Source organism: Microbacterium flavum (assembly GCF_018717645.1).
GTDB classification, from domain to species: Bacteria; Actinomycetota; Actinomycetes; order Actinomycetales; family Microbacteriaceae; genus Microbacterium; species Microbacterium flavum.
Genome location: NZ_JAFLHG010000010.1, coordinates 1 through 57,671, shown reverse-complemented (window position 1 = coordinate 57,671; position 57,671 = coordinate 1). Strand labels below are relative to the sequence as shown.

At 67.2% G+C, this 57,671-nt stretch carries 41 protein-coding genes, 1 tRNA gene and 3 pseudogenes (1 of these 45 running past the window's edge); 21 read left to right on the top strand and 24 right to left on the bottom strand.

Features of this window, described 5'->3' with window-relative positions; all coding sequences use genetic code 11:
* The 5 genes from J0P97_RS11360 to J0P97_RS11340 all read right to left on the bottom strand — a co-directional run.
* Nucleotides 1-722 carry the 5' portion of an ABC transporter permease gene (locus tag J0P97_RS11360; RefSeq protein WP_215487901.1) on the bottom strand. It extends 337 nt beyond the left edge of the window, so 722 of the gene's 1,059 nt are visible here — the first part of the coding sequence; the start codon lies at nucleotides 720-722; its stop codon lies beyond the left edge, outside the window.
* A gap of 1 nt (nucleotide 723) precedes the next feature.
* A complete protein-coding gene (locus J0P97_RS11355) occupies nucleotides 724-1,812 on the bottom strand; it encodes an ABC transporter permease (protein WP_372449706.1) in 1,089 nt (362 codons plus the stop codon).
* 65 nt (nucleotides 1,813-1,877) lie between these two features.
* Nucleotides 1,878-2,690: an ABC transporter ATP-binding protein gene (locus J0P97_RS11350; protein ID WP_215487899.1), complete on the bottom strand. Its 813-nt coding sequence runs from the start codon at nucleotides 2,688-2,690 to the stop codon at nucleotides 1,878-1,880.
* Nucleotides 2,687-3,511, bottom strand: coding sequence for an ABC transporter ATP-binding protein (locus tag J0P97_RS11345; RefSeq protein ID WP_215487898.1), 825 nt, complete (start codon nucleotides 3,509-3,511; stop codon nucleotides 2,687-2,689). Before J0P97_RS11345 ends, J0P97_RS11350 begins: the two co-directional genes overlap by 4 nt.
* 99 nt (nucleotides 3,512-3,610) lie before the next feature.
* Nucleotides 3,611-5,293 carry an ABC transporter substrate-binding protein gene (locus J0P97_RS11340; protein ID WP_215487897.1) on the bottom strand — a complete coding sequence of 561 codons (1,683 nt, stop codon included), beginning with the start codon at nucleotides 5,291-5,293 and terminating at the stop codon, nucleotides 3,611-3,613.
* Between the two features lie 189 nt (nucleotides 5,294-5,482).
* On the opposite strand from J0P97_RS11340, the gene J0P97_RS11335 reads away from it, so the two are divergent.
* Nucleotides 5,483-6,118: a TetR/AcrR family transcriptional regulator gene (locus J0P97_RS11335; protein WP_215487975.1), complete on the top strand. Its 636-nt coding sequence runs from the start codon at nucleotides 5,483-5,485 to the stop codon at nucleotides 6,116-6,118.
* Between the two features lie 7 nt (nucleotides 6,119-6,125).
* Here the strand turns inward: J0P97_RS11335 and serC are convergent, their stop codons facing one another.
* Complete coding sequence (gene serC / locus J0P97_RS11330; RefSeq protein WP_215487896.1) at nucleotides 6,126-7,244, bottom strand: phosphoserine transaminase; 1,119 nt, start codon at nucleotides 7,242-7,244, stop codon at nucleotides 6,126-6,128.
* A gap of 65 nt (nucleotides 7,245-7,309) precedes the next feature.
* Between serC and J0P97_RS11325 the strand changes: the two genes are divergently transcribed.
* The 6 genes from J0P97_RS11325 (at nucleotide 7,310) to J0P97_RS11300 (ending at nucleotide 15,880) form a co-directional block, all read left to right on the top strand.
* Nucleotides 7,310-8,017, top strand: coding sequence for an iron-dependent transcriptional repressor DtxR (locus J0P97_RS11325; RefSeq protein WP_215487895.1), 708 nt, complete (start codon nucleotides 7,310-7,312; stop codon nucleotides 8,015-8,017).
* Nucleotides 8,018-8,257: 240 nt separating this feature from the next.
* Nucleotides 8,258-9,184, top strand: a complete 927-nt coding sequence (locus J0P97_RS11320) for a M23 family metallopeptidase (RefSeq protein WP_215487894.1) — start codon at nucleotides 8,258-8,260, stop codon at nucleotides 9,182-9,184.
* A 276-nt stretch (nucleotides 9,185-9,460) separates the two neighbouring features.
* Entirely contained in the window at nucleotides 9,461-9,958 is a 498-nt protein-coding gene (locus J0P97_RS11315) for an HNH endonuclease (RefSeq protein WP_215487893.1), read from the top strand.
* Between the two features lie 134 nt (nucleotides 9,959-10,092).
* A complete protein-coding gene (gene imuA' / locus J0P97_RS11310) occupies nucleotides 10,093-10,794 on the top strand; it encodes a DnaE2-dependent mutagenesis accessory factor ImuA' (RefSeq protein ID WP_215487892.1) in 702 nt (233 codons plus the stop codon).
* Nucleotides 10,794-12,470 carry a DNA polymerase Y family protein gene (locus J0P97_RS11305; protein ID WP_246540297.1) on the top strand — a complete coding sequence of 559 codons (1,677 nt, stop codon included), beginning with the start codon at nucleotides 10,794-10,796 and terminating at the stop codon, nucleotides 12,468-12,470. Before imuA' ends, J0P97_RS11305 begins: the two co-directional genes overlap by 1 nt.
* Nucleotides 12,470-15,880 (top strand): error-prone DNA polymerase, encoded by a 3,411-nt coding sequence (locus J0P97_RS11300; protein ID WP_215487891.1) that lies wholly within the window; start codon nucleotides 12,470-12,472, stop codon nucleotides 15,878-15,880. The genes J0P97_RS11305 and J0P97_RS11300 overlap by 1 nt, the downstream gene beginning before the upstream one ends.
* 57 nt (nucleotides 15,881-15,937) lie before the next feature.
* Here J0P97_RS11300 and J0P97_RS11295 read toward each other — a convergent pair whose 3' ends face one another.
* Complete coding sequence (locus J0P97_RS11295; protein WP_215487890.1) at nucleotides 15,938-16,219, bottom strand: Fe-S cluster assembly protein HesB; 282 nt, start codon at nucleotides 16,217-16,219, stop codon at nucleotides 15,938-15,940.
* Nucleotides 16,220-16,385: 166 nt separating this feature from the next.
* Here J0P97_RS11295 and poxB point away from each other — a divergent pair, with 166 nt between their 5' ends.
* A complete protein-coding gene (gene poxB / locus J0P97_RS11290) occupies nucleotides 16,386-18,116 on the top strand; it encodes a ubiquinone-dependent pyruvate dehydrogenase (protein WP_215487889.1) in 1,731 nt (576 codons plus the stop codon).
* Nucleotides 18,117-18,199: 83 nt separating this feature from the next.
* Here poxB and J0P97_RS11285 read toward each other — a convergent pair whose 3' ends face one another.
* Complete coding sequence (locus J0P97_RS11285; protein WP_215487888.1) at nucleotides 18,200-19,138, bottom strand: NADP-dependent oxidoreductase; 939 nt, start codon at nucleotides 19,136-19,138, stop codon at nucleotides 18,200-18,202.
* A 108-nt stretch (nucleotides 19,139-19,246) separates the two neighbouring features.
* Between J0P97_RS11285 and J0P97_RS11280 the strand changes: the two genes are divergently transcribed.
* The 3 genes from J0P97_RS11280 (at nucleotide 19,247) to J0P97_RS15660 (ending at nucleotide 21,973) form a co-directional block, all read left to right on the top strand.
* Entirely contained in the window at nucleotides 19,247-19,738 is a 492-nt protein-coding gene (locus tag J0P97_RS11280; RefSeq protein WP_215487887.1) for a MarR family winged helix-turn-helix transcriptional regulator, read from the top strand.
* Nucleotides 19,739-19,856: 118 nt separating this feature from the next.
* Complete coding sequence (locus J0P97_RS11275) at nucleotides 19,857-20,810, top strand: diacylglycerol/lipid kinase family protein (protein WP_215487886.1); 954 nt, start codon at nucleotides 19,857-19,859, stop codon at nucleotides 20,808-20,810.
* Between the two features lie 101 nt (nucleotides 20,811-20,911).
* Nucleotides 20,912-21,973: an alpha/beta fold hydrolase gene (locus J0P97_RS15660; protein ID WP_504739347.1), complete on the top strand. Its 1,062-nt coding sequence runs from the start codon at nucleotides 20,912-20,914 to the stop codon at nucleotides 21,971-21,973.
* On the opposite strand, the pseudogene J0P97_RS11270 reads toward J0P97_RS15660, so the two are convergent.
* Nucleotides 21,879-22,853: pseudogene (locus J0P97_RS11270) on the bottom strand (epimerase); the annotation flags it as partial. The gene J0P97_RS15660 and the pseudogene J0P97_RS11270 overlap by 95 nt on opposite strands.
* Before the next feature lie 101 nt (nucleotides 22,854-22,954).
* Here J0P97_RS11270 and J0P97_RS11265 point away from each other — a divergent pair.
* Nucleotides 22,955-23,767 carry a phosphatase PAP2 family protein gene (locus J0P97_RS11265; protein ID WP_215487884.1) on the top strand — a complete coding sequence of 271 codons (813 nt, stop codon included), beginning with the start codon at nucleotides 22,955-22,957 and terminating at the stop codon, nucleotides 23,765-23,767.
* Between the two features lie 69 nt (nucleotides 23,768-23,836).
* Nucleotides 23,837-23,908 (top strand) — tRNA-Arg (locus J0P97_RS11260).
* 209 nt (nucleotides 23,909-24,117) lie between these two features.
* On the opposite strand, the gene J0P97_RS11255 is transcribed toward J0P97_RS11260, so the two are convergent.
* The 7 genes from J0P97_RS11255 to J0P97_RS11225 all read right to left on the bottom strand — a co-directional run bounded on the left by J0P97_RS11255 (nucleotide 24,118) and on the right by J0P97_RS11225 (nucleotide 32,810).
* Nucleotides 24,118-25,248, bottom strand: a complete 1,131-nt coding sequence (locus tag J0P97_RS11255; RefSeq protein WP_215487883.1) for a tyrosine-type recombinase/integrase — start codon at nucleotides 25,246-25,248, stop codon at nucleotides 24,118-24,120.
* A gap of 171 nt (nucleotides 25,249-25,419) precedes the next feature.
* Complete coding sequence (locus J0P97_RS11250) at nucleotides 25,420-27,120, bottom strand: nuclease-related domain-containing DEAD/DEAH box helicase (protein WP_215487882.1); 1,701 nt, start codon at nucleotides 27,118-27,120, stop codon at nucleotides 25,420-25,422.
* Between the two features lie 96 nt (nucleotides 27,121-27,216).
* Entirely contained in the window at nucleotides 27,217-28,422 is a 1,206-nt protein-coding gene (locus J0P97_RS11245; protein WP_246540295.1) for a DUF697 domain-containing protein, read from the bottom strand.
* Complete coding sequence (locus tag J0P97_RS11240; RefSeq protein ID WP_215487881.1) at nucleotides 28,419-29,066, bottom strand: hypothetical protein; 648 nt, start codon at nucleotides 29,064-29,066, stop codon at nucleotides 28,419-28,421. The genes J0P97_RS11245 and J0P97_RS11240 overlap by 4 nt, the downstream gene beginning before the upstream one ends.
* Before the next feature lie 164 nt (nucleotides 29,067-29,230).
* Nucleotides 29,231-29,548 carry a hypothetical protein gene (locus tag J0P97_RS11235; protein ID WP_215487880.1) on the bottom strand — a complete coding sequence of 106 codons (318 nt, stop codon included), beginning with the start codon at nucleotides 29,546-29,548 and terminating at the stop codon, nucleotides 29,231-29,233.
* Nucleotides 29,549-29,578: 30 nt separating this feature from the next.
* The gene (locus J0P97_RS11230; protein WP_215487879.1) at nucleotides 29,579-32,314 is read right to left on the bottom strand and encodes an ATP-dependent helicase; all 2,736 of its coding nucleotides are present in this window, start codon (nucleotides 32,312-32,314) and stop codon (nucleotides 29,579-29,581) included.
* A complete protein-coding gene (locus J0P97_RS11225; protein WP_215487878.1) occupies nucleotides 32,307-32,810 on the bottom strand; it encodes a hypothetical protein in 504 nt (167 codons plus the stop codon). The genes J0P97_RS11230 and J0P97_RS11225 overlap by 8 nt, the downstream gene beginning before the upstream one ends.
* 105 nt (nucleotides 32,811-32,915) lie before the next feature.
* On the opposite strand from J0P97_RS11225, the gene J0P97_RS11220 reads away from it, so the two are divergent.
* The 6 genes from J0P97_RS11220 (at nucleotide 32,916) to J0P97_RS11195 (ending at nucleotide 46,577) form a co-directional block, all read left to right on the top strand.
* Entirely contained in the window at nucleotides 32,916-35,204 is a 2,289-nt protein-coding gene (locus tag J0P97_RS11220) for a hypothetical protein (protein ID WP_215487877.1), read from the top strand.
* 4 nt (nucleotides 35,205-35,208) lie between these two features.
* Entirely contained in the window at nucleotides 35,209-36,735 is a 1,527-nt protein-coding gene (locus J0P97_RS11215) for an AAA family ATPase (RefSeq protein WP_215487876.1), read from the top strand.
* Between the two features lie 30 nt (nucleotides 36,736-36,765).
* A complete protein-coding gene (locus J0P97_RS11210) occupies nucleotides 36,766-38,892 on the top strand; it encodes a site-specific DNA-methyltransferase (protein WP_246540292.1) in 2,127 nt (708 codons plus the stop codon).
* On the top strand, nucleotides 38,889-41,495 hold the full coding sequence (locus J0P97_RS11205; protein ID WP_215487874.1) for a DEAD/DEAH box helicase: 2,607 nt from the start codon (nucleotides 38,889-38,891) through the stop codon (nucleotides 41,493-41,495). Before J0P97_RS11210 ends, J0P97_RS11205 begins: the two co-directional genes overlap by 4 nt.
* Complete coding sequence (locus tag J0P97_RS11200) at nucleotides 41,492-43,657, top strand: GmrSD restriction endonuclease domain-containing protein (RefSeq protein ID WP_215487873.1); 2,166 nt, start codon at nucleotides 41,492-41,494, stop codon at nucleotides 43,655-43,657. Before J0P97_RS11205 ends, J0P97_RS11200 begins: the two co-directional genes overlap by 4 nt.
* 178 nt (nucleotides 43,658-43,835) lie before the next feature.
* Complete coding sequence (locus J0P97_RS11195) at nucleotides 43,836-46,577, top strand: AAA family ATPase (RefSeq protein ID WP_215487872.1); 2,742 nt, start codon at nucleotides 43,836-43,838, stop codon at nucleotides 46,575-46,577.
* Nucleotides 46,578-46,713: 136 nt separating this feature from the next.
* Here J0P97_RS11195 and J0P97_RS11190 read toward each other — a convergent pair whose 3' ends face one another.
* Nucleotides 46,714-47,019, bottom strand: a complete 306-nt coding sequence (locus J0P97_RS11190) for a hypothetical protein (RefSeq protein WP_215487871.1) — start codon at nucleotides 47,017-47,019, stop codon at nucleotides 46,714-46,716.
* 597 nt (nucleotides 47,020-47,616) lie between these two features.
* Here J0P97_RS11190 and J0P97_RS11185 point away from each other — a divergent pair.
* Nucleotides 47,617-48,483, top strand: coding sequence for a hypothetical protein (locus J0P97_RS11185; protein WP_215487870.1), 867 nt, complete (start codon nucleotides 47,617-47,619; stop codon nucleotides 48,481-48,483).
* Between the two features lie 483 nt (nucleotides 48,484-48,966).
* Here the strand turns inward: J0P97_RS11185 and J0P97_RS11175 are convergent, their stop codons facing one another.
* The 3 genes and pseudogenes from J0P97_RS11175 to J0P97_RS11165 all read right to left on the bottom strand — a co-directional run bounded on the left by J0P97_RS11175 (nucleotide 48,967) and on the right by J0P97_RS11165 (nucleotide 51,113).
* Nucleotides 48,967-49,398 carry an SRPBCC family protein gene (locus J0P97_RS11175; RefSeq protein ID WP_308163545.1) on the bottom strand — a complete coding sequence of 144 codons (432 nt, stop codon included), beginning with the start codon at nucleotides 49,396-49,398 and terminating at the stop codon, nucleotides 48,967-48,969.
* A 98-nt stretch (nucleotides 49,399-49,496) separates the two neighbouring features.
* Nucleotides 49,497-50,291 (bottom strand): annotated as a pseudogene (locus tag J0P97_RS11170) (IS256 family transposase); the annotation flags it as partial.
* A 165-nt stretch (nucleotides 50,292-50,456) separates the two neighbouring features.
* On the bottom strand, nucleotides 50,457-51,113 hold the full coding sequence (locus tag J0P97_RS11165; protein WP_215487869.1) for a response regulator: 657 nt from the start codon (nucleotides 51,111-51,113) through the stop codon (nucleotides 50,457-50,459).
* A gap of 248 nt (nucleotides 51,114-51,361) precedes the next feature.
* On the opposite strand from J0P97_RS11165, the gene J0P97_RS11160 reads away from it, so the two are divergent.
* Nucleotides 51,362-52,600, top strand: coding sequence for a sensor histidine kinase (locus tag J0P97_RS11160; protein ID WP_215487868.1), 1,239 nt, complete (start codon nucleotides 51,362-51,364; stop codon nucleotides 52,598-52,600).
* Between the two features lie 74 nt (nucleotides 52,601-52,674).
* Here the strand turns inward: J0P97_RS11160 and J0P97_RS11155 are convergent, their stop codons facing one another.
* The 4 genes and pseudogenes from J0P97_RS11155 to J0P97_RS11140 form a co-directional block, all read right to left on the bottom strand.
* Nucleotides 52,675-53,337, bottom strand: coding sequence for an ABC transporter ATP-binding protein (locus J0P97_RS11155; protein ID WP_196385119.1), 663 nt, complete (start codon nucleotides 53,335-53,337; stop codon nucleotides 52,675-52,677).
* An 8-nt stretch (nucleotides 53,338-53,345) separates the two neighbouring features.
* Nucleotides 53,346-55,505, bottom strand: coding sequence for a bacteriocin-associated integral membrane family protein (locus J0P97_RS11150; RefSeq protein ID WP_215487867.1), 2,160 nt, complete (start codon nucleotides 55,503-55,505; stop codon nucleotides 53,346-53,348).
* An 87-nt stretch (nucleotides 55,506-55,592) separates the two neighbouring features.
* Nucleotides 55,593-55,889, bottom strand: coding sequence for a hypothetical protein (locus tag J0P97_RS11145; RefSeq protein WP_196385117.1), 297 nt, complete (start codon nucleotides 55,887-55,889; stop codon nucleotides 55,593-55,595).
* 269 nt (nucleotides 55,890-56,158) lie between these two features.
* A pseudogene (locus tag J0P97_RS11140) lies at nucleotides 56,159-57,427 on the bottom strand (IS256 family transposase).
* Between the last annotated feature and the right edge of the window lie 244 nt (nucleotides 57,428-57,671).

Here is a 57,671-nt window from a genome sequence, read left to right as displayed (position 1 = left end):
CTGGAGGCGATGATCGCCATCAGGTTCGGCAGCATCTCCACGAGGATGATGCGACGCAGCGGCTCGCCGTTGGCGCGCGCGGCCTGCACGAAGTCGCGGTTGCGGAGCGACATCGTCTGCGCGCGCAGCACGCGCGCCCCCCACGCCCAGCCCGTGAGGCCGAGGACAGCCGCGATGAGCACGAGCGGGGGGTCCTGGAACTGCGAGGCGATGATGATCATCAGGGGCAGGGCGGGAAGCACGAGGAAGACATTCGACAGCGCCGACAGCGACTCGCTCTTCCAGCCGCGGAGGTAGCCCGCGGTCACGCCCACGAGAATCGCCATGACGGTGGCCATGATCGTCGCCAGGAAGCCGACGACGAGCACGCCGCGCGTGCCGTAGACGAGCTGACTGAAGACATCCTCGCCGATGTGGGTCGTCCCCAGCAGGAACTGCCAGGACGGCGCCTCCAGCGTGTGGTCGAGGTGCTGCGCCGTCGGGTCGTAGGGCGCGATCAGCGGCGCGAAGGCCGCGACCAGCGCGAAGACGCCGAGGATGATCAGCCCCGCCGCCGACTTGGGGTTGGCGAACATCGCGAGCGATGCGCGCAACTGGGTGAAGAAGGTCCGCTTCGGCGGCGCCGGTGCCGGAGGCCCGGACGTGAGGAGGGTGGCCGTCCCGGGGGCGCCGGCGCTCGCGGATGCCTCCACCGAGGCGGGGGTCTGTGCGGGAATGGTCATGTCAGGCCTCCGTCTCGCGCACGCGCGGGTCGAGGATGGCGTACGCGATGTCCGCCAGGATGTTCGCGATGAGCACGGCCAGCACGAGCACCAGGAAGATCCCCTGCATCAGCGCGTAGTCCTTCGCATTGGTGGCGTTCAGCAGCAGCAGGCCGATGCCGGGATAGGAGAACACCATCTCCATCACGAGCGTGCCGCCGACGATGAACCCGAGCGCGAGCGCGAAGCTCTGGATCTGCGGCAGCACCGCGTTGCGCGCGGCGTAGCGCCACAGGACCCGCTTGTCGGGGAGCCCCTTGGCCTGCGCGACGGTGATGTAGTCCTCGTCGAGCACCGTCAGCATCATGTTGCGCATGCCGAGGACCCAGCCCCCGAGCGACGCGATCACGATCGTGAGGGCGGGGAGTGCGGCGTGGGCGATCACGTCGGAGATGAAGGGCCAGTTCCATCCGGGGCTCACTCCGAGCTCGTACGCGTGGCCGGCCGGGAACCAGCCGAGCAGGGTCGAGAACACCGCGATGAAGATCAGGCCGAGCCAGAAGTAGGGCACGGTGCCGAGGAAGGTCGTCACGGGGATCAGCACGTCCAGCCGACCGCCGCGACGCCAGCCGACGATGGCGCCCACGACGGTGCCGACGATGAAGGAGAGGACGGTGGCGAGGCCGACGAGGCCGAGCGTCCACGGCAGCGCCGAGGAGATGACGTCGCTCACCGGCGCCATGCCGCTCGAGATCGAGACGCCCAGATCGCCGCGCAGCAGCATCCCCCAGTATCGGATGTACTGGTCCCACAGCGTCGTCGAGTCATCCAGTCCGAACATGAGGCGCAGCGCCTTGGCCGCTTCGGGCTGCAGCTGACCGCGGGCCTGTGCCATGTACGCCGTGACCGCGTCGCCCTTCATCATGCGGGGGATGAAGAAGTTGATGGTGATGGCCGCCCAGGCGGTGAACGCGTAGAACAGCACCCGCCCCCCGATGAAGCGCCACGGCACCCGGATGCCGCCGCGCTCCGCGCGGGTCGCCGTCGTGCCGACGAGCGTCGGGTCGACGGGCGGAGCTTCGGCGGGAGCCTCATCGACGGGGACCGTGATGAGGGACCGCCCGTCCAGCGACTCCTCGGTCGAGGGGTCGTGGTGCCCGGTCTGCAGGTCGCCGGTCATCGCACACCTCCGGATGTCTGTGCCGACCGAGCGCGGAAGAACTCCTCGGGGTCGGGGGAAGCGGCGCGCAGTTCGCGCGTGTAGGGGTCTCGAGGGCGCAGGATGACGTCGTCGGCGGTTCCCCGCTCGACGACCCTGCCCTGGTTGAGCACGATGATCTCGTCACTGAAGTGACGCGCCGTGGCCAGGTCATGGGTGATGTAGAGGACGCCGAGTCCCTCTTCGCGCTGCAGGTCGGCGAGGAGGTTCAGCACGCCCAGGCGGATGGAGACGTCGAGCATCGACACGGGTTCGTCCGCGACGAGCAGCGCCGGGCGGGATGCCAGGGCGCGGGCGATCGCGACGCGCTGCCGCTGACCGCCGGAGAGCTCGTGGGGGCGGCGCCCCATCACGGCATCGGGTTCGAGTCGGACGCGCTCCAGCAGCCGACGGACCTCGGCGTCGATCTCCTGCCGCGGGACGACGTGGTCCAGTCGCAGCGGGCGCTCGATGTGGTGGCGGATCGTGTGGTACGGATTCAGCGACGCGAACGGGTCCTGGAAGACCATCCGCAGCTGCTGACGGTACGACCGCAGGCCCTTGCCGCGGCGGGGGATGGGGGAGCCGTCGAGCAGCACCTCACCGCGCGTGGGGACCTCGAGCTGGGTGAGGATCTTCGCGATCGTCGATTTGCCGCTGCCGGACTGGCCGACCAGGCCGATCGTCTGGCGGGACGAGAGCGTGAAGCTCACGTCGTCGAGGGCCTTGAGCTGACCGGAGCCGCGGACGTTGTAGATCTTCGTGACGTTCGCGAATTCGAGAGTCGTCATCGGACGACCACTCCCTTCTCCCCGGTGAGCCGGGGGAACGAGCGCAGCAGGTTCTGCGTGTACTCGTGCTGGGGGTCGGACCAGATCTTCTCCGCCGTGGCCAGTTCGACGATCCGACCCTCGCGCATGATGGCGATGCGGTCGCTGATCTCGAGCAGGAGCGGGAGGTCGTGGGTGATGAAGACGACCGAGAAGCCGAATTCGTGCCGCAGCTGCGAGATCTGGCGGAGGATCTCGCGCTGAACGAGCACGTCGAGTGCCGTCGTGGGTTCGTCCATCACCATGAGCTGGGGGCGGAGGGCCAGGGCCATCGCGATCATGACGCGCTGGCGCATGCCGCCGGAGAGCTCGTGCGGGTAGGAGCGCACGCGCTGGCCGCCGACCTTCACGATCTCGAGGAGCTCGACCACCGCGGCCCGGCGGGCGGCGCGGTCCATTTCGGGGCGGTGGACGAGGAAGACGTCGTCCAGCTGTGCGCCGATCGTGGCGACGGGGTTGAGGGCGTTCATCGCTCCCTGGAAGACCATGGAGATCTTGTCCCAGCGGAAGCGGCGCATCTGCTCGACATCGAGGGTGTTGACGTCGATGTCCTCTCCGGAGGCGTCGTGGAACGTGACGCTGCCGCTCGTGATCACGGCGGGCGGCTTCAGCAGCCGCTGCACGCCGTAGGCGAGCGTGGTCTTTCCGCTGCCGCTCTCGCCGGCGAGGCCGACGATCTCGCCGCGCTGGATGTCGAGGGTGACGTTCTTCACCGCCGCGACGGGCGGATCGACGTCGTAGACGACGGAGAAGTCGTCGATGGTCAGAAGGGATTCAGTCATGGTGTGGGTGCTTCCGAGTACGGACCGCGCCCCGGGTGGACGGTGCCGGTGAGGTCACCGTCCACCCGGGTGCGGGCTGTTCACTGAATGGATTCGGCCTTACTTGACGGGCTTGAGGCTCATCAGCACCTGCACGGCCGACGACGCGATCGGGTCGGCGGTGGCGTACTGGTCGTCCTCGCTCGGCCATCCGGTGAAGGATCGCGTGTTGTACTGCGCCAGCGTGGGGTGGGTGCCGATCGCGATGGCCGGCACGTCCTCGACGAAGATCTTCTGGAGGGCGTTGAGAGCGGTCGTGCGGGTGTCGTCATCGGACGCGCTCGCGTACTCCTTGAGCAGCTTCGTGGCCTCCGGGTTGCTGTAGCGCCCGAAGTTGTCCGACACGTTGCCGTCCGCGGCCTGGTCGATGTAGTCGCTGTTCATGACGTCGTCGTAGATGTGCCACGGGTTCGAGCCGGAGCCCGTCCAGTGCAGCGCCGCCTCGAAGTCGCCCGCGGCGATGTTGCCGAACCAGGTGTTGGCGTCGGGGGTTGCGACCTTCGCGTCGGCGCCGAGCGTCGACTTGACCTGCGTCGCGACCAGCTGGATGCCGGTGACGTAGTCGTTCCATCCCTGCGGGTCCTGCAGCGTGAAGGAGACGGGTGCACCGGAGGGATCCATGAGCGCGCCGTCGCCGTTCCAGGTGTACCCGGCGTCGGTGAGCACCTTCTTGGCGCCGTCGACGTCGATCGCGAAGTTCTGGTCCTGGTACTCGGGAGCGATGTACTGGTCGCCGGTGGGCTGCGGGATGCCCGTGACGTTCGTCAGCTCGGGGCCCGCGTTGCTGCGCGCCTGCTCGGCGTGCGCCTTGCGGTCGACGACCATGTTGACGGCCTTGCGGAACGCGACGTTGTCGAACGGGGCCTTCGTCGTGTTCACGAGGATCATGTCGGGGCTCAGGATGTTGGCGCCCCAGAAGACGTTGTGCTCCTTGTCCTTGTCGACGTAGTTCGTCTGGAAGTCCGTGATGAAGATCTGCGCCCAGTCGACCTCCTTGGTCTGCAGCGCCCGCAGCAGGCCCGTGTTGTCGTTGTACTCGAGGTACTTCAGCTGAGCGACGGGGACCTCGCCGCCCCAGTAGTCCGAGCGCGCCTTGAGGACGACGCCCTGCGAGGAGAAGGTGTCGACCGTGTACGGGCCGGTGCCGATGGCATCCTTTACCGGGTCCTTCGACGGGTCGGAGATGTCCTTCCACTGGTGCTCGGGAACGATGGTGGTCTGCAGGACGTCGCCCTGCTTGACGAACTTGGACTCGCTGAAGCTCAGGACGACGTTGTCGCCGTCCTTCTTGATGTCGGAGAGCTTCAGGCCGGCCAGATCGAGCGCCGGGGTGTCCTTGATCATGGTGAAGGTGAAGATGATGTCGTCGGCGCTGAAGTCCTTGCCGTCGTTCCACTTCACGCCGGCACGCGGGTGCAGCGTGAGCTGCGTGTAGTCGTCGTTCCACTCGACCGTGTCGGCGAGCCATGGGGTGGTCTCGTTCTTGCCGACCGGGTTCACCAGGGCGAGCGGTTCGTAGATCATGCGGTCGTACCCGAGCGACATGCCCGAACCGGTGCTGATGAACGGGTTGTTGATCTGCGTCGCCAGGACGGCCGAACCGTCCGGCTTGGCGATCGTGAGCGTTCCCGTTCCGGTCGCGTTGCCGTCGCCCGACGAGCTGCCGGAGCATCCCGTCAGTGCGAGCGACGCCGCGAGCACCGTGGCCAGGCCCGCGGCGGCGAGGGAGGACTTGAGCCTCATTGCTTCTCCTTGGTTGTCACTGCGTGGTGGATACCCGCACCGCGCGACGCTCCGGAGAAACCGTCACCTCGGCGCTGAGTGTGATTGCAAGAGGTAACTTACAAGCAAGTAAGCAATTCGGCAAGACGATCCGAAGGCGCTCGGTGCAGGCGATAGGGTCGCACTGGCACGAAGGAAAGGACGGTGGCGATGGCCTCCCCGCGACGACAGCCGCGTTCACGCCCCGAGACGCTCGTCCGGCGGCGCGAGATCCTCGACGCCGCCGTGGAGATCTTCGGCGCGAAGGGGTACGCCGGGGGCACCCTGCAGGAGATCGCCGACGAGGTCGGCATGACCCACGCGGGCATCCTGCACCACTTCGGATCGAAGGATCAGCTGCTGCTGGAGGTGCTCGAGCACCGTGATCAGGCAGACGTCGCGAACCTCGAGGGTCAGCACATCCCCGACGGGATGCCGCTGTTCCGCCACCTCGTGGCGACCGCCTTCCGCAACATGCAGCGCCCCGGCATCGTCCAGGCCTACGCCGTGCTCTCCGCGGAGTCCGTCACCGACGACCACCCCGGGCGCGAGTTCTTCCAGAAGCGCTACCGGACGCTGCGCGCCGAGGTCGCCGACGCGTTCCTCGCCGTCTGCGACGAGCAGGGCGTCGACGACCCGCAGCGCGTCGCGGAGGCATCCACCGCGATCCTGGCCGTCATGGACGGGCTGCAGGTGCAGTGGCTGCTCGAACCCGGCGCGGTCGACCTCGGGAGCGCGTCGGAGTTCGCGATCGAGGCGATCGTCTCCGCGGTGCTGCGCCCGCAGCCCTCACCCCTCGCGACCTAGGGGCCGCTCAGCCGCGCTGGCGCTCCACCGTGTACTCGATGCACCGGACGAGCTGGCGCACGTCGTCGGGCTCGATCGAGACGAAGGTCGCGATGCGCAGCTGGTTGCGGCCGAGCTTGCGGTAGGGCTCCGTGTCGACGATGTCGTTCGCGCGCAGGCTGGATGCCACCGCGGCCGCGTCCACGCTGTCGTCGAAGTCGATCGTGACGACGACGGGGGACCGGTCGGCGGGGTCCGCGACGAACGGGGTCGCGTAGGACGCGGACTCGGCCCAGTCGTAGAGCACCTGCGAGGACTCGGCGGTGCGGGCGGCGGCCCACCCGAGCCCGCCGTTGCCGTTGATCCACTCGAGCTGCTTGTCGAGGAGGAACAGGGTCGCCACCGCGGGGGTGTTGAGCGTCTGGTTGAGGCGCGAGTTGTCCAGCGCGTTCTTCAGGCTGAGGAACTCGGGGATGTAGCGCCCGGACGCGGCGACGCGCTCGATCCGCTCGATCGCGGCGGGGGAGACGGCGGCGAACCAGAGGCCGCCGTCGGAGCCGAGGTTCTTCTGCGGCGCGAAGTAGTAGACATCGGCGTCGGAGATCCGCAGGTTGATGCCGCCCGCGGCGCTCGTCGCGTCGATGACGGTGAGGGCGCCCTCGTCGCCCTGGACGCGCTCGACGGGCGCGGCGACACCCGTGGAGGTCTCGTTGTGCGGCCACGCGTAGACGTCGATGCCCGAGGTCGCCTCGGGGACCGAGCGCGTCCCGGGGGCCGCCTTGCGCACGTCGGGCGCCTCCAGCCACGGGGCGCCGGCCGCTGCGGCGAACTTGCCGCCGAACTCACCGAACACGAGATTCTGGGCGCGCGTCTCGATGAGGCCGAAGGACGCGGCATCCCAGAACGCGGTCGACCCGCCGTTGCCGACGATGATCTCGTAGCCGTCGGGGAGGCGGAGCATGTCGGACAGGCCCATCCGCACCTGGCCGACGAGGTTCTTGATCGGCGCCTGACGGTGCGACGTGCCCATGAGCACGGCGCCCGGGCCGGCGAGGGCCGCCAGCTGCTCGGGCCGGATCTTCGACGGACCGCAGCCGAAGCGTCCATCGGTGGGCAGGATCTCGCGGGGGAGGGTCACATGGGCCATGACCCCGATTCTAGGGCGAGCGGATAGGCTGGAAACCCACCCCTCCCCTGTGTAAAAGGCGCCCGATGACGGATCTGATCGACACCACCGAGATGTACCTGCGCACCATCCTCGAACTCGAGGAGGAGGGGATCGTCCCCCTGCGTGCACGCATCTCCGAGCGGCTCGGGCACTCCGGTCCGACCGTGTCGCAGACCGTCGGACGGATGGAGCGCGACGGTCTCGTCGTCGTCACCGACGACCGGTCGCTCGCCCTCACCGACTCCGGTAGGCAGAAGGCCGTCGACGTGATGCGCAAGCACCGCCTGGCGGAGCGCCTGCTGTCGGACGTCATCGGCCTGGACTGGGCCTACGTGCACGACGAGGCCTGCCGGTGGGAGCACGTCATGAGCGAGCAGGTCGAGCGCCGGCTCATCGAGCTGCTCGGGCACCCGACCGAGTCGCCGTACGGCAATCCCATTCCGGGTCTGGATCAGCTGGGCGACATGCCCGCCCGGACCTTCGAGGACGGCGTGGTCGGGCTCGTCCGGCTGCTCACCGAGACGGGTGCGCCCGTGTCGGGCACGGTCCGCCGGCTGGCCGAGCCGGTGCAGGTGGACCCCGAGCTGCTGACCCAGTTGCGGGACGCGGGCGTCATCCCCGGAGCGAGCGGGGACTACCGCTTCAGCGAGGGGTACGTCCTCGTGCAGATGGACGGTCAGGACGAGGGTCTCGAGCTCCCCGTGGAGGTCGCGTCGCACATCTTCCTCGTGGATGCCGCACCCGTGGCCTGACGTCGAGTCTGGACATCGGGTGGGAGAGTGCTGGGCCCCCTGCACACGGCGTGACTTATTCGTTACCTTCCGGTAGCCTCAAAACGTCCACCCGGCGAGAAGCCCGCCCCGGACCGCCCTGCGAATTGCCTCATGGGTTCGTCGTTCGCGTGGTGAAACCCGTACATCTGTGCCCGACACCGAGTGCCGACGAACCAGCGATCGTCCGACCGGTCGACACGCAGAGGCGCCGGAGGTCCTTTGGCTGAAAAGTTTGACTCGTCGCACGAGACTCCCGAATCTGACGCGACGACACCCGCTCCTTCGCGGCTGACCATCCTCGGTCGCGCCCGCCGCGCCACGATCGCGACCACGTCGCCGGCCGAGCCGCGCCGCGCCGCGCTCGCCCCCTCGCGCGCCGCACGCCGTGCCGCTGCCGGCAAGCCGCACCCGATGCGCAGCTTCCTGACCGTCGCCGCCGTCGCCGCCCTGGTCGGCACCGTCGCCGTCCCCGCGGCGCTCAGCGCCACCGGCGGCGCTGCTCCGGCCGAGGCCGCTGTGACGACGCTGCAGCAGGTCGCCGCCGACAACGCGCAGTCGCTCGTCGTGGCATCCGAAGCCACCCCCGCCGCGCTCGAGCGCGGCAGCTACAGCGCGACCACGCCTGAGGAGATCCAGGCGAAGAAGGACGAGGAAGCCGCCAAGGCTGCGGCAGCCGCGCGCATCGCCGCTGCCGCCGCCGTCACCTCATCGTCGTCGAGCGACTACTCCGGAGCGCTCGTCGAGTCGATCGCGCCCGCCGGATCCGTCGTGCGTCCGCTGCCGTTCTTCAACCACTTCGGCGAGCCGTACGCGGGCCACAAGGGCACCGACTACATGGTGGACCGCGGTACGCCGATCTACGCGATCGCCGACGGCGTCGTCGTCGCCTCCGACGAGAACGGGCCCGGCTGGGGCGTCTACGTGAAGATCGCCCACAACATCGGCGGCCAGAGCGTCACCTCGCTCTACGCGCACATGCTCTACGGCTCGCGCCGCGTCGCGGTGGGGGACACCGTCCGCGCCGGACAGATCATCGGACAGGTCAGCGACACGGGTCTCGCCTTCGGCACCCACCTGCACCTGGAGATCTACGTCAACGGCTCGTGGATCTACGCCGAGGACTTCCTGCAGGCCAACGTCCACTGAGTGCGTTACCCTGATCCCGACGCTCGCTGAAGCCGAGGGGGAAGCTGATGGACGCAGCAGGAGCAGGCATCCGCACCATGGATGCCCTCTGCCGGAATGTCTCCGGTCGCTACGTCCTCCGGCATCGCGTGCACGAGAGCCGCGGCATCCGCCGCGCGACGAAGGCGCTGTCTTTTCGACAGCGCCTTTTTTCGTGCCCGCCGTCCTCCGAGACTTCCGGGGGCGTCGACCGAGAGGCCCGCTGAAGCCGTCAGGGGCCGTTCGAGAGGACGCCGCATGCGCACACTGGTACTGAATGCTGGATACGAGCCGCTGGCCGTCGTGTCGTTCAAGCGGGCACTCGTGCTCGTCATGAACGAGAAGGCGACCGTCATCGAGCGGATCGACGGGAATCCCGTCTGGGGCCTGCGCGGCGCCCTCGACCGCCCCGCCGTCATCGTGCTCACGCGGTACGTGCGCGTCCCGGGTGCGCGTCGGGTCCCTGTCACGCGGCGAGGGGTGCTGCGGCGGGATGCTCACCGCTGCGCCTACTGCGGCAAGGCCGCCACCACGATCGACCATGTGCTGCCACGGTCGCGCGGGGGCGCGGACTCGTGGGAGAACCTCGTCGCCTGCTGCCTGCGGTGCAACAACGTCAAGGGAGACCGCACCCCGCAGGAGATGAAGTGGGAGCTGCGGTGGGTGCCGCAGCCGCCGAGAGGCGCGCAGTGGACCGTCCGGGGCACCGAGCGCTCGGACCCCGCCTGGGAGCCGTACCTGTCGCTCGCCGCCTGATCGGCACGCCGGGCTGATCGAGTCCGATCGGGCGGTGCACGGCGGCTCCGGCGCGCGCGGGCGATGTCGGACGTCGTGGTTATCTTCGATCTCACCGGATTGAGGTACTAGAACAAAAGTTCTAGCCTGGGGGGATGAGGTCGATCGTGGCGGATGCGGGAGCGATCCAGGCGCTGCGCGCACAGGTGGAGCGCCTGCAGGGGCGCCGCCTGGATGTGCCGGTGCTCCCGGTGCCCTCCGCGCTGGCCGAGCTCCTCCCCGGGGGCGGGCTGCGACCCGGCTCGTCGTACTCCCTCGGGCGCTCCACGTCGCTGCTGTTCGCCCTGCTGGCCCGCCCGTCGCAGGACGGATCCTGGTGCGCGGCCGTCGGCATGCCGCACCTCGGGGTCGAAGCCGCCCGGTCCGCCGGGGTCGACCTGGCGCGCCTCGTCCTCGTGCCCGATCCGGGGGAGCGGTGGCTCGCCGTCACGGCCGCCATCGCCGATGTTCTGCCCGTCGTCGCCGTCCGGCCGCCTGCGCGCGCGAAGGATGCGGACATCTCCCGTCTGGCCGCCCGCATGCGGGAGCGCGAGGCCGTGCTGCTCGTGCAGGGCCCGTGGCCGCAGACCGAGGCGATGATCGATGTCGGCGATCCGTCCTGGTCGGGCATCGGCGAAGGGTACGGCGTGCTGGACGGGCGCGAGCTGACCGTCACCGTCACGAGCCGCCGCTTCCCGTCGCCCCGCACGGGGCGTGTCCTGCTGCCGGATGCCTCGGGTGCGGTCTCCGCCCTCGGCGAGACCGCATCCGTCGCCGCTCCGCTCGCTCCCTTCGTTCCGCTCCGGGCGGCGGGCTGATGTCCGCCGCGAACAGCACGGGCGGCGGGCTGATGTCCGCCGCGCCGCGCACGCTCGTCGTCTGGGTGCCCGACTGGCCGATCGTGGCCCTCTCCCGCGGCGAGGAACCGATCGATACGTCATCGCCCGTCGCGATCTTCGCGAAGGGCGTCGTGGTGGCCTGCTCGGCCGCCGCGCGCGCGGAGGGCGTGCGCCGCGGGCAGCGCCGACGCGATGCGCAGGCGCGGTGCCCGCAGCTGGAGGTCGTCATGGACGACCCGGTGCGCGACCATCGGGTGTTCGCGCCGGTGGTGGCCGCTGTCGAAGGGGCGGCTCCAGGGGTCCAGGTGATCCATCCGGGTCTTCTCACCCTGCGGGCCAAGGGGCCCGCCCGTTTCTACGGCGGCGAGGCGGCCGCCGCGACCGTGCTGGTCGGTGCGGTCGCCGGCGAGGGTGTGGACGATGTGCGCGTCGCGGTCGCGGACGGCGCCTTCACCGCCGAGCAGGCCGCCCGTGTCGCCACACGGGCGGGCGATCCGCTCCGGATCGTGCCGGCGGGTCAGGCGGCCGCCTTCCTCGCACCTCTGCCGATCGCCGTCCTCGACGATGACACGGTGAGTCTGTTCGCCCGGCTGGGCGTGCAGACGCTCGGGGCGGTCGCCGCTCTCGGACCGGACCGGCTGGCCGAGCGGTTCGGTGCGCGGGGCGCGCGGCTGCACGCCCTGGCATCCGGTCAGGACCCGCGCGCAGTGCAGGCGCGGACGCCTCCGCCCGAGCTGCACCGCGAGGTCGCCTTCGAGCCGCCGGTGACCCTGGCCGACCAGATCGCGTTCGGGCTGCGGGTGCCGGCGGAGGAGTTCACCGGGCGGCTGGGCGAGCAAGGTCTCGTCTGCACCGAGCTGCGGGTCGTCCTCACCGGCGAGAACGGTGATCGCAGCGAGCGGGTGTGGCGGCATCCCGACGCGTTCGACGCCGCGGCCATCGTCGACCGGGTGCGCTGGCAGCTGGCCGAGCAGGGCGCCGCGGGCACGCGCGGTGTTCGGGGCGCCGCAGGGGCGGCGACGGGGGGCGCGGCGCGGACGGCGGGGCTGCGCAGCGCGGTGACGATGGTCCGCATCGAGCCGGAGGGGGTGGATGCCGCCGCGCACCACACGGCGCGGCTGTTCGGATCGGGCCCCGAGGAGCGAGTTCACCATGCGCTGTCGCGGGTCCAGGCGATGCTCGGGCACCAGGGCGTGCTCACCCCCGGCGTCGGCGGGGGGAGATGGCTCGCCGAGCGGCAGCAGCTCGTCCCCTGGGGGGATGCCGCGGCTCGGGGCGCCCCGGCGGCGCCGTGGCCCGGGAGCCTGGCGGGGCCCCTGCCGCCCACGGTGTTCGCCGAGGCTCTTCCCGTCGCGGTGCTCGACGCCGACGGCGACATGGTGGCCGTCGACGGGCGCGGTGAGCTGACCGCGGAGCCGGTCTGGATCACGCTCGCCTCTCCGCCCTCCTCTCCATCCTCCTCTTCATCGTCGGGCGGCGCGGCGCGGCGGCGCGCCATCCGACGGTGGGCCGGGCCGTGGCCGCTCCTCGAACGCGGCTGGGACCCGGTACGCGCGCGCCGTGCCCATCGCTTCCAGATCGTCGACGCGGAGCAGGCGGCCTGGCTGCTCGTCTGCGAGGAGGGCATCTGGCATGCCGAGGGGGTGTACGACTGATGGGATTCACCAACCCCTCCGTCACCTGGTCGGAGATGGAACGCCTCCTCAGCAGTCGTGCGAAGGAGCCCGACGGCGGCGACGGCCCGGCGTTCTCCCGCAAGCGGGGGAAATACGAGGCGCCACCGATCGAACGTCCGGACGACCCGGTGCCCTACGCCGAGCTGCATGCGCACTCGTCGTACTCGTTCCTCGACGGGGCGTCCTCGCCGGCGGAGCTCGCCGAGGAGGCCGAGCGCCTCGGGCTCCACGCCCTCGCCGTGACCGATCACGACGGGTTCTACGGGATCGTCCGGTTCGCCGAAGCGGCTGAGCAGCTGCACGTGAAGACGGTCTTCGGGGCCGAGCTCTCGCTCTCGGACCTGCCGTCAGCGGCGGCACCTGCCCGCAGCGGACCCGCCGACCCGCAGGGTTCGCACTTGCTCGTCCTGGCGCGGGGGGAGGAGGGCTACCACCGCCTCGCCGCCGCTCTCACGCACGCCCAGCTCGCCGGGGGTGAGAAGGGGCGCCCCCGCTACGACCTCGACGATCTCGCCGCGCGCGCCGAGGGGAACTGGGCGGTGCTCACCGGATGCCGCAAAGGCGCGGTGCGCCAGGCGCTGGCATCCGGGGGAGCCGCGGCGGCCGGCGCGGCGCTCGATCTGCTCGTCGACCGCTTCGGGCGGGGCGCGGTCGAGGTCGAGCTCATCGACCACGGGAACCCGACGGACACGCGCGACAACGATGTGCTCGCCGCGCTCGCCGCGTCGCGGGGACTTCCCGTCCTCGCGACCAACAACGTCCACTACGCCGTCCCGGAGCGGGTGCACCTGGCCGCCGCCGTCGCCGCCGTGCGGGCGAACCGGGGCCTCGACGAACTCGACGGGTGGCTGCCCGCCCACGCGAGCGCGCACCTGCGGTCGGGGGCGGAGATGGCGCGGCGTTTCCGGCGCCACCCCGGTGCCGTCTCCCGCACGGTCACCCTCGCCGACGAGCTCGCCTTCCCCCTCCGTCGCGCCAAGCCGGCGCTGCCGAAGACCACGGTGCCGGAGGGGCACACCCCGATGTCCTGGCTGCGCACCCTCGTCTGGGAGGCCGTGCCGCGCAAGTACCCCCACGCGAGCGAGGCGGACCGCGCCCGCATCGAGAAGGAGCTCGGCGTCATCGAGCAGAAGGACTTCCCGGGGTACTTCCTCATCGTGTACGGGATCGTCGCCGAGGCGCGGCGGCGCGGCATCCTCTGTCAGGGGCGGGGGTCGGCGGCCAACAGCGCCGTCTGCTACCTGCTGGACATCACGGCGGTCGACTCGATCTTCTACAACCTGCCCTTCGAGCGGTTCCTCTCCGCCATGCGCGAGGAAGAGCCCGACATCGACGTCGACTTCGACTCGGACCGCCGCGAGGAGATCATCCAGTGGGTCTTCCAGGAGTACGGGCGCGAGCGCGCGGCCCAGGTCGCCAACGTCATCCAATACCGGCCGAAGAACGCCGTGCGCGACATGGCCAAGGCCCTCGGTCACTCCCCGGGGCAGCAGGATGCCTGGTCGAAGCAGATCGAACGATGGGACGGCCCGGTGCCGGGCACCCACGACATCCCCGAACGGGTGCTCGAATACGCCGGCGCGCTCATGAAGGCTCCCCGCCATCTCGGCATCCACTCCGGGGGGATGGTCCTCACCGAGCGCCCGGTGGGCGAGGTCGTGCCGATCGAGCACGCACGCATGGAGAACCGCACCGTCATCCAGTGGGACAAGGACGACGCCGCCTGGATGGGGCTCGTGAAGTTCGATCTGCTGGGGCTCGGCATGCTCGCCGCGCTGCAGTACGCGTTCGACCTCATCCGTGAGGCGACGGGGGAGGAGTGGTCGCTCGACGCGATCCCGAAGGAGGAGCAGGGCGTGTACGACATGCTCTGCCGGGCCGATTCGATCGGGGTGTTCCAGGTCGAGTCGCGTGCGCAGATGGGGCTGCTGCCGCGCTTGCAGCCGCGACGCTTCTACGACCTCGTGATCGAGATCGCACTGATCCGGCCCGGCCCGATCCAGGGCGGCGCGGTGCACCCGTACGTGCGCCGCAAGGTCCAGGGCGAGACGGTGACGTACGCGCATCCGAAGCTCGAGCCCGTGCTGGAGCGGACCCTCGGCATCCCGATCTTCCAGGAGCAGCTCATGCAGATGGGGATGGCGGTGGGAGACCTCACCGGGGAGGACGCCGATGTGCTGCGCCGGGCCATGGGGTCCAAGCGCGGCATCGAACGGATCGAGTCGGTGCGGGAGAAGCTGTATGCCGGAATGGAGCGCAACGGCCTCACCGGTGAGGTGGCCGACGACATCTACGCGAAGATCCAGGCGTTCGCGAACTTCGGCTTCGCCGAGAGCCACTCCCTCTCGTTCGCGCTCCTCGTCTACGCCTCGTCCTGGCTGAAGCTGCACTACCCGGGGGCGTTCCTCGCGGCGCTGCTGCGGGCACAGCCGATGGGGTTCTACTCACCGGCGACCCTCACCGCCGACGCCCGCCGGCACGGCGTGATCGTGCGACGCCCCGACATCCATGCGTCCGGCGCCGAGGCCTCCCTCGAACCGGTCTCCCCGCCGCCCGCCGGCCCCGCTCCTGCCCCCGGGCACGCTCCGGTCCCCGACCCCTGCGCCGACCGTCGTCAGCCGCCCGTGCCGCCCTTCGACCCGGCGGCGCCCGACGAGTCGGCCGCCCACCGCCGGGACGGCGCGTTCGCGGTGCGTCTCGGGCTCTCCGCGGTCACCGGCGTCGGTCTGCCTCTCGCGACGCGGATCGTCGCGACGCGTGAGGCGGACGGGCCGTTTCGCGACCTCCGCGATCTCGTCCGCCGCACGAACGCGACCGAGGCGCAGCTCGAGGCGCTCGCCACGGCGGGGGCGTTCGAGAGCATGGGCATCTCGCGCCGGGAGGGGCTGTGGCTCGCGGGGGATGCCGCGCAGGATCGCACCGAGTTCCTCGAGGGCACGCTCGTCTCGGTGCAGCCGCCGCTGTTCCCCGACCAGTCCAGCTATGACGTCCTCGCCGCCGATCTGTGGGCGACGGGCCTCTCGGCGGACGATCATCCCCTCGTGCACTACCGGTCGCAGTTGGATGCGCGCGGCGTGCTCACCTCGCGCGGGATGCGCACCCACGAGGAGGGGCGCCGGATCGAGGTCGCGGGGCTCGTGACGCACCGGCAGCGGCCGGCGACGGCATCCGGCATCACGTTCCTGAATCTCGAGGATGAGCACGGGATCATGAACGTGATCTGCTCGAAGGGGGTGTGGGACAGGTACCGGCGGGTCCTGCGTGATGCGCCGGCGCTCATCGCCCGCGGCATGCTGGAGCGCTCGCCCGAGGGGGTGACGAACCTCGTGGCCGACGCGTTCGAGGACCTGCGGATCGGGGTGCAGCACCGGTCCCGTGATTTCCGGTGACCGGTGCTGCACCCCGGACGCGGTCAGCCCGGCGGGGCGGTCCGCGCGTTCAGCGACTCAGCTCCGCTGGGCGAGGGCGAACCCCACGCCGCCCTCGTCGTCGACGTGCGCGTCCAGGACGCGGTCTCCGAGTTCGACGGTCGAGACGGCGTCGACGAAGACGCGGGCACCGCCATCCTGGACGACGGTGTCGCCCTGCTGCGGGCCGTCGGCCAACGAGACGGCATACCCCTCGTGGGGCGCGGCGGCCTGCGCGATGCGCAGCCCTCCGGTGTCCGTCGACATCCGCTGGGCGAGGTGCGTGACGGCGGTGGCGGCGTTCTCGGTGAGTGTGAGCATGGTGCTCTCCTTCCGTGGATTGCGAGTCGGCCACGATGCCGTGCCCGCGGCCCGGATGCAAGCTCTGACACACCCTCGCCGCACACTCGCACGCGATACCCAGGTGACGCGCCGCGGCCCGCACCCGCGCGCGACAGCGTCCCCCCGATGGGCGTAGCGTCGGATCATGGCGAATGTGGCGGACTTCTTCATCGAGACTCTCAAGCGTGCGGGCATCGACCGGATCTGGGGTTTGCCGGGTGATTCGCTCAACGCGTTCACCGACGCGCTCCGGCGTGACAGCGGCATCCGCTGGATGCACATGCGGCACGAGGAGGCGGCGGCGTTCGCGGCGGGGGCGGATGCCGAGCTCACGGGCGAGCTCGCGGTCGTCGCGGGCTCATGCGGACCGGGCAACCTGCACTTCATCAACGGTCTGTTCGACGCCAATCGCACCCGCGTGCCGGTGCTCGCGATCGCCTCGCACATCCCGTCGGCCGAGATCGGCACCGGCTACTTCCAGGAGACCCACCCGCAGGAGCTGTTCCGCGAGTGCAGCGTGTACTCCGAGCTGGTCTCCGACCCGGCCCAGCTGCCCTGGGTGCTCGAGATCGCGATGCGAACGGCCGTCGAGAAGCGCGGCGTCGCGGTCATCGTGGTCCCGGGGGATGTGTTCTTCGCGGATGCCCCGAGCCGCCGGCCGACCGCCGCGATCCGCGCGACGCGGTCGACCGTGCTGCCGGATGACGCCGGGCTCCAGGCCGCCGCCGAGCTCCTCAACGGCGCCAAGAAGGTGACGATCCTCGCCGGCGCCGGGGTGGCCGGTGCGCACGACGAGGTGGTGGCGCTCGCCGCGAAGCTTCAGGCGCCGATCGTGCACGCTCTGCGCGGCAAGGAGCACATCGAGTGGGAGAACCCCTACGACGTCGGCATGACGGGGCTGCTGGGCTACGCGTCGGGGTACCGCGCGATGGAGAAGTGCGACGCGCTCCTCATGCTCGGCACCGACTTCCCGTATCGCCAGTTCTTCCCCGAGAAGGCCACGATCGTGCAGGTCGACATCCGGGGCGAGCAGCTCGGTCGGCGCACGCCCATCGACCTCGGTCTCGTCGGCGGCGTCCGCGAGACCGCGGTCGCGCTGGCACCGCTGATCGACGAGGGGCGGTCGTCGTCGTTCGTCGACGACGCGGTCGAGCACTACCGGAAGACCCGGAAGGGACTCGACGAGCTGGCCGTCGACGACGGGAAGCAGCCCGTCCACCCGCAGTACGTCGCGCGGCTGCTCGACGAGCTCGCGAGCGAGGATGCCGTGTTCACCGCCGACGTCGGCAGTCCCGTCATCTGGGCGGCGCGGTACCTCACGATGAACGGCTCGCGACGCCTCCTCGGCTCGTTCCTGCACGGCTCCATGGCCAATGCGATGCCGCAGGCGCTCGGCGCCCAGGCGTCGGACCGCGACCGCCAGGTCATCGCGCTGGCGGGCGACGGCGGGCTCGCGATGCTGATGGGCGATCTGCTCTCCATCCACCAGAACCGACTGCCCGTGAAGATCGTGGTGTTCAACAACTCTTCGCTGAACTTCGTCGAGCTCGAGATGAAGGCGGCGGGGATCGTGAACTTCGGCACCGGCCTCGAGAATCCGTCATTCGCCGCCGTCGCCGAGTCGGTCGGGATCACCGGCATCCGCGTGGAGAAGGCGTCCGATCTGCGAGCGGCGCTCGTGCAGGCGCTCGCCACCGACGGCCCGGTCCTCGTGGACGTCGTCGTGGCGCGCGAGGAGCTGTCGATGCCGCCGACGATCACCGCGGCGCAGATGAAGGGCTTCACCGTCTGGGCGTTGAAGACCGTGCTGTCGGGGCGTGGGGATGAACTTCTCGACCTCGCGGACACGAACGTGTGGCGCCGCCTCTTCTCCTGAGACAACCGAGGCTCCTGAGGACCACCAAGGCACCTGAGGGCCACGAGGATCCTGTCGGAGGCGGCGCCCGTCCGGTTCCGCCCTCAGGCCGCCGGCGGAACGATCACGACCTTCCCGTGCACCTCTCCCGCGTCGGCCTTCGCGTGCAGCGCGGGCAGGTCGCGAAGCTCCACGTGCGCGGCGATGTCGACGCGGAGACCGTCCTCGTCGACGAGACGCACGATGTCCGCCAGGCGGGCGGCGTCGGGGTGGACATAGACGGTCGCGGCGCGCACGCCCCGCGCGTCGTCGCTCGGGGTCTCGACCATCGGAGTGGTCGAGACGACGATCCCCCCGTCGCGCACGAGCGTCGCCAGGGCGGCGAAGTCCTCGGGCGAGATGGGGGCGAGGTTGAGCAGCATGTCGACGGGCGCGGTGACGGCATCGAGCACCGGGGTGGTGGTGTGGTCGATGATCTCGTCCGCGCCGTTCGCCGCCACCGTGTCGGCGCTGCGCGGGCTCGCCGTGGCGATGACGTGGGCACCCGCGCGGCGGGCGAGCTGCACGGCGTATCCGCCGACCGGCCCACCGGCGCCGTTGACGAGCAGGCGCTGACCCGACGTGAGGCCCCCGGCTTCGAAGAGCGCCTGCGCGGCGGTGAGGGCGACGGAGGGGATGCCGGCGGCATCCTCGAGCGGAATGCTGCGGGGAGCGGCGACGAAGGAGTCAGCGGGAGCGACGACGTACTGCGCGGCGCCGCCGTCTCCGGTCATCGGCAGGAACCCGATGACCGGATCGCCGATGCGGACGTTCTCGACGCCCTCGCCGAGCGCGTCGACCGTGCCCGAGACGTCGTAGCCCGGGACATGGGGCAGGGTGAGCGGGATCGGGAGGAAGCCGCCACGCATCCCACCGTCGGCGGGGTTGTACGCCGAGGCGGCGACGACGATGCGCACCTCTCCTGCAGCGGGCGTCGGCTGAGCGACGTCTTCGTAGCGCAGGACGTCGGCGTCGCCTGTCTCGTGGAACCGGATGGCCTTCATGATGTTTCCCTTCGTTGATGCTTTGGATTCGAAGCAATATCGGAACGCTAACACTGCTTTGAATTAGAAACAAGTAGTTTGAATCAGAAGTATTGCTACCGTGGAGGCATGCCCTCCGACGCGCCGAATCTGGACCCCGTCGAACTCGGCGCGTACTTCGCGCTCATCGAGACCGGCAGTCTGCTGCGCCACGCCGTGGAGCAGCAGCTGCAGGATGCCGGCGGGCTCAGCTACGTGCAGTTCCAGCTCCTCGCCACGCTCGGCGATGCGCCCGCCGGGTCGCTGCGCATGACGGACCTCGCCGATGGACTCGTCTACAGCCGCAGCGGCCTCACCTACCAGGCGCAGACCCTCGAGAAGCGCGGCCTGATCACGCGTGCCCCGTCTCCCGACGACGAGCGCACCGTGCAGGTCGCCCTGACGACCGAGGGGCGGGAGGTGCTCACGCGCGTCTTCCCGGGTCATATCGCCGTCGTTCGCGAGCTGCTGCTCGCGCCGCTCTCGCGCCCCGACGTCGAGACTCTCGGGGGAACCCTCGGCCGCGTCCGCGACCACATGCGTCAGACCCCGCCCCGCTCGGCGGCCCCGCGACGCCGGTGACCGCGCCGCGGCATCCTGCGCCCCTGCCTGCCGTCCGGTCGGCTTGACGACCCCTGGGTTCTCACGTAGCGTCCGCCGGAGGGGCGCCTCCGACGCCCGATCCCCCGAAAGGACACCCATGGCTCGCCACGTCGCGATCGTCTGGAACCCCACCAAGACCGAGAAGACCACCCTCGAATCCGGGCTCGCCGCCGCTGTGGCCGATGGCGATGGCCAAGGCGCCGAGCCGCAGGTCACCTGGTGGGAGACGACCGAGGATGACGCGGGGCAGGGGAAGACCGCGGAGGCTGTCGCGGCGGGCGCCGACCTGATCATCGCCGCCGGTGGCGACGGCACGGTGCGTGCGGTGGCCGAGAGCCTCGCGGACGCGCACGCGGACGTCGAGTTGGCGATCGTGCCGCTCGGTACGGGGAACCTGCTGGCTCGCAACCTCGACGTCCCCATAGGCGACGTCCCGGCGGCCTTCGTCCGAGCGCTCGACGCCGACGTGCAGCCGGTCGATGTCGGCTGGGTGGAGGTCGAGCTGGCGGGCGGTTCCGAGCGGCACGCGTTCGTGGTGCTGGTCGGGTTCGGCATCGACGCGCACATGATCGCCGAGACCGATGAGGATCTGAAGGACAAGGCGGGATGGCTCGCCTACGTCGAGTCGCTCGGGCGTGCGCTGTCGGCCAGTGATGTCGTGCCGTTCCACATCAGCGTCGATGACCGTCCGGGTCGCGACGAGGAGGGCCACACGCTGCTGATCGCGAACTGCGGCACGTTGCAGGGCGGGCTCACCCTCCTCCCCGACGCCGATCCCTCGGACGGCGAGCTGGACTACCTCGTGCTGAGCGCCGACAGCTTCGGCGAGTGGGCGGGCACGATGAAGACGATGCTGTGGGACAACGGGCTGAAGAAGCTCATCGACAAGGATGCCGACACCGCGAGCACCGACGCCGTCAGCCACGGGCGTGCCCGGGCTCTGTCGGTGACGCTGCCGGAGGCGCGTGCGTTCGAGATCGACGGCGAGGAGATCGGCGAGACCCGCGCCTTCACCGTCAGCGTCCAGCCGGCGGCGCTGCGGGTGCACTGAGCCCGCACCGCGGGGGAACGGTGCGGCGGGGTGAGCGCCGCGGCAGGGGTGCGGGCGACGCGAGACGCGATCCGAACGGGTGCGCGTTCCGAATCACCTGTGTGACCACCGACCTCGCCGCCCCGTCTCCCCGCACCGATCGGCGGGGCCCGTCGCTCACGGCGGACGGTCGGTCCCTGGGGGTTCGGCGGCGGACGGTGACGACGAGCGCGGGCCGCGTCGTCATGCACGTGGACGGTGCGGCAGGGGAGGTGGCGACGATCCTCCTCCACGGCGCAGCCGGGTCGTGGACGACGTGGACGCCGCTGCTCCGCGCCGCGCAGCGCGCCGGCGAGCCGCTGACCGACGTCGTCGCGATCGACCTTCCCGGCTGGGGGGAGAGTGCGGCGCCCGCGGGCGGATGGGATGTCGCGCAGCTGGGCGACGCGGTGGCAGAGGTGGCCGAGTCGCTCGGCTACCGACGGTGGATCCTCGTCGGACATTCCCTCGGCGGGTTCCTCGCGCTCGACATCGCGGCGCGCTTCCGTGAGCGCACGGATGCCGTCCTCCTGATCTCCCCGTCCGGTCCCGCCGTCCTCGACGCGATCCGCCATCCGGTCCGCGGGTGGCGGTCGTTGCCGGGGTTCGCGGGGATGCTGCTGGCCATGCGGATGCTCGCGGCGATGGGCGGTGCGGGGCGCCGGTTCCTCCGGGCGCTGCGCGGGTCGGGTCTTCTCGGGCCGTTGAGCGCGCCGCTGTTCGCCGAGCCGGCGCGCGTGCACCGCTCGGTGGTGGCCGCGCTCGCCGACGAGGTGCGGCCGCGGGCGTTCGCCGAGGCGGCGCGCGCGGCGGCGGGGTACGACGAGACGCAGTGGAGCGGCATCCGGTGCCCGGTCCGCGCGCTGCGCGGCGAGCGGGATGTGTTCGTCGCCGACAGCGACGGGGCGGCGCTCGCGGCGCTCATCCCCGATTTCGCGCAGCAGACGGTTGCCGGGGCGGGTCACTTCGCCGCTGTCGAGCGGCCCGATGCGGTGCGGGGAGTGCTGCGGTCGCTGCCGTCGGCGCGGGTGTTCGCGCTGGGGGAGAGCCGCGGCGGACATCGCGCAGCGCTTCCTCCAGGTGCGGATGCGCGAAGACGAAACCGCGCGTGCTCAGCGCGTCGGGCAGCACCCACCGGCTCTTGAGGATCAGCTCGGGTTCGGTGCGCAGGGCCCACATGCCGATCTCGAGCATCCATCGCCGGGTCGGGATGCCGACGGGAGTGCCGACCACGCGGCGGAGCGTCCGCATGAGCGTGCGGTTGTCGCTCGGGTTCGGCGCGGCGATGTTGATCGGGCCCTCGATGCCCTCGTCGTCGCGGATGAAGCGCACCGCGGCGATGACGTCGTCGATGTGCACCCAGCTGAATCGCTGGCTGCCGCCGGTGCGGTGCCAGGGGGCGCGATCGCTCCCGGTGGGATGGTCGCCGATGCCGCGATAGCGGCGGTGCGGCGGGCACCATCCGTCGTACTGGGTGCCGCCGAGGCCGGCGCGGGCCAGGGAGAAGAGCAATCGGGTCGCAGGGCCGTCGCCGAGGACGATCGACATCCGCAGTGCGACGCGGCGGGTGGCGGGCAGGTCGCCGGCGAACAGTTCGCGCTCCCAGGAGATGGCCACGTCGACGGAGAAGCCGGATCCGAGGTCGCCGGATGCCTCGGTCTGCGGCTCATCCATCGCGTGGCGGTAGATGGTCGCGGTCGATGCGTTGAGCCAGAGGCGTGGCGGGCGTTCGGCGGAGGCGATGGCCTCCCGGAGGGCTCGTGTGGTGCGCACGCGCGAAGCGAGGATCTCGCGTCGGTTGCTGTCGGTGTACCGGCAGTTCACCGACGTGCCGGCGAGGTTCACGACGAGGTCGGCGCCGTCGACGGCTCGGCGCAGGGCATCGGCGTCGTCCCAGCGCACGGCTGCGTGACGACCGACGTGGCGGATGTCGTAGCCGTCGGCGTCGAGGGCCTTCGCCAGTGCGGTGCCGACGAAGCCGCTGCCGCCGGCGAGGACCGCGATCGGTCGCGCGTTGTGGTGCATAGGCCGAGCCTACGCCTTTCTGAACGCGTTCAAAAGTGGGATGGTGCGAACTGAGGCCGGGCTCTGCGCGTTCACTCAACCGGGCGTGCGACGATCGGATCATGCGAGCGACACCCCGCGCCTGGCACTTCCTGGCGACTGCCGTCGGTCTCGCTGCGCTGTTGGCGATGGCGTACCTGTTCTTCGTGCAGGGGTACATGGGGCAGCTGATCGATGAGCAGGCGCGTCTGGGGGCGCAGGTCGGCGTCGGCGCCGGCGCCGTTGCGGCCGTCCTCGATGCCGTTCCGCTGACGAGCGCCGGAATCGTCGTCCTCGCGGTGGTGATCGGGCTGATCCGGCGACGCGGGGTGGCCACGGTTGTTGCGCTGGCGGTGGTCGCGGCATCGAATCTGACGACGCAGGCGCTGAAGCATGAGCTGCTCGATCGCCCCGACAACGGCGCGACCGGCGCGTGGCACAACTCATTCCCCTCCGGACATACGACCGTGTTCGTGTCGGCGATGTTCGCGCTGTTCCTCGTGTGCAGCCCTCGGGTGCGTCCGTTCGTCGCCGCCCTCGGGGCCGCGGCCACGATCGCGGTCGGCATCCTCCTCGTCGAGAGTCAGTGGCATCGGCCGAGCGACATCGTCGGCGGCATCCTGGTGGTGGCGGTCTTCGTGTTCCTCGGGGGAGCGGTTCTCGCGCGAGCCACGCCGCGCGGCGTGCGCCCGCGGCATCGGGCGTGGCCCGGGGCGGTGGGTCTGCTCGCGCTGGCCGCGGCGGGTTCGGCGGGGGCGATCGGTCTGGCGTACCTGACGACGGATGCCGCCGACTCGAGCGCGCTCGCCGCCACGGTCGCGGGACTGGTGGCGATCGTCGCCGCGGCGGGCACCGTCGCGGTTCTCGCGACGGTGCTGTTCCGTCGGGTTGCGTGAGGCGGGCGCCGTGGATTCGTCGGGCGCCACGCGTCGTCGGGCCGCTGCTCGACTAAACTCGGGGTGCCAGCCTCTGTAGCTCAGTGGAAGAGCCACTCCGTCCTAAGGAGCGGGTCGGGGGTTCGAATCCCTCCAGGGGCACACCCCTTTTTTACCTCTGACCAGGTATTTCTTCTGTGGTCAGACCTCGCAAAACGCGTTTTTGCCCGTTTTTTGCCCGCATATGTAAACGCTATGAACCGAAAACAAGGCCCCTCAGAGGGCTCCAATCGGCTCCTCAGAACGTCGAAATCGGAGTCGCTTTCGTGTCTCGAGCCTCGTCTGGAGACTGAGCAATCTGCTCTCGACGGTTACCGCGTGCGGCGGAAGCGGGTCTGCGGACCCGCCGGCAGTGCCACGAGCGGCATCGCGTCGTTGAGGCGCGCCGCGACGGCATCCAGATCATCATCGAAGAGGTCGGCATACGTGTCGAGCGTCATCGCCGCGGACGCGTGACCGAGCATTCGTTGCACGGCCTTCACATTCGCGCCGGAGCTGATCGCGAGCGATGCAGCGGTGTGGCGGAGGTCGTGAGGGGTGAGTCGAGGTATCGACGGATCGATCGCCTGCGCGCGCTTCACAGCGTTCGCGAACCAACCCTGGCTGCCGGAGTTGCGCATGTGGTTGACCCCGTCGCCGAACAGCAGCCCCTCCGGTCCTTTGCCGGCGCAGGCCTGCTCGATCAGGGGAGCCAGGCGATCGGGGTAGGGGACCGAGCGCTTCTCGTGCGTCTTCGGCGTGCCGACGTGGATCTCGTAGCCGATCATCACGGCGTTCTCTTCGATGACGAAGCGCTTGCGGAGCCGATTCACGCTGCGCACCCGCAGCCCGGTCGCCTCGCCCCAGCGCAGCCCGGTGTAGGCCAACGTCAGAACCATGGTTGGGTGCGCCGAGCATGCCGCCAGGGTCGCCACCTGGTCATGCGACAGATAGACGCGTCGCTTACCGGGACCCCTCCGGGGAAGATTGCGGATGTGCCTAGCGGGATTGCTCGCGAGGCGACGGTCGTCGATGGCGACGTCGAGGATGCCGGCGAGCACTCCAAGGGCACGTTTGACGACAGTGCTCGACTTCTGCGTCGCGAGCTCCGACACCCAATCCTGAACTTCTGAGCGGCGGATCGACCAGATCTCCCTGTGCGCCCACACCGGAGCCACGTGGTTCTTCCATGCTCGCTCGAGCGTCACGTAGTACGACGGCTTCGACATCGGCGGCTGCTTAGAACGCAGCCAGCTGTCGGCGAACATCAGCACCGGCACCCGCGACGTGGCGGGATCGATGTACTCGCCCTTCGACTTCGACACCGTCACCATCGAGAGGTAGAGCTTCGCCTCACGCATCGTCGTGAAGCCGCGCTTCTCCGCCTCGCTGTGATCCGGTTTGCGATAGCGCACGCGGTAACGGCGGCCTTTACCCGTTTCGTACGGAGTGATGGTGCCCATCTCAGGCCTCCGTTCGTGGCGACTTACCTGTCGGGATCGCGACCAGTTTCCGACAAAGCTCGGACGTGTTCAACGCCACCGCTCCAAGACGTCAATGGAAGGCGCGAATCGTAGCTAGCTGGGGCTGGCAGAGTCTCTCCGCTCGGATGCGAGGGACGCAGCTCCAGTATCCTAGTGCTCATCGCGTTGGGTCTTCTCCGGCGCGGACAGATCATCGCGGGTCGTGAGCACGATGAGTCGATCCTGGGCGCGTGTTGCGCCGGCATAGATCAGATTCGAGAGTCGCTGGTTGCTTCCAGTGATGTCGGTCAGAATCACTGCGGGCGCTTCCATGCCTTTGAACTCGTGGATCGTCCCCCAGCGCACGTATGACGAATCTCGGATGCTGGACCCCAATGTTGAAACGGCGAACCTGTCGTCAATGGCGCGTTGCGCGGCGGAGTCGCGGTAGGGCGCGAGGATCACGATGTCCTTGGGTCCGAACCCCTCGCTGCGCAGTTGTCGCACCGCCTCATCGAGGAGCCGCGCCTCCTCGCTCCGAGTGCTGTAGATCTTCACGCTCACAGCGCGCTCGTCGCTGTGCTCACGCCGGAAGGTCCGGCACAGCCCGCTGCGTCCGCTAGCGTCTTCCGCCCAGGTGCCGACCGAGCGTTGATTGCGGCAGTTGGTGTCGAGATCGATGGGCGCGATGCCGGGCACGCGCCTCTCGATCGTCTCGCGCCCGTCGTCGACGCCACTTCGGAAGATGTTTTGATTCGAGAAGTCGCCGAGGAGCAGCATCCTTCCGCGGCCCAGCCCACCGACAAGCATCGCGTCGAGGAAGTCGAGGTTAGCGTCGGAGGCGATGTCTTGTGCCTCGTCGACGACCAGGAAGTCATAGGGCGGATCGAAAGACGACGCGGTCGCCTTCTCGAGCGCGGCAAGCGGCAGCTGCTCGTTGTACCAGTCCGCTCCTGCATCCGTCGGAGAATGGACGCCTGCTACCCGCTCCATCTCGGCATGAATGCGCGCCGTCACCACACTGTCTATACCGGCGAGTTGCGACGTGAGGTGCTCCTCGAGGAGCCGGTTGAACATTACGACGAGCACCCGATCACCATCGACTGCGTGGCGTCTGGCTGCTTCGGCGGCGATGTAGGTCTTGCCCGTTCCCGCAGGCCCTTCGACGAGAACACGCGGTACCCGTCCGATCAGATCTAGCGTGCGCACCTGATCTTCCGTGAACGCGGCCATCTCGCGCTCACGACGCCGCTTCAGCTCTGCGGGCTTGATCTCAGCCACAAAGGTCGGAGACAGCGCCTCCCGGATCCGGTTTACGCGCTCAAGCGTCGGCTCTCCGGCCGCACGGCGGTAGCCGCGCTGCGTATCGGCGGAATCGGTGTCGACCGCGGTTAGTACGCGACGCACTGCCGTCGCGGCGTGGCCGAGGTCACCAGCGTCGAGTACGGCCCACTCGTTCCATCCGATTCCAGGCGGGATGTTCTGCTTGGCGATGGATGTGAACCACACGGCATACCCGGCAGGAAATGCAACGGGATCGAGCGAGCGCTGGCGGAGAAAGCTCAGGATGCTATGGAACTCGCCACTGGCCTGCGTGAACGGCGATCGATGGGTCCAGTCATCTTTTCCGAGCTTCCACCGGCCAGTGGTATCGGTCTGCACGCGGAGGTGCGATTTCACCTCGATGACCAAAATGCCGTGACTTGGCGCCAGCACAACGAAGTCGGCTTCGCCTTCCCGCTGCGTGACGTGCCGACCGATTGCGAGCGAATGGAAGACAATCCAGTCGTGTGTGCCCGGGGCGTCTCGCAGGGCGACGAACGCATCACGCTCGCCGGGAGCAGCATCGTCTGCGATCGTGGGCGGGATCATCTGAGACACTGTGGAACCTCCCGCGAAAACGCAAGCGACATCTTCCAATTAGCCTTCGACAAATGGGTCACGCCCAGAACCTTCTCGAACTCTCGATTAAGCCTTGGCGAGCTTCTGCTCGGCCATCTTGCGGACGACGTCGAGGAATCCCGGCACGAAGTCGGACCAGGAGTTGCTCACCTTCTCAACATCGACCTTGCCGGTATGAATCTGCTCGCACAGGCGCATCCATCCTTCGCCGGTGGCAGCGGTGAGAGCGCCGGCGACGCCTGCATTCATCACACTTCCGGCGCCGGGGATCAGCTTGAGCATGCTGCTGGCGAGGGCGCGCCCGGCGAGCTGCGCTCCCACCTGGGCGAGGGCGCCGGCGGACATCATGGTCTTGATCTCCAGGTCGTAGATCGTGGCGATGCGCGCCATCATTCCGAGCTGGATCGGCGCCAGGATCGCGGCGTCGGCAATCGGAACCGGGACAGCTGCGGCACCTGCTGCCGCAGTCGTTGCAGCGGCGATGATGGGGCGGGCGAGTTCTCGCTTCCAGGGGAGGTTGAGTCGTTGCGCGATGCGAAACGCGTCTTTCTCGTTATCTGGCGAAAGGGCGAGGGTTTCCGCGACGAGCTCACCGAGACCATGCCCTTTGCCCTTCCCGTGCTTATCCTGCGTCGAGGTGAGGATCACGCTGCGGTACGGGATGTCGATCGGCAGGTCGGTTTGTGGGTCGACAGGCTCGTTGAGCCACTCGACGAACTTCTCCACACCCTTCGCCACGCCGTGCTGACCCGTGATGGGATTCTTGATCCAGTCGACCTTGGTCAGTACCAGGACGACCGGAAGCCCTTGCGCGTCGAGCTCGCGAATCATCGCGATGTCGGCCGGTGTCAAGCGGTCATCGTTCGCCTTGACGCAGTACCAGACGACCGAGACCTGCTGGGTCTGCGGGCTGGCGGAGATCGTGTCTAGGTGAGCGCGCAGTTGTTCCGCAGGTGGCGTCTGCGACCCGATCTCGAACCCTTCGACATCCCAGATTCCGAGTGAGTCATCGTTGAAGTACTGGACGCCACGGGTTACGGGTAGCCCCTTACCCACCTTCGCCCAGTCCCGACCGAACACGGCGTTGACGAGCGAGGACTTGCCGACGCCGGAGCTCCCGATGATCGCAAGGTTAAAGCGTCCGTACTTCGATTTTGCCTCGGCCGTCGCGTCGAGGAACGGCTGCTCGTCGATCTCGAGGCGCTCCGGTCGCGGAGTCGGCTCTTTGGTCATGTGGCTCTCATCTCCTTGCAAGATGTCGCGGCGCGTCATTTGGCGTACTCGAATTTCAGCGTCGCTTCGGGCTCGATGCCCTTCACGATGCGCGTATAGAAGGTCTGCGCCTGCACCTCGAGCAGCGACCGATAGTCCTCGATATGCGACGCGATCAGTTCATCGGTGAGCAGGTCTTCGACGGCGGCGACCTTATCGATCTGAGGAGTCGTCCAGCTGAGGATGCCGTTCGATTCGGTCGCGACGCTGAACTTCGGGTCGGAGTATCCCAAGTAGATGAACGGGGGGATTGTGATCGTGTAGGTCTTATCGCTCGTCGGCACGATCTTGATGTCTTTGCCTTCGATGCCGAACTTGGCGTCGAGGTCGTATTGGATGAACACCTGACGGTCAGAAAACGGGACGTCAAAGAGTCCGAAGAAGCTCTGATTATCGCTTTCGGTCTCGATTCCACCGACCCCGGCGGTCACGAGGATCACTTGCTCTTCGCCGTGCACCGATCGGACAACTTGAACTGAGCGTTCCTCGTTCGCACCGAGCATCTTGCCAAGGACGATGCCACCGAAGGCGGCCGCACCGATGAGGAGCAGGACAAAGAGCACGAGCAGCAACTTCGCCCATCCGGGCGTCGTAGGGCGCGGCTTGTTCAGCCGTGCCACAGGTGGCGTCGCGGTGGTGCTCATTCGTTGTGTCTCCCCAGATAGATGATTTGCGCCCTTGCAGCTATGTGAATGTATCCGGTCCCTGCGACGTCGGTGCTCACCCGGCGTCTCGGCATGTCCGCTGGCCGCGTCGCGGAGCTATGTCGTCATGAGTTGTCGGCTGAGCAATCCCGGCGGACGACACATCACAGTCGGTCGATCCACGTGTCTTCCTCCCGGTCGACCCACGCGTTCCCCGTGCGTGACTGACCCAAGGCGGCGATACGCGAACGCAGGCTGTTGATGAGCCTCGCGGCGGCGCTCGCGGTCAGCTCGTTCACGGAGCCGATCGTCGTTCCTGTCAGCTCTCCGACGATGGCGAACTGGCTCTTTGCGTCGGGGACGCCGAGCTCCTCAAAGAGAGCGCGGATCGTCGCGCGTTGCGCGTCGGACATCATCATCACCTGCGGGGGGTGGGCGTCGTGAACGGCGTCACTGCCGAAGGAGAACAGCTGGTCACTCATGCGTCTAGTTTCCCGTCTGAAATCTCGGTGCTAAACGGCGTCGCGGCAGAGCAAGCGCACATCGCAATGGGCGCACTTCTGCTTCGATGGGTTGGCGACGAACGACATGTCGCGCAGTCCCTGGGCAGCCGCGCGAACATCAGCCTCGGCGGCGGATACTGCTGACGCACTGACATCCACAGAATGGCGGGTGGCTTTGCCGAGGTCATGCACGAATGCCGCGGCGACCGTCAGTCCTTCACGGCGACCGGCATCGGCATAGACCTGGAGTTGCAGCGGTTCGATTTCGGGCCCCGTCGCAGTCTTGTAATCGACGATCGCGAGATTCTCGGGCATGCCGTCGTGGTCGTCGTAGACGACGTCGGCTCGTCCCGCGACGACAACGCCGTCGAGGTACAGCTCGAATGGTCGCTCCGTGGCCCACGTGCGCAGGAACTCATCCGGGTAGTCATCGAGATAGGTCTGCACGAGCGCGCGGGCACGCTCTTTCATCTGTCGGTGCGCCGGTTTGTTGGCGAACGGCAAGAAGAAGTCGTCGTCCATCAATGCGTCGATCTCGGATGTCGACGGCAGCTCACCTAGTTCTCGAGTGCGCTCGGCGAGAACTCGCATCACATGATGCACCGCATTTCCGTAACCGAGCTCGTCGTGGACGGGAGGGAGGAATCCGAGCCGCGATCTCAGGAGGTAGGAACGCCCGCATGCCGCATACGCCGCGAGGTCGCTGTAGCTCATCTGCAGGTCGCCCGCATCGATCGCCGTGACGTCGAAGGAGCCTGCTACGCCACCGTCACCGGCGATCTCGCGAGCCAGCTCAAAGTACGGCGAAGCGAGAGAACTCTGTTTGGTGATCCGCTTGTGTCGCGAAAGCACCAGATAGTCGCGCGCGCGGGTCGCGGCGACATAGAAGAGGCGACGCTCATCGGCATCTGAGCCCTCGTAGCGGGATGCGTCGAAGAGGTCTTGCGGTACCAGCCAGGCTTGCGCCTTGCCGGCCCGGGTCGACGGGAACCGGCGTTTTGTAAGCGAGGGCAGGAACACGACGGGCCACTCCAGGCCCTTAGCTCCGTGCACGGTGCCCAACGCAACCGCATCGCCCGTGAGATCCTCTTCGCCGTCGAAGTCGTCGTAGGAACCAGCGGCGTAGTTGACAAGCAGGATTGCCAGATTCTTGAAATACCAAGGTGTCCAGCTGGCGCCGATCTGCTCCCCTGGAGTAGTTGAATCGCGGCGCGATCGACGGTGGACTGCCTCGTAATCAGCGAGGACGCGTGCAAAGCGTGCGACTGTTCCGAGACGGTTGCGCTCCAGCGCGTCCTCGAGGTCCCACTCGCGCACGCCGAGCAGCCCGAGCAGGAGATAGAGGTCACCTACGAGGTCGACTGGCGAGCTGGTTGCGGCGGCGCGCTCCTGCCAAGCCGTCAGATGTGCGCGGACAAGAGCAAGCGACCGTCGAGAAAGCGAGAACGTTTTCGTCAGCAGCAGGATCAGTCGATCGAGATCGACCTTCTCGCGTCGATCGTCGCCCGCGAACTTCCAGTCGAAGTCGACGAGCCACGCGTACACCGCGCCGAGAGCATCGGCGATCGGCTGCTCGAACAACCCGGTGCGTCCGCCCGGCTGCACGGGAATTCCGGCTGCGTCAAACGCCTCAATGAGTCGCGGATACGCGTTGCGCCCACGCACCAGCACAGCGATCGCGCGATACGGCACGCCTTCGCTCACAAGAGTCTGGATCTGAGCTGCGATCTCCGCTGCTTCATCGGCTTCCGTTTCAGCGGCAGGCAAGACCCGCACGCCGTGCCCTCGCGCAGGCCGATGGGTGAGCATCTGCTTGTCGAGCCGACCTTCGATGGTAGCGGCGAAACCGTTTGCGAGGGACACAATGTCGGGGCGCGAACGACGGTTCGTGAGCAGTCGAAACTGCGTCACGTCGGGATAGCGCTCGGCGAACGTCACGATGTTCGCAACCGCAGAGCCGCGCCACTGATAGATCGCCTGATCATCGTCGCCTACGACCACCAGTTCCGCTCTGCCAACGGGCTTCGCGAGCAGCGAGATCAGCCGCTCCTGCGCGGGGTTGACGTCCTGATACTCGTCGACAATGAGGTGCTTCACGTCTCGTGTCACGGCGGAGTGGATGCCGGGATCTTCGAGCGCGCGAACCGCCTGCACGATCTGCTGACCAAAGGTGAGGACGCGGTAGCGGTCAAGTGCTTCGTAATAGGCGATCACCGCGTCGCGGAACTCGCCCGCGGGGAGCGCATCGGTCGAGATGAGCTCGTTCTCGAGGACATCGACGCTGCGCAAGAAAGTCGTGATTCCGGCGAAGAGCTTGCCGCCGCCGAACTCCTTGAGCCCGAGCCGCGAACCTTCCCGAGTCATTAACGCGACCAGCTGGTTCTCGTCAATCAGGGAATACGCCTCGAAACGTGGAACGTAGGTCTGAAGCAGCCGGAAGCAGTACGCGTGAATCGTGCTGACCTGCAACTGGCCCAGCGAGTCGCCGGCACTCGCGCCCAGCCGGCCCGTCACGCGCAGCCGGACGCGGTCCTTGAGCTCGGCTGCGGCCTTTTCCGTGAAGGTGAACGCAACGATTCCGCGCGGCGGCACCTTCGATGCGATCAGGTCGGCAATCCGCTGAGAGACGACCTCCGTCTTGCCGGAGCCCGCCGCAGCGATGATCTGCAGATGACTTCCGCGGTGCGAGACAGCGGCGGCGGCATCCCCTTCGAGGGAAGGAATCGAAGATTCGCCATCAGTCACAGTGCCTGACACGATAGCGATAGATGAGAGCCTTCTCATTCAATGTCGGTGGCGTGTACCAGGATCGATAGCAGCGGGACTCGAGATCTGCACACGCCGGGCTGGCGACGCGATACGAACCCAGCGGTGCGTTGGCATGTAGTGACGGCAGGGGAGGGACGTGGCAGTGATCTCGACGGGTGGCGGGTCCAGCGCGGTCGCCGCGTCCGCCCACGCCGCGTGCGCACGTTTCCGCGGCACCGACCCGCTGATCACGGGGCGTGCGCGCCGCACCCTCGCCGCTGAGGTTGGTTTTGCCGATCTCGGTGTCGGCATTCCTGAGGCGCGGTGGATGCGCGCCATGACTTTCGAGCGCCTCGTGAAAGACAAAGCCTTCGCGAGTCGGGTGACGACGACCGCGATCGGCGCTCTCGGCCTCGCCCGCCCCACAGCGGTCGTCACCGTCGACGCCAAGGTCGGCTCCGCGAAGACGCGTCAGCTGCTGGCCGATGCGCACGCCCGAGCACTCTCTGAGGGCTCAGCGACGCTGATCCACGAGACCGCCGTCCCATTCCCGGGCTTCGAAGATGTCGAAGCAACCGAGGTCAAGCCTGATTACGTCGTGGTCGCGCCCCAGACGGCGGCGCAGGGCGGTGGCTCCTGGCTGATCGTGGGCGACGCGAAGGATTACGAGCGGGTGCGCTCGCGAATTGACGACGGTCGCATGCTCAAGGGGTTTCTCCAGGTCGCACTCGGCGCCGAAGCGTTCGCTGCGTGGTCAGAACGACCCGCCGGAATGGCGGTGCATGATCACGGTGTTCTCGCCGTCCCGCGCAATGCGTTCCTGCAGCCGACGGCCGTCGTGGAGGACCTGCACGACCACCGACTCGAGGTGCGCATGCGTGTGGCAGAGCGCGCCGCGGCAGCACGCGAGCTGCGGCTGGAGCCCGCCGATAACGCACTCACCTTCGTTCGCCACCTCGCCGCGACCTTCGATCCGTCGACGTGTACGACGTGCAACATGTTCGTCCTCTGCCGTGACGAGCTGCGCCAATCCACGGTCCCGGCCGATCTGCTGGTGGAGCTCGGGGTCGATCCCGACCTGCGTCCGCATGTCCTCGGGCTCGTCGACGGCACCGGCGTGATCGGCTCCGCGCCGGAGTCAGTGGTCGCCGGCATCCGTGCCTCTGTCGACGGCCACGCCGTCCACACCGGCCAGCGCCGTACCGATCCGGCGGGAGAGCCGGGCACGATCAATGTCGTCATCGCCAAGGCCGACGCCGCTGCGCTCGGCATCCACGGCATGTCCGTGCAGCGGGTGAGCGCGGCCGGCGTGGGGGAGTGGCACACCGAGGTGTACGACGCGCCTCAAGCGCCCGAGACGCGTCAGAAGGCGATGCGTCTGCTTGGGTCGGCGATCGAAGACGCGATGCGCGCGCAACGCAAGGCGACGCCTGAGGCACCGAGCCCCATCCACCTTGTCGTTCCCGATGGGCAGACCGGGGATGTGCTGACGTCGATGGCGGACAACCTTGCGGGTGTGGAACTCAGTCGCCTGCGCTGGGAGCGTGATCTGGCTCAGGGGCGCCCCGCGCTCACCTGGGACGGTGAGCCGGCGGTGCTCCCGAAGCCGCTGCGCGAGACGGCGCGCACCGCGGTGTCGTTCCTACTCGAAGAGGACCGCGCGCGGGCGTTGCAGGTACGGATGCCGATTGTCGACCTGCGGGCGGTGTTCTCGCGGCACTTCGTCGCCGGGGGCCCGGCCGTGAACGCCCTTCGTCTCGATTACGCGACGGAGTGGGCGCGCGCGACGGTGCCGGTCGAACATCGTGCGTTTGCCGACGCGATTGAGAAGTCGCCGTACACTCCCGGCGCCCGCTTGACGAAGGAGCGTTCGGATGCCCTGCACCGAGCACTCGTCGGTGGGGCTGGCCGCGGCAAGAAACGTATCGAGCCCGATCTCACGGCGTACGACGCGGGTGTCCGCGCCGAACTTGGCTATAAGCAAGAAGTGCTCGGCGCCGCACTCACCGAACTTGCGAAAGTCGAGTCGTCCGCTCTCCGTGAGGTGTACCGCGCCGTGGAGGGAGATGCGCAGGCGGTGTGGCGTCGGCGGCTGTCGTTCACGGCATCCGACCTTGTGCGGTTCGGACGCACGTACCGTCGATGGCGCAACCAGCTGGTCCGCGTCATCGAAGCCGACGCCTCCTGTCACGACCAGCTGCTCGCAGTCGCGAACCCACAGGCCGCGTCGGACCTGGCGACGGATGCCGGCAACCGGCAGCTCGCGCACGCGACCGTCGTCGGAATCGATCCGCTCGTTTTGTCGGTCGAATCGCGGCGCATTGTCGATGGTTCCAAGATCGCGTTGCTCCACATCAATGAGCAGCCTTGCGTCGAGGCGCACCGGGACGACATCTCGCTCGGCGGATCGTTTGTGATCGAGGGGATGAGCGTCGGGCTGCTCTCGCGCGAGGGCATTGGGCAGGAACGGCCGCGGAACGAACTGCGTTGGAAGCCCAAGCACGCGCCCGGTGTAGCGGTCGGCGACCGACTGATCGTCGCCGACGCGGGCTGGTTCGCGGGCACGGCGTATGACCGCCGCGTGTCCATCGCGCGCCCGCCGGCAGATGAGTACGCGGCGCCGAAGCCGACCTGCACCCCGCAATCGTACGAGCAGGCTCCGCAGGATCATCGGTGGTGCTGCAAGCCGCACCGCGCGAACGAAGCAGAGTTCTCCGACCAGCTCGCTGAGCGTCGTGCTCGCGGGGAACTGAACCCCCAAGCGTGGCCGCCGGTGCGTGACGCGGACGGGTTCGAGGTGTCGCCGGGTGGTTTGCCGCAGGGAGACGCGACCGACCGCCCCTCTCAGGCGGCACCGACTGATCTGACTCTGGACGACGTGGAGTGATGTCATGACGGTCACATTCACCGCACCGCTCGCAGCTACGGCCGAAGGTACCCACCATGCCGCGGCCGCGGCCGGCAATGCGGCTGCCGCGACGAAGGCATCAGGTGTGCTTTCCGATGCGCTCTCCGGTACCGCGCCGGTCGACCGCATCCTGCTGAAGGCGGCGGCGGGGGCGGGCAAGTCGTACGTGCTGAAGCGGCTCGTCGGTGACGCGCTCGCGCATCCTCGTTGTCTGCGGGTGGCCGTGGTTGCATTCACCAACAAGCAGACCCACCCACTTGCCATCTCCCTGGGCAAGGCGCTCGGCCGCGATCGTGTATGTCTCCGCGTCTCGAAGGCCGCGTTCGCCTCAGTGCCCGACGAGGTGGAGACGTATGCGACGATCGCCGGGTCATCCAAGGACATCCCCGAGTACGCATCGGTCGTCATCTCCACCGTTCACATGCTGGGTGCGCAGGGCGAACTCGGTCGCATGGAGAGCGCGCTCGGTAGCAAAGCGGCAAACAGTGACAGCGTCTACGATGTCCTGTTCGTCGACGAGGCGTGGCAGATTCCGCATCATCTCTTCGACAGCGTGACTCGCGCAGCTCCGATTTGGGTCGGTGTGGGCGACGTAGGTCAGCTTCCTCCGTTGGAGATCGGCTCGAATCCGTGGCGTGGTGACGAGCGTTACAACCCCTACCGCGCGTGGCCGACCGACTACGACGAGGACGCACGCACATGGGCAGCCGAGCTGCCCGCAGTGTGGCGGCCGACCGCAAGCCAGCTCGCCCTGTGGCGGGCGTTTTACCCGGAGTGGGGTGAGCTCAACTGCGTCGCCGGGCCGGGCGACCGGCAGATCAGTTTGGGCGCGATGGCGCAGCCTGCTGCCGATGTCTGGCACCAGGTCGCGACAGGGGGACCCACGTTGCTCGAGATCGACGGACTGCCGCCGGCGGATGCCGCGGATGTCGACGTCCCGCTCCTGGACGCCGTGGAGGTGCTGCTCGACGAGTTGCTCGAGCAGGGGCTCACGCTGAGAGCGCGCCGATTCGATGACGACGCGACGCCCGCGACGATGGCGACGCCGGACGAGGAGTATCGGTCGATCGAACTGCGGGAACGCAGCGACGACCCGTTGATCGCGGTGCTGGCGACGCGAAACCAGCTTGTCGATGACGCCGCCGAGATGGTGGAGCGCCTGCGCGCGAAGCACAATCTCGCAGACACGGACCTTGTGAGCTCGACCGTCGACTCCTACCAGGGGCAGACGAACGGCATCACGATAGCGATCCATCCACTCACGGGTGCGGCGAAGCTTGATGAGTTCAACTCCGCGTTTGGACGCCTCGCCGTCACGTGTACACGCGCGACACACGGGCTTCTGCTCGTGTCACGCCCGGGGCTGGACCGTCTGTTGAACGAAGCACCCGCTCGCCCGGGAACGCCGTTCGGCGAACCCGGCAACCGCACACTTCCGCGACAGACACACCAGCGGATTCTCGCCACGTTCGCCCGTGGCACTCTTGACCTGACGCCCACTGACGCATAGCCGCACCAAAGGAATCACGCGTTGTCTCACTTGAATGACCTCATCCGTCAACTCGCGACGAAGGATGCCGCTCTCGCCCGCGACATTGAGAAGGAAGTCAAGGCGCTCGCCGACCGGCGCGCCTTCGGTCTCAACTTCGAACGGCACACGCCTGAGGCCGTCGATCTGCCCGGTCGTCGCCCGGTCAAGGGATCGAAGGTGCGCGTCCTCCCGCCACGGGGCGAGATGCCGAAGAACGAGAACGACCGCCTCTGGGAGGTCGAGGCGATCGATCGTGAGACCGATCCCCTCGTTGCCGCACTGAACGCGCTCGACGGCTCGGGCGACATCAACCGGGCTTCGGTGGAGGATCTCGTCGTCGTCGCGGAATTCAACGACCCGATCTACCCGGGGCTGGTTTCAACGGGCAAGGTCGAGCGCGGAGGCGACAAGCCGTACCACTCCGTCATCAACGCCGAGAACTATCACGCGCTGCAGGCGCTGCTGTTCACCCACCGCGGCAAGGTCGACTGCATCTACATCGACCCGCCCTACAACACCGGCGCGAAGGACTGGAAGTACAACAACGACTACGTCGAGAGCGACGACCTCTACCGCCACTCCAAGTGGCTCGCGTTTATGGAGCGCCGTTTGCTGCTCGCGAAGGAACTGCTGAACCCGGATAACTCCGTCCTCATTGTCACGATCGACGAGAAGGAGTATTTGAGGCTCGGGCTGTTGTTGGAGCAGGTATTCCCGGATGCCGTTCAGCAGATGGTCACGATTGTCATGTCGTCCTTCGGTTCTCCGCGTGCGCAAGCGCTCGATCGTGTCGACGAGTACGCGTTCTTTCTTTACTTTGGGGAGGCTTCGCCTTCGCGCGTGTTCGACGATCTTCTGGGCGCAGTGCGGGAGGAGCGCGTTGAGCCGGTTCGCTGGGAGTCTTTGCTCCGCAGTGGGAGCGGCTTCCGACGTGCTGATCGACCCAACCTCTTCTACCCCGTGTACATCAACACAGCCACCGGGGCGTTCGTCGGGTTCGGCGAGTCGAAGCCTCTGTCGGCGCCGCGAAACGCTTGGACGATACCTGAAGGATGCGGTGCGTTCTGGCCAACTCGCAAAGATGGCTCAGACGGCCGCTGGCAAGTTGGTCAAGAAACCATGTCAACTCTCTTTGAGCAGGGTTTCGCAAAGGTTGGTGGTGTCGATCTCGCGAACGGGCGGGGCTCCGTCTACTACTTGACGAAGGCTCAACGCGAAGCGACCCGGACCGGCGACATCGCCATCCTTGGTAGAGACGAGCACGGAGTCCTCGTGGTCGAACACACGGGGGCCAAGCGCACGACAGCCAAGTCGGTATGGAACCGGCCAGCTCACGCTGCCAACTTGCATGGAACATCCATGGTGAAGTCACTACTTGGCGGGCGCGCGTTTCCGTATCCGAAGTCTCTCTACGCCACAGAAGATGCCGTTCGCTTGGCCACTCTGCACAATACGAATGCAACGGTGGTCGATTTCTTCTCAGGGTCGGGTACGACAGCTCACGCCGTGATGCGACTCAATAAGCAGGACGGCGGCAAACGCCGCTCAATCTCGGTAACCAACAACGAGGTATCTGCGGAAGAACAGAAGGTGCTCTGGCAGGATAGGCTCCGCCCCGGCGACTCGGAATGGGAGAAGCACGGCATCTGCGACTACATCACGAAGCCGCGGATCGCGGCGGCGATCACGGGGAAGACACCCGACGGCGAGCCGATCAAGGGCGACTACAAGTTCACCGACGAGTTCCCGATGGCAGATGGGTTCGAGGAGAACGTCGAATTCTTCACACTGACGTACGAGTCGCCGCTGCGGGTTGAGGCGAACTACGCGTTCGGTCGCATCGCGCCGCTGCTGTGGCTGCGTGCCGGGTCGCAAGGGCGCCGCATCGACGACCTGTCCAGGGGGTGGGACGTTGCCGAGACGTACGGTGTCATCAGTGACCTCGACCACTCCGAGGAGTTCGCGCAGGCGATCGCGGCGGCGCCCGCGGCATCGGTCGCCTTCGTCATCACCGACGAAGACCGCCTGTTCGAGGCGCTGGTGCGCGAGCTGCCCGAGCATGTCGAACCCGTACGACTGTACGAGGCGTACCTCAGAACCTTCGAGATCGAGGCGCGGAGGGCGGCGGAGCGATGAAGTACACCCTGAAGGACTACCAGGCCGAAGCCGTCGACAGGGTTCTGCTCAACCTCGAGCAGGCACGCAGCATCTTCCGGCGCGACGGCGGCGAAGTCGCGTTCAGCCTCACCGCGGCAACCGGCGCTGGCAAGACCGTCATGGCAGCGGCCGCGATCGAAGCGCTGTTCTACGGCAGCGATACGTTTGAGTTCGACGCCGACCCTGGCGCCGTCGTCATCTGGTTCTCCGATAGTCCGGCGCTCAACGAGCAGAGCCGGGATCGGCTCATGCAAGCGTCCGAGAAGCTCGTTTCCGGCGACCTCGTCACGATCCGTCCGCCGTTCTCGATCCCCGAGCTCGAGAGCGGCAAGGTGTACTTCCTGAACACCCAGCGGCTCTCGAAAAACTCGCTGCTGACACGCGGGTATGTGCCGACCGCGGACGAGATCCTCGATCATGTCGCGACCCCAGACGATCTCGCCTGGAACATCTGGGAGACGATCGGCAACACGATCGCCGACGAGGAGAAGACCGTCTACCTCGTGCTCGACGAGGCGCACCGCGGGTTCGATACGAAGACCTCGAGCGATCGCAAGACGATTGTGCAGCGTCTCATCAACGGCGAAGGCTCGCAGCCGCCGATTCCGATCGTGCTCGGAATCTCGGCGACGATCGACCGGTTCGCGACCGCAATGAAGGAAGCGCAGGCGGCGGACAACCGTCGGACGCTGGATCAGGTGGCGGTGCACCCGTGGCAGGTGCAGGAGTCGGGTCTCGTCAAAGACACCGTCATGCTCGACATCCCCGACGAAGCCGGCAACTTCGACTCGGTGCTCGTGCGGCGCGCCGCCCGCAAGCTGCGTGAGACGACCGAGCGCTGGCATGCCTACTCGAAGGCGCAGGGCCTCGCCGACGTCGTCGAGCCGCTGCTCGTGCTGCAGGTGCCGAACACGCCCGAGGGCGACGACATCGGGGTCGCGCTCGACACGATCGCGGAAGAGCTGGGTGGCATCCCGGCATCCGCCGTGCGTCACGTGCTCGGCGAGCACAAGGCGCAGTCGTTCGGCAGGTGGGACATCGAGCACATCGAGCCGCAGCGTGTGCAGGAGACCTCGCGCGTGCGGGTGCTGATCGCGAAGGACGGCATCTCGACCGGCTGGGACTGCCCGCGCGCCGAGGTGCTCGTGTCGTTCCGGCCTGCGAAGGACCACACCCACATCACCCAGCTGTTGGGTCGCATGGTACGCAGCCCGCTGGCGCGGCGCGTGCCGGGCGACGAGCGACTGAACGCGGTGGACTGCATCCTGCCGTTTTTCGACCGCACGACCGCGGGCAAGATCGTGAAGTACATGACGGGGCAGATCGCCGAGGTGCCGGGCAGCGCCGGGCGCAAGGTGCTGCTCGACCCGCGCGAACTCGTGCCCAACCCGCGTGTGCCCGACGCTGTGTGGAAGGTATGGGACACGCTGCCCACGCTGAGTGTGCCCGTGAAGGGCGCCAAGCCGGTGAAGCGGCTCGTGTCGCTCGCACAGGCGCTGTCGAGCGACGGAATGCGGCGGGGTGCGCTTCGCGAGGCATCCGGTCGGCTGCACGCCGTGCTCGACTCATTCGTTGCCGAGTACGGGGCTGAAGTCGAGAAGGCGCGACAGGAAGTCTGGGACGTGCACGGTCAGACGCTCGTCGGCACGACCGGACGCACGGGTGTTTCGTACTGGCAGTTCACCGAGCGCGCAGACGCGCGGGCGATCCGGGTCGCGTTCGAGGACGCGAAGCGTGCCTTCGGTGCCGATGTTGCGCAGTCCTACGTGGATCACCTCGTGGGATCGCTTGACGACGAGTGGGACGACCAGGCGCTCACCGATGCGTACGTGACCACGTCGGCTCTCGGATACATCCCAGAGTTGCGAAAGCGGATCGACGCGGTTTCGGAGGATCTCGCCAAGGAGTGGTTCGCCGAGTACGGCGACGCGATCTCGAAGCTCAGCGATGAGCGGCAGGATCTCTACATGGAGATCTGGACTCTGGCTACGGTGCCGCAGCCCGGCAAGCTCCGCCGGCCGCGAGTTCGGCTCGAGGACTGGAAGGTTGTTGACGCGAACGAGCAGATCGCGATGGCGCCGCTTGTGAGTCGGCACCTGATGTCGGATGGAGAGGGATGGTTCCCCGTCGGGTCCCTGGGTGGGTGGGAAGACACCGTCGTTCGATCCGAACTGGAGCGGAAGAACTGCGTCGGCTGGTACCGCAATCCGGCTCGCGCTGCCGTGGACGCGCTGGGAGTGACATACCGCGATGTGTTGGGGAACTGGCGGTCGATGCACCCCGACTTCCTCTTCTTCCACGAGATCGATGGTGAGGTCGTGGCATCCATCGTCGATCCGCACGGCCACCACCTCGATGACGCCTTCGTCAAGCTCAAGGGGCTGGCCGAGTTCGCGCGCGACCATGGCGACGCCTTTCATCGCATCGAGGCTGTCGCGAACGGATCGCACGGGCCGGCGCTGCGTTCGCTCGATCTGAAGAATCCGGCGCTGCAACGCGCGATCCTCGACGGGGCTGGCGCGGTCGTCGACTATTACGACGGCGAGTTCTCGATCGCCTACGACACCGGAGCACACGCATGAAGACAGATGTCACCACGCCGCAGGGCCTCTTCAACATGCCCCAGCATCTGACCGTGCCGATTTACCAGCGGCCCTATGTCTGGAGTGAGGAGGAGCAATGGGCTCCTCTTTGGGCTGATGTGCGGCGCATTGCGGAGCACCGACTTGACAATCCCGGATCGAACGCGACCCACTTCCTCGGGGCGGTCGTCACGCAGCAAGCCGAGGCGCGACCCGTCGGCGTGCAGGAGTTTCTCATCGTCGACGGTCAGCAACGGCTTACTACGTTGCAGCTGCTCGTCGATGCCACAGCGGCGGAGATGACGGCCCGGGGCCTTGGCGATATGTCGGCGCAACTCCAATTCTTAACCCACAATGGCGCGATGTTCGTCGGCGCCGAGACGGGACTGAAACTTCGCCACAGCAATCGTGATCGAGCGGCGTTTGACGAGGTCATGCAGGCTGTGCCGCCTATCGACTACGCCAGCCTGAAGCACGGCGACTCGCTCATCGTTCGTGCACATGAGTACTTCTCACGCCAGATCGGCCCGTGGCTGGGTCAGGACGAGGCATCCACAGGGCGCGCTCAGGCACTCACGGTTGCACTGCAGAATGCGCTGCAACTCGTCGTCATCCAACTGACGGCCGAAGAGGATTCGCAGGAGATCTTCGAAACTCTGAACGCGCGTGGAACGCCGCTCACCGCAGCCGACCTCATCAAGAACTTCGTCTTCCAACGACTGAAGCTCGAGGGGGAAGACGAGCATCGGGTCTACCGTGAGTCGTGGCCGTTTGAGACAAAGTTCTGGGAAACGGAAATCAGCGTCGGTCGGTACAGCACGACCCGCAGCGCCGTCTTCCTCAGCCAATGGCTCGTCTCGCGTGTGGGAAAGGAGATCAGCCCGCGATCGACATTCGCGCGCTTCAAGTTCTTCGTCGAGCACGAGTCGAGCGCGACGATGATCGAGCTACTCGGCGAGATCGCCGCGCAGGCAGCCGACTACGAGAGCTTGACGTCGCGGGCGTCCGACGCACACGCCGATCTGTCTCGGGTCGAGCTCCATTTCGCCCGGATGGCCGTTGCGCAGGTCGAGATCACCAAACCGGTCGTGATCTGGCTGCGCGAACCGGGAAGTACGTACTCTGTGGCCACGGCGGACGCCGTTGTGGCGATGGTCGAGTCGGTGATCATCCGTCGACGCTTGCTGCGTCTGACAAGCAGTGACCTGAATCGCGTGATGAGCGAGCTGATCGCACGATGCCGGGGCGTGGACGAAGCCGACCTCATCCAAGTCGCGTCGTCGTTCCTAACTGGTCAACAAGTCGCGAGCACGTATTGGCCCGGAGATGCCGAGGTGCGAGCGGCACTGCGCACTGCAGCGTTCTACTGGCGCTATTCGCGGCCGATGGCACGGCTGTTCCTTCAGGCGATCGAGGATGCCTACCGTGGCTACGCCGGGGGCGGCTTGTCGAAGACCGGCGTGCGAGTGCCCAGAGTGACGCAGCAGATCGAACACGTATTGCCGCAATCCTGGCGCGCGCACTGGCCCGTCGATGGCCCAGTCGAGGCGGCAGAGCGCGACGATCATGTCCAGCGGCTCGGCAACCTGACGCTTCTCACCGGTTCGCTCAACGCTGCGGTTTCGAACGCGGCGTGGCTCGGTGCTGATGGCAAGCGTGACGCGCTGCGCAAGCACGAGGCGATGCTGATGAATCGTGCTCTCGTCGACGAAAACAGTTCAGGCTGGGATGAGCATCGCATCGACGCACGAACCGAACATATGGTGTCCCTGCTGCTGCAGACCTGGCCGGCGCCTGCGGGGCACGAAGGCAAGGTCGTTGATCGAACTGTACGAGTGTCTAAAGCCACAGCCAAGTACTCGGGGCTAATCGACGCCGGCCTTCTGCAGGTGGGCGCGGAACTTGTTTCCACCGATCACCGATGGCCCGACGCGCGTGCGACCGTGCTCGCTGGCGCTCGTGTGCTGCACGACGGCGTCACCTACGAATCCCCAGCCAAGGCGGCACGCGTAATTCGAGGCGGAGGAGGAAACGCTTGGTACTTCTGGCGCGTCGGAGAGAACGGCCCAATGCTCACGGAGCTACGAGATGTGTTGCTTGCCTCCGGGACCGAAGACGGAGCCACAACGCCTGAGCATCCCGCACCATCGACGACGGCATAGCGACCCACGCTAGACCGGCCGTTGACGGAGTCGCCACGGAGAATCGCAGCGATGTAAACAATACGATGCACGCAGGCATCCGTGATGGCCGGCCTCATCTAGAGGCACGTTGCTCCACTTGCCTGCATTCCCGAAAAATACCTGGATAAGTCGCAAATCACGAGCTTACCCTGGCGTCATGCGCGGGGGACTGGAGCGGTGGAAGCGGGGCGTCGATTCGCGCGGCGTCCGACAGGCGATCGCCTACGCACTCGAGGGAACCTGCGACGCACACCGAGCGCAGGCGACGGGCGTAGAGGCACTGGAGGCGTACGCCGAGGCATCCGAATCGACCGTCACCCGGTTCATCGTCGCGAGCGGCCGGATCGGGAGCGATCAGCTCACCGCCGGCGGGCTACGTGTCTGGATCATCGGACACGACCCGATCACGGGGGAGGAGCGCGGCCGCCAGCGGCGGAGCCCCGACGCCGACCTGCTCCTCGACGGGACGATCAACCATCCCAAGACCTACAGCATCGCGGCACTCCTGCACCCCGAGCTCGCGACCGAGTTCGAAGCGCTGCAGGATCGCCTCCGCGACCGCATCCTGCTGACCTGGCAGTCCGAGCTCAACGCCCGCCGCGGACACAACGGCGTCTTTCGGGAAGACGTGATGCGCATCGAAGTGGTCGAGTTGCGGCACCGCCGCTCACGCGCGCTCGACCCGCACATCCACCGCCACCTGTGGTTGAACATCAAGGTCCTCGGCGCGGACGGCAAGTGGTCGAACCTCGACTCGCGTGTCGCGATGAAGCTGCACACCGTCATCAACGCCGAAGGCGAACTCGCCGCCCGCACCGACCCGGCATGGAGGGCTGCGCTCGCGCGCCACGGGTACACACTCAACGATGCGGGCGAGATCGCCGAACTCGCCGGCGCGGTGCGTCCACTGTCGCGTCGATCGGCGCAGATCGAGTCCAACCGTGCGCGCCTGATCGCGGAATGGTCTGGCGAGCACGGAGGATCGGCGCCGAGCATCGAGACCCTGCAGCAGATCGACCGCCGCGCCTGGGCGGTGGCGCGTCCGAACAAACCCGCCGACATCGATGAGGAGTCGTGGGAGGCGACCGTCCGCGACGAGATCGCGGCGGTCGATCCGAATCTGATCGCGCCGCGCGCGGCCGTTCCCCTCGCTGCCAGCGGCTTGGATGCCGTCGAGCTCGATCTGCTCGCTGCGCAGGCCGTTGTCGACGCGGACCAACGGTCCACCTCGAGCGGTGGGAGGTTCAGCGTGTTCGACCTCCGCGCGGGCGCGGTCCGCGCACTCTCGCGCACGGGCGTTGTGGCCGCGCGTGACCGGCTCGACGGAGTCATCGCCGAGGTCACTGAGCGCGCCACCCGTGCCGTCCACCGCGTCATCGCCGATGCTCCACCCGCGCACGTGAAGGCCTTCATGGCTACCGCGACCGTGCGCGCCAAAGTGCGCCTCGCTGGCCGTCTGGACGTGATCGCCCAACCGGGGCGCTCGCTGCTGCCGCACGAGTTGCACCAGCTCGCGCACGACGAACATGTTTCGGCTCTGGATGCCTCGCAAGCCGCCGCGGCGTGCGCCATCGCCGGCACCGACGGTCTCGTAACGGTGACAGGCCCCGCCGGCACAGGCAAGACGACAATGCTCCGGGTCACATTCGCCGCGCTCGCGGGGCAGCGCCGGCGGATGCTCGTCGTTGCCCCCACGCGCAAGGCGGCGTCGGTAGCGTCTCGTGAGGTCGGGGCCGCGGCATCCAGCCTTCACGCACTTCTCCTGGACCATGGCTATCGATGGGGCCGCGATGAGGCGGGCGCGATGGTCTGGACGCGGCTTCGCCCAGGGGACGTCGACGTCGCGACGGGCGCCGTGTACGGCGGCCCGACCCGGTACCAGCTGCGCCCACGCGATCGGATCGTCGTCGACGAGGCCGGCATGGTCGACCTGCAGGCGGCGAACGTCCTCGTCGAGCTCGCGATCGAGTACGGTGTCGGCTTGGCATTCGTGGGGGACACGCATCAGGCGTTTCCGGTCGGGCACGCGGGCGCGATGGGGTCCGCGATCCGGCACGCGAACGCCGCCGTCGAGCTCGACACGGTGCATCGGTTCCGCGACCCTGACTACGCGGCGCTCACGCTACGGCTGCGGAACGCGGGCGAGCGCGAGCAGGCGATATCGGTGGCGCGCGAGCTCGCGGAGCGTGGTCACGTCGACCGGGTCGATCATCTCGACGCAGCACGCGACCAGATGATCGGGGCCTACTTCGAGTGGCATGCGCGCGGCAAGCGAGTGACGCTCGTGTCCGGCACGAATGCCGAAGCGGATGCCATCAACGACGCCATCCAGCAGCGGCGCATTGAGGAAGGCGAACTCGACTCCGGCATGGTTGCGTGGGGAATGGGGGAGCAGCGCCTCCTCGTGGGCGACACCGTTCAGACCCGCCGCAACGACCGGCGCACCGGCGTTGAGAACCGTGCACAGTGGATTGTGCGCGAGATCCGCGACGAGTCCGTCGACCTCGTGTCGGTGGGCGACAGTGGCGAGCTGGCGCGTGTGTCGGCCGACTACGCGCGCGAGCACCTGCAGCTCGCTTACGCGTCCACCGTGCATGGCGTGCAGGGTGACACGGCCGATGCGTCGGTGGTAGGTCCCGGTGTGGATGCCGCGGGGCTCTACGTCGGGCTGACCCGCGGGCGGGTGCATAACGCCGCGATCGTCGTTGCGCGGACCGATGCCGAGGCCCGCGACTGCCTCGCTGACTCGATGCAGCGTGGGACTCCCGAGTTGACGATGCAGGATGCGGTGCGCGCCGCGGCGGCCGAGTTGCGACGTGCAGCGAGGGAGCAGACGGTACAGCCGGCTGCCGGGCCGATAGTTGGAGGGCCGAGCGCGGGGCGGGGGATGGGGAGATAAAGCCGCTCGATTAGCGGGCGGTCATCGAGAGAGCTTGCGAGCGGACTATACGTGCGCCTGGGAGGGCGTATCGGCGTGGTTCGTGGACTCTCCTCAATTGCTGCCCTGAGGGACCGGCTACTGCGCGCTCGGGTGACTAGCGATCTCCTGGAGGATCGCCGATCTGGGAGGTGCTGGCTTCATCGCGCGGATAGTGCGTGATCGGGCTTCGCCCGAGTTGGATATCCGAGTATGCGTCGGATGCCGAAAGCTCGGAAGCAGCATGGCGCGGCCGCCGCCTCCGGCGGATGAACCCAATAGTGATGAGGATCGCGAGCAACACATACCCGATCAGCACGATCCACTGCGCGGCCGGCCAGTTGAACGCGACCGACGCCCACAGCAACAGGAAGCCGAACACGACAACCGCGATCACCGTGGTTCGGAGAATTGGGCGGCCCATGATGTGACCCTAATGGGGCGCCACGGACGGCGCCAGCCCGTCAAGCCGTTCGCTGAAGGACCGGCTTATGACGGTGGAGCGATGAGTCGCTGGAGCTGGAGAACGAACTCAGCGATGCGCTCTTCGCCTACCACCGAACTGAGTGGTTCCTCGAACCACTTGGTCCAGATGTCGTCGACCTGATCGGCGGAGATGCCGCCATTTCGGAGAAGGAGACTCGCCATCGGCCGTCCCTCGAGCTCGTACTCATCCGCTGGGGCTCCTCCCTCGCCACCAGGGTCGAGACCGTACGGGTCGAGCTCGTTGAGGAGTCGCACGACCTCAGCGATCCTGGTCTTCAACAACTCCTGTCGCGGACTCACACGATCATCTTGCTACACCCTCGAGCGCCGAGATCGTGTGAGCGTTGCTTCCAAGTCGAGGGCCGAGCGCTGAGGGACCGGCGTACGGTCGCTCGCGGACCAGGTCGCGCACTGTCGGCTGCGTCGCATCGACTCCTTCGTCGTCAGCCCGAATCGACGGAGACGGTTCGCGTGGGTCCTGTGCGAGCGAGCGCGCCTCACGCTCGTCCCGGTGCAGCCTCCCTAGGCTCTTGCCATGAGTGTGTGGCGTCCCTGGGATGCAGACGATAACGAGTACGAGCAGCGCTCGCTTATCCGCGAGTTGATACCAGCCTCACTTCGTGCGCCGGTTCTGGCATGGATACGAATGCAGCTTCGTCCAACAGGCGCGTACGCCCATATCGATATGAGCCGTGTCCACGACCTCCAGAGCGCACTCCAGATCGACTTCCGCTTGCAGAAGCGATACGTCGAAGCGGACGACATGCTGAGCACTATCACGCAGAAGGGCGATCAGTTCATCGCTCGCGTGGTCGATTACTTCCTGTCCTATTACACGACCGATCATTTAGGCCGGGCGCCGAGCGAAGTCGACTCGTTGAGACGCCACTTCGACAACGCTGCCTCCTCGGCCGAGATCGCGCTTCAGAACGGGGTGTTCCGCTTAAGGCGTCGCACCACCGACGGTATTGAAGAGCTCGCTGAAGCAAGCGCACAGTCCACATCCGTGCTCGCCGGCCAACATCTTCGGAAGGGCTGGGTCGAAGCCTACGCGCTCTCACCAAACACGAGTCTGGTCATGTCTGAGGCCATCAAAGCTGTTGAGGCTGCGGCGCATCCTGTGGTCAGTCCGAAAGCAACGAAGGTTCGGCTCGGCATGATCACTCAAGCCATTAAAGATCAGACTGGATGGACGCTGGCGTTCCCGAACCGTGACGATGGGCACCCTGACCATAAAGCAGTGCTCGTCGGCATGTTGGAAACGCTCATTGTCGCTCAGGCCGACCGTCATGGCGGCGCATCGCCGTCCGTACTGGAAGCGCAGGGTCACGTCCAACTGGCGTCGATTCTGGTGCAGTGGTTCTCGACTGGCGTCGTCAGACGCGACACAACCTCGACGTGACGCGTCCCGAGAGCGACGCACCCGTCACCCAGCCACAGCGTGCAGCGCGCAAGAAGTTCACTCAGGGCCGCATGGCGCGGGCATATTTGATGAGCGCGTGACCTGCATCCGTCGACTCGATTGTGGGCGCAAAACGAATCGACCCCATGGGGTAGTGAACTTCTGGTTCGGTCGCGGCATCACCCTCCCGGGTCGATAACCGAGCTGTCATCTCGCGACCGCTGACGGCCCCTCAACGGGCAGTGCGCGGAAAGGGATCCCCGAACGTGACGACCAGATCGCGCACCGCCGGAAGAAGCCCGGCCGCCCGATCGACTTCGGCGACCAGCAGCGCGAGCGCTATAAGGGACGCAACGTCGTCGAGCGGTGCTTCAACAAGCTCAAACAATGGCGCGGGATCGCCACCCGGTCAGACAAGCTCGCCCGGAACTACCACGCCGGTCTCTGCCTCGCCGCAACCCTCCACTGGCTCAGCAGCAGCGATCACTGAGCATCGACGTCGACTGCTTCGCCCTCGCTCATACGCTTCAATCGCGCCAAGTGGTAACGCCACCCCTCATCGTGTCCCGCACGCAACGAGTACGGGGTCCGAGCGCGGGAGAATCCTGACTCGGTGAGCGTGACCAAGGTCGTCTGTCCGTGCGTGGCGAGCTCGATCACAACGTCGAGAGGGTGATCCCAGCCCTGCTCGGTCCAACTGAATCCGAGAACGTGCGGCTCGTCGCATCGCGTGACGCTCCCCGTCGCGCTTACGTGACGGCCTTCCTCGATCCAGGTTTCGACAAGCGGAGAGCCGACAGCGGCATCGAAACGCATCTCAGGCCACCATGCGCCTCGCGCAGTCGTCAGGAATCGCCAGACAACCTCGACGGAGGCATCAACGTCCGCCACCACCGTCACGGAATCACGAAGCACACAACCAAGCTATCGCCCCGGCAGGAGCCTTTAGCAACACGCCCGGTCAAGTCCCGTGGCGTGGTGTCATTCCGTTGTTCCCTGTGGGTGGGTGGTGGTCAGGCGGTGAGGTAGAGCTCGGGGCGGGCGGGTTCTGTGTGTTCGTGCAGGGTGTGGACGAGTTTGCGCATCGAGATGTCGGAGAAGTAGCGGCGTTCGCCGTAGGACCATTACTCGTGTTGTTCCTGGAGGACCGCGCCGATCAGGCGGGTCACGGAGTCGCGGTCGGGGAAGATCTGGACGACGTCGGCGCGGCGTTTGATCTCGCGGTTGAGGCGCTCGATGGGGTTGTTGGACCAGACCTTCTGCCAGTGCTCCCGGGGCAGCGGGGCGAACCCGGTGAGGTCCGGCTCGGCGGCCTCGAGCATGGCGGTGATCTCGGGGAACGAGCCGCGCAGACTGTCGGTGACCTGGTGATACTGCGCGATCACCGCTTCGGGGGTGGTCTGCGCGAAGATCGTGGAGATCATCGCGTTGACCGGCTTGGAGCGTGCTGAGCCGAGCTTCTGGGTCACGTTGCGCGCGAAATGCACTCGGCATCGTTGCCACCCCGAGCCGGGCAGGATCGCTTTCACCGCGGCCTTGATGCCGGCGTGCGCGTCGGACGTGACCAGGGCAACCCCGAGCGGGTCGGCGTCGGTGGCGACCTTCAGGCCGCGGTCGCGGAGGCTGCGGAGGAACTCGGTCCAGAAGTCGGTGGTCTCCGCGTCACCGAGCGCCATCCCGAGGATCTCCCGCCTGCCCTCGCCGCTCACGCCGGTGGCGACGACGAGGGCCTGCGAGGCGACCCGGCCGCGGTGGCGGACGTCGAGGTAGGTCGCGTCGAGGAACAGGTACGGGAACCAAGTCCGCTCCGCCGTGTGCGAAGGACGTCCGCTTGCGGGACATCGTCGCAGACGGTAGGACGCTGGGCTGATTCCGGGGTCACGAGGCGGTAACGACATGGCAGGAAAGCTACGACCGGGCGGAGACATCGCGATCGGGGCTTGATCCGCTGCTGCGAAGACAGCAGCTCGGACTCACCCGAGGTGGATCATCCCGATCTCGGCAGCGCGGATGAGGATCTGTGTACGATCTCGAACACTCCACTTGCGCGCGACGCTCCCTAGGTGCGACTTCACGGTCGCCTCGGAGATGTTGATCGCGCGGGCGATCTCTGCGTTCGACATCCCCCGGGCAAGATATGCGACAGCTTCGGCCTCACGGGGCGTCAGAACTTCAGGACCCAACGCCTCCGGTTGTGGACGTGAAGACCGGCGAAGCGACGAGACGAGGAGGCTCGCAACACGAGGCTCGAGTACGGTGGTGCCGGTCACAACCCCTCTGATCGCCTGCAAGAGTTCCGCGCGCGTAGCGCCTTTCAGCAGGTACCCGGACGCGCCCGCCCGCAATGCCGGCACGATAGCGTCCAAAGCGGCGAAAGCCGTCATGACAAGAACCCTCGCCGACGGCCAGCGTCGGGTGATCTCGGCAGTGGCTTGGACGCCGTTCACACCTGGCATCTGCAGGTCCATCAGCACCACATCGACCGCATCGAGCTGCATCGCACAGATCGCGGCGCCCCCGTCCTCGGCCTCCCCGATGACGGTGAAGGAAGGCGGATGATGGATGAGCGTTCGCAGCCCGATGCGCATCACCGGGTCGTCATCGACGATGAGAACCCGGACACCCGTCATAGCTGGATTTTACGAGAGTCCGGGTACACGGCGTTCCTACCTAGACGAAAGTAGGAGTCTCGTTTCCCCGTACGGCCCTTGAGTGAAAGCGTCATGTCGTCGGAATCGAGAAACGTCGTGAAGAGAAAGACGACGTGAAGAGGGGAATCGATACATGCTCGGATTCATTCTGCTACGGGTCGCCCACACGGTGCAGGTCCTCGATCCCTGGTGGTGCCAGATCGTGCGCACGTGCGGGTAAGTGGAAGGTGGCCGGGCCGCCGGCCCGGCCACACACCAAGTTGACAGATCAATCCGTCGTCGGGTCTGCTGGAGCGATGTCACTCAAGGCAGCGCGCAGGCGGAGGCACCAACGTCCGCCCACGTCGTGGCGGACGCAGACCCCGCTGTCCGCACCGGAGTGGTGGGTTGTTTTCGCGCTGGCTGGCATTGGGGTGATCGCCGGCCCGATCTTGGACCTGACACAGCCGGCCCCCGACTCGCTCTCGGCCGTGATCGATGCCGTGTTCTGCGTCGCTTTCGTTGTCGCGGCCCGATGGCCCTGGGCGGGTCTGCTGGTGTACGCGGTCGCGCTGGCGGTGTCTTTCCCGTACCACGAGCAAGCGGTCGTCCTGTCAGCGATCGCGCTCTCCGCGTGCGTCATCGTTCGCGTGGGCAGCATCCGTACCATCGCCGGGCTCGTCGCGCTCATCGCGGGAGGTGTGGCAACCGTCGCGGCCACCGCGCAGTCGACATACGGCCTGAATGTTCTCGTCGGGGTCCCGTTCGTCGCGTTGATCAGCAGCGTCATCGGCGCGAGCCTCCGAATCGCTCTCGGACGGGCGCGGACGCTGACCGCAGAACTGCAGCGCCGGATCCAGACGGAACAGGAGATTCGCGCCGAGGAACGACAGCTCATCAGCGACGAGCTCCATGATGACATCGCGCACGATCTCACCGTGATCTCGACCTACATCAGCGTGCTCGAACAGGACCAGGAGGAGGGAATCGACCCGGCGACCCGAGCCCTTGCGATGTCCGTGCTCGGCGACACCACCCGCAAAGTCCTCGACGACATCCGCCTCATCATGCAGCAGGGAACCGCGATCGACGAGCAGCCCATGCGTGCTCTGACGGCCGCTTTCGACGACGCCCGTCGCGAACTGGCGACCGCGAACCTCCGTGTCGAGGTCGAAGGCGATCCGGGGGACGAACGGGTGGGTCGCTTGGTGTCGGCCACCCTCTCACGGACCCTCCGGGAGGCCGTGACCAACGTCCTCAAACACCATGGGCAGAGCCCGATCCGCATCGGTCTGTCCGTCGTCGACGACATCGTCTGCTTCGACGTAACCAATACCCTTCCGGACGTGCAGACGCCGACCGAGCCGGGTTTCGGCACCATCCGGATCTCCGAGCGCATCACGCGCCTCGGGGGCAGTTGCGTCATCGGGCCGGACGGCGATTCCTGGGTAGTCTCGATACGGATCCCCCGCCACAGCCAGCTGTGAGCACGCCAGCGCTCAGGGCGCCAGCAGCAGGCTGGCTCCAGGCGCTCTCCAGGAAACGAGTGGGCGCTCCGCGGCTACTGGGCCGTTCTCGCTGAAGGCAGGGTGAAGACGCGGTCGCATCGCGCCGCCACCCGGTGATCGTGCGTCACCACGACGAGCGACTTGCCATACTCTTTCTGCAGGGCAAGCATCTCCGTCACCGCGACATCGGCCAAGGCGTCGTCGAGAGCGCCGGTGGGCTCATCGGCGAGGATCAGCTCTCCCGGCTTGAGCAGGCATCGCGCGAGCGCGGCGCGCTGCCTCTCACCCCCGGAAAGGGTCATGACCTTGTCGTACACCACGTCGTCCAACCCGAGTCGTGCGAGCAGCTCGATGATCTGCTTCTTCTTCGCCGGCTTGCTCCGTTTCACGCTGTGCATCCCGATCAGGACGTTCTGCAGCGCGGTCGCAGAGTTGATGAGCGCAAACGACTGGAAGAGGTAGTTGATCCGGTCCCGACGCAACGCGCTGGCCGCATGGCTGTTGATGCGCGGCAGCCGCTTCCCTCCGACAAGGATGGCGCCCGAGGTTGGGCTCTCCAGCAGCCCGACGATGTTCAGCAGCGTCGACTTCCCCGAGCCGGAAGGTCCCACGATCGCCACGGATTCTCCCTGTGACACCTCCAGGTTCACCTGATCGAGGATGGTGCGGGAACCGTACGCTTTGGTGAGGTTCTCGACAGTGAGCAGAGCAGTCAAGACGACTCCTATTCTTTGAGCGCGGAGCTCAGTTGCAGGCGCGAGTACCGCCGGATGAGGAACGTGACGAGCGCGAGCTGGATCGCGAGCAGGATGATGCTGCCCAGGATCGCGCTCTTGGATTGCAGCAGGCTCGCCACGACCACGGCGACCGTACCTGTCACGGTGATCACGACGAGTGCCGGCGCGAAGAGCCGGATCAGCGGGTAGCCGAGCATGCGTTTCACCACGAGTGACTCTCGGTAGGTGTTCGAGAAGAGCCGCAGAAGGGCAACGAGCGCCACAGCTACGAGGAGGAACAGGAAGACGATCACGCCACCGAACAGTTGCAGAGTGCCTTGGATGGTCTTGGTGAGGCCCGCGGTGAACTCGCTGACCGGAAGGAATTCGACCTTGTTGTCGTCGAGATGGTACGTGGCGAGATACTGATTGCTGGTGTACTCGTGCGCCGCTGCCGTGCTCAGCTTGATGTAGCTGTTCTCCAGTCCCACCGCGTACAGGCTCTCGCTTTCAAAGGGGATCATGTTCGCGGGGGTGCTGATGAGGATCACCGGATCGGCGACGGTCTGCGGCTGGGACGGTTCCGTCGTCCATGAGAACAGCGGAGTGTTCGGGGCGTAGTCCTCGAACACGACCGTCTCATGGTCGAAGTACGTGGTGCGGATCGACGGCGCGTATTTCGGGTGGCTGTCTTCTGTCAGCCATCCCTGCATCGAGGTCTTCGCCGTGCCTGTCCAGGTATCGGGCAGGAGGAAGACCCGTTCGCCCCGCTCGGCACGGGCCAGAGCTTCTGGGCTGATGTGGAATCCTTGTGCGGCGAGGGAGCTGGGCGAGGCGGCGATGTACCAGAACGGCTGCTCTGGCACGGACTTGTACACCCCGGACCACTGGTCCAGTGTCTGCTGGCCGTAGTACGCGGTGTGGGTGAGGCTGACGCCGGGCTTGTCCGCGATCGAGCTGTACCAGTCGTAGAAGTCCTTCGCCAGCTGGGTGGACTGCCCGCCGATGCTGGCGTCGTCGTTTCCGGGGCTCAGCTGATAGAGGATCTGCTGGTTCTCCACGGCCGACCAGGTGCGGCTGACGTCCGCGAGCTTGCCGGCCTCCTTGATGGGACCATCGATGTAGACGAGCATGAACGCGAACCCGGCGATTGCAGCTACGTAGAGACCGCCGAGTGTCCACAGTAGAACCCTCTTTGAATAGCGTCCGAGGATCGCGTTGACCGGCTTGGTCGAGGTGATCACGAAGACCGCGACGGCGACACATGCCAGCACGGGTACTGCCCCCGCGACGGCGCAACTCCATGCCGCCGCCAAGAGGGTCGCGTTGAGCTGATAGCCCTGCGCCAGCCCAACGGTGAGAAGCATCGACAGTACTGCCGCCCCCACCGCGGTCAGAAGCACGGGTCGGAACATCCTGATCGCGAAACCCCATGTGGACCGTCCGAGCAGCAGGTGCACGCCAAGGACGGGAAACGAGCGCAGAGCCTCAACCACGAGAACGAGGAGAAGCAGTATCACCGCTGCGATCACGCAGCCGAGCAAGATCACGGGGAGCAGTCCACTGTCGGTGGCCTGCCCATGCAGCGGGGCAAGCATGCTCTGCGCCGACTGGCCTGTGACAGCGGCGAGCGAGGTCAGTAACTCGTTCGCCTGGGCAGCGTCTGCGCCGACGACACGATACGTGCCGTTGATCGTTCCCGAGGTGTCGATCAGGTGCGACAGATGCACGACGGAAAGCCGAGGGGCGAACGCGAGCTCGGGGATCGTGGCGATCGCGTCCCTCGCGTTCGCATCCAAGCCCACGGACTTCGAGGGATCGCTCGTGAGGAGCTTCGAGATCGTCATGGCGTCGAACAATGGGGTGCCGAGGAATCGCAGATCCAGCGCGGCGGGCGGCGTGCGAGGGTTCGCAAGCACTCCGACCCGTAGAGCGCTCAGGCCTCCATCGACCTTGGACGTCTGATGGTCGACTCGGACGACCGCCCGTCCATCTGCATCGGCGAATCGGCCGAGTGCGGACAGGACGCCGGCTGAATGGTCTTCGGAAACGCCGTACAGGTAGATCGCCGTCGAGTTTGCCGGAAATCGGTCGACTTCCTGCTGCAGCCCGACACCCTGGTTCAACACGAACAACACGCTCGCCGTCGCCCCGATCAGGACGACCAAGACCGAACTAACGAGTCTTGACCAGAAGGACATGAGCATCACCGTGGCTCCTTCTCTGAGGGTGACAGAATGCCACCCCGATGTTCGTCAGCCGCGCGCGTTCCAGTAGGCGGTGGCCTGACCCGTCCCGACGAACTCGATGGCGTGGGCAGCCGTACCCGGCTTCTCCCATCCAGAGAACGTCGTGTTTGCGGTGGTGCTGTGGTCGTAGACGCCCGACTGGACGGTCGACTCGCTGTAGACCCCCCAGCTGCGCCCGTGGTCGAAGCTGAGCGCGGAGCCTTTGTAGTACACCGTCTCGGCCTGTGCGACGGCGGCCGTTCCCCCCACGAGGGCGCCGGCCAGCAGTACGGCCGAGATGCCCTTCTTGATGATTGCGTTCATTTCACTACTTCCTTTCATGTTGTCCACGGTGACGCTCATGCGCAGGTCAGAATTCCAATGCTGAGCAGAGCCGGTCAACGCCGACTGCGACCTTTGGTGGAGGGCGGCCCCATCAGCCCCAGTGTCAGCGTCCGCCTCGTATCGAACAGCTCCCGGCTGAGTGTGTTCTGCTGCCAGATCACTGCCAGGACGCGCAGCAGCAACAGCTGCAGAACGGTCAAGTCCCGTGGCGTGGTGTCATTCCGTTGTTCCCTGTGGGTGGGTGGTGGTCAGGCGGTGAGGTAGAGCTCGGGGCGGGCGGGTTCTGTGTGTTCGTGCAGGGTGTGGACGAGTTTGCGCATCGAGATGTCGGAGAAGTAGCGGCGTTCGCCGTAGGACCATTACTCGTGTTGTTCCTGGAGGACCGCGCCGATCAGGCGGGTCACGGAGTCGCGGTCGGGGAAGATCTGGACGACGTCGGCGCGGCGTTTGATCTCGCGGTTGAGGCGCTCGATGGGGTTGTTGGACCAGACCTTCTGCCAGTGCTCCCGGGGCAGCGGGGCGAACCCGGTGAGGTCCGGCTCGGCGGCCTCGAGCATGGCGGTGATCTCGGGGAACGAGCCGCGCAGACTGTCGGTGACCTGGTGATACTGCGCGATCACCGCTTCGGGGGTGGTCTGCGCGAAGATCGTGGAGATCATCGCGTTGACCGGCTTGGAGCGTGCTGAGCCGAGCTTCTGGGTCACGTTGCGCGCGAAATGCACTCGGCATCGTTGCCACCCCGAGCCGGGCAGGATCGCTTTCACCGCGGCCTTGATGCCGGCGTGCGCGTCGGACGTGACCAGGGCAACCCCGAGCGGGTCGGCGTCGGTGGCGACCTTCAGGCCGCGGTCGCGGAGGCTGCGGAGGAACTCGGTCCAGAAGTCGGTGGTCTCCGCGTCACCGAGCGCCATCCCGAGGATCTCCCGCCTGCCCTCGCCGCTCACGCCGGTGGCGACGACGAGGGCCTGCGAGGCGACCCGGCCGCGGTGGCGGACGTCGAGGTAGGTCGCGTCGAGGAACAGGTACGGGAACCAAGTGTGATCGATCCGGCGGGAAAGGAACTCCTGCACCGCCTCGTCGATCTCACCGCAGATCCGCGACACCGTCGACCGGCTGATGCCGGTGTCGTTGCCGAGCGCCCGCACCAGCTGATCGACCTTGCGGGTCGAGACGCCGTCGATCCAGGCCTGACAGATCACCGCGTAGAGCGCCTTGTCGACCCGGCGGCGCGGGCTCAGCAGCGAGGGGAAGAACGACCCCTCCCGCAGCTTCGGGATCTGAAGGTCCACCTCCCCGGCCGGGGTCGCGAGGGTCTTCGGCCGGGTGCCGTTACGGCGGGTGGTCCGCTCCGGGGTGCGCTCGTAACGGGCCGCGCCGATCTTCACGGTCGCTTCCGCGTTGATCAGGTCTTGCAGGCCGGCCTGCAGCATTCGCCGGAACACGTCCGAGTGGGCCAGGTCGGGGTCGGCGAGGACTTCGCCGATCAGGGTCGTCAGGGCAGACTGGTTGTGGGTCATCGTGGGATCACTCTTCTTGCTTCTTGGCGGAAACAACTGGTCATCCCACGATGGCCCTTCACCGTCTACGACGACGAGAACCCCGCGGGAATTGACACCACGCTATTGGACTCACCCACACGCCCTGATATGGGCGTGGGTTTGTCAAGTGTGCAGGGGTGAGCGGACGCCGTGCCCGTCGGCTTCGGCGTCCGCTCGTTCCGGTCGTGTCCGGTGGTGGCGCGCGTGTCGTGTTCGACGCGTT

Bases quoted from the DNA above. Each gene is read 5' to 3' on its own strand.
- J0P97_RS11275 (WP_215487886.1), top strand. From the start codon at position 19,857: ATGGCTCGCCACGTCGCGATCGTCTGGAACCCCACCAAGACCGAGAAG.
- J0P97_RS11305 (WP_246540297.1), top strand. From the start codon at position 10,794: ATGTCCGCCGCGAACAGCACGGGCGGCGGGCTGATGTCCGCCGCGCCG.
- J0P97_RS11350 (WP_215487899.1), bottom strand. From the start codon at position 2,690: ATGACGACTCTCGAATTCGCGAACGTCACGAAGATCTACAACGTCCGC.
- J0P97_RS11335 (WP_215487975.1), top strand. From the start codon at position 5,483: ATGGCCTCCCCGCGACGACAGCCGCGTTCACGCCCCGAGACGCTCGTC.
- serC (WP_215487896.1), bottom strand. From the start codon at position 7,244: ATGGCCCATGTGACCCTCCCCCGCGAGATCCTGCCCACCGATGGACGC.
- J0P97_RS11235 (WP_215487880.1), bottom strand. From the start codon at position 29,548: ATGAGTGACCAGCTGTTCTCCTTCGGCAGTGACGCCGTTCACGACGCC.
- J0P97_RS11325 (WP_215487895.1), top strand. From the start codon at position 7,310: ATGACGGATCTGATCGACACCACCGAGATGTACCTGCGCACCATCCTC.
- J0P97_RS11280 (WP_215487887.1), top strand. From the start codon at position 19,247: ATGCCCTCCGACGCGCCGAATCTGGACCCCGTCGAACTCGGCGCGTAC.
- poxB (WP_215487889.1), top strand. From the start codon at position 16,386: ATGGCGAATGTGGCGGACTTCTTCATCGAGACTCTCAAGCGTGCGGGC.
- J0P97_RS11315 (WP_215487893.1), top strand. From the start codon at position 9,461: ATGCGCACACTGGTACTGAATGCTGGATACGAGCCGCTGGCCGTCGTG.
- J0P97_RS11285 (WP_215487888.1), bottom strand. From the start codon at position 19,138: ATGAAGGCCATCCGGTTCCACGAGACAGGCGACGCCGACGTCCTGCGC.
- J0P97_RS11200 (WP_215487873.1), top strand. From the start codon at position 41,492: ATGAAGACAGATGTCACCACGCCGCAGGGCCTCTTCAACATGCCCCAG.
- J0P97_RS11195 (WP_215487872.1), top strand. From the start codon at position 43,836: ATGCGCGGGGGACTGGAGCGGTGGAAGCGGGGCGTCGATTCGCGCGGC.
- J0P97_RS11265 (WP_215487884.1), top strand. From the start codon at position 22,955: ATGCGAGCGACACCCCGCGCCTGGCACTTCCTGGCGACTGCCGTCGGT.
- J0P97_RS11185 (WP_215487870.1), top strand. From the start codon at position 47,617: ATGAGTGTGTGGCGTCCCTGGGATGCAGACGATAACGAGTACGAGCAG.
- J0P97_RS11245 (WP_246540295.1), bottom strand. From the start codon at position 28,422: ATGACGCGCCGCGACATCTTGCAAGGAGATGAGAGCCACATGACCAAA.
- J0P97_RS11205 (WP_215487874.1), top strand. From the start codon at position 38,889: ATGAAGTACACCCTGAAGGACTACCAGGCCGAAGCCGTCGACAGGGTT.
- J0P97_RS11295 (WP_215487890.1), bottom strand. From the start codon at position 16,219: ATGCTCACACTCACCGAGAACGCCGCCACCGCCGTCACGCACCTCGCC.
- J0P97_RS11215 (WP_215487876.1), top strand. From the start codon at position 35,209: ATGACGGTCACATTCACCGCACCGCTCGCAGCTACGGCCGAAGGTACC.
- J0P97_RS11250 (WP_215487882.1), bottom strand. From the start codon at position 27,120: ATGATCCCGCCCACGATCGCAGACGATGCTGCTCCCGGCGAGCGTGAT.
- J0P97_RS11145 (WP_196385117.1), bottom strand. From the start codon at position 55,889: ATGAACGCAATCATCAAGAAGGGCATCTCGGCCGTACTGCTGGCCGGC.
- J0P97_RS11300 (WP_215487891.1), top strand. From the start codon at position 12,470: ATGGGATTCACCAACCCCTCCGTCACCTGGTCGGAGATGGAACGCCTC.
- J0P97_RS11345 (WP_215487898.1), bottom strand. From the start codon at position 3,511: ATGACTGAATCCCTTCTGACCATCGACGACTTCTCCGTCGTCTACGAC.
- J0P97_RS11255 (WP_215487883.1), bottom strand. From the start codon at position 25,248: ATGGGCACCATCACTCCGTACGAAACGGGTAAAGGCCGCCGTTACCGC.
- J0P97_RS11340 (WP_215487897.1), bottom strand. From the start codon at position 5,293: ATGAGGCTCAAGTCCTCCCTCGCCGCCGCGGGCCTGGCCACGGTGCTC.
- J0P97_RS11190 (WP_215487871.1), bottom strand. From the start codon at position 47,019: ATGGGCCGCCCAATTCTCCGAACCACGGTGATCGCGGTTGTCGTGTTC.
- J0P97_RS11165 (WP_215487869.1), bottom strand. From the start codon at position 51,113: ATGACGGGTGTCCGGGTTCTCATCGTCGATGACGACCCGGTGATGCGC.
- J0P97_RS11240 (WP_215487881.1), bottom strand. From the start codon at position 29,066: ATGAGCACCACCGCGACGCCACCTGTGGCACGGCTGAACAAGCCGCGC.
- imuA' (WP_215487892.1), top strand. From the start codon at position 10,093: ATGAGGTCGATCGTGGCGGATGCGGGAGCGATCCAGGCGCTGCGCGCA.